This is a genomic window from Propionivibrio pelophilus DSM 12018 (genome assembly GCF_059569095.1).
Genome location: NZ_JCANUT010000017.1, coordinates 1 through 57,671 on the forward strand (window position 1 = coordinate 1; position 57,671 = coordinate 57,671).

Genomic DNA, 57,671 nt, shown 5'->3' on the forward strand with positions numbered 1-57,671 from the left:
CTTTGCGGTTCCATGCCCGCTCGCCCTGCTCGGCAGCGCCTTCTATCCGGTTCTTGTCCATCGGCTCGCAGATTACGATCCACGCTTCCTCCCCACGCTCGGTCGCCCTCACGCAGTTGCGCTTCACTTCGTTCGCGGTGATCAACTCACGGCGGGACTTGCACCCGCAGGAGTGCGCCCGTGCCGGGCGCACATGAAAAAGGCCCACAGAGGAATCCTCTGCAGGCCTTGGTACTACTGGGGCGATGTACCGGGCTTGAACCGGTGACCCTTGGAATCACAATCCAATGCTCTACCAACTGAGCTAACACCGCCGTTGTTCTGGCGCGCCCGGCGAGACTCGAACTCACAACCCCCGGCTTAGAAGGCCGGTGCTCTATCCGGTTGAGCTACGGGCGCGAGGCGCGAGGCTTTCGGGAACGCTTACTGCACTAATTCTGGTCGGGGCGGTGGGATTCGAACTCACGACCCTCTGCTCCCAAAGCAGATGCGCTACCAGACTGCGCTACGCCCCGAAGAAGCGCGCATTCTACAGATAGCCCGCCGGTCGGTCAATCACGAATTGCAATTTTTATGCGATTCGACGCATCAACGAATATTGACGCGTTACCGCACAGGGATTGCTTGCAGTGTCGGACCATTTCTGATATTTAATCGCCTCTTTGCAAAAACGTACGGACGGTCTAAACATGCCTGAACAAATGCTGCACAAACAGTTTGCCCCTTATGTTCCCAAGAAGGGCGAGGAATACATGAGCGAGAGGCAACTGGCGCATTTCCGCACCATCCTGGAAACGCTCAAGGCAGAACTGATGAACGATATCGAGCGGACGGTACATACCATGCAGGACGAAGCAACCGTCTTCGCCGACCCGAACGACCGGGCGAGTCAGGAAACCGACATCGCCATCGAGTTGCGCAACCGCGACCGCGAACGCAAGCTGATCAAGAAGATCGACGAGACGATCGCGCTGATCGATAGCGGCGACTACGGCTACTGCAGCAGTTGCGGCGTGGAAATCGGCATCAAACGCCTTGAGGCCCGTCCGACGGCATCGCTCTGCATCGACTGCAAGACGCTGGAAGAAGTCCGCGAGAAGCAGGTCGCAAAGTAATTCTTCGACGCCGCCGCGTAGCATCGGCCGCTTCTTCTGCATTCCAGACAAACAAAAAGGACGCCGAGGCGTCCTTTTTGTTTGGAGCAATACCGCCTGCCTTACTGCTGCGGCTGCCCTTCTTCCGAAGCGGCCTTTTGCGCAGCCTCTTCGGCAGCAACGGCCTTCATCGACAGACGGACGCGGCCCTTCTCGTCGGCCTCAAGCACCTTGACGCGCACTTTCTGGCCTTCCTTCAGGTAATCGGCGACCGCATTGACGCGCTCGTTGGCGATTTGCGAGATGTGCAGCAGCCCGTCGCGGCCCGGCAGGATGCTGACGATCGCGCCAAAGTCGAGCAACTTGAGCACCGTGCCGTCGTAGATCTTGCCGACTTCGACGTCCGCGGCGATCGCTTCGATGCGGGCCTTCGCTGCATCGGCGGCATCCCCGTTGACCGACGCGATGGTGATCGTGCCGTCTTCCTGGATGTCGATCGTCGTGCCGGTCTCTTCGGTGATGGCGCGGATCACGGCGCCGCCCTTGCCGATCACGTCGCGGATCTTCTCCGGATTGATCTTCATCGTGTACAGGCGCGGTGCGTAGGTGGACACTTCCTCGCGCGGCGCAGCGACGGCGGTCTGCATCTGGCCAAGAATGTGCAGACGGGCTTCCTTGGCCTGAGCCAGTGCGACCTGCATGATTTCCTTGGTGATCCCCTGGATCTTGATGTCCATCTGCAGCGCGGTCACACCGGTTTCCGTACCGGCCACCTTGAAGTCCATGTCGCCGAGGTGATCCTCATCACCAAGGATGTCGGTCAACACGGCAAAGCGGTTGCCTTCCTTGATCAGGCCCATGGCGATACCGGCAACGTGCGCCTTCAGCGGCACGCCGGCGTCCATCAGCGCCAGGGTGGAGCCACAGACCGAAGCCATCGAGCTCGAACCGTTCGACTCGGTGATTTCGGAAACGACGCGCATCGTGTAGGAGAAATCTTCCGCCTTCGGCAAGGCGCCGAGCATCGCCCGCTTGGCCAGACGACCGTGGCCGATTTCGCGACGCTTCGGCGTACCCACACGCCCGCATTCGCCGGTGGCGTAGGGCGGGAAGTTGTAGTGCAGCATGAAGCGATCACGGTACTCGCCGGCGAGCGAGTCGATAATCTGTTCGTCACGCCCGGTGCCGAGGGTCGCCACGACCAGCGCCTGGGTTTCACCACGCGTGAACAGGGCCGAACCGTGCGTACGCGGCAGCACGCCGGTACGGATCGAAATCGGGCGGACGGTACGCGTGTCGCGACCGTCGATACGCGGCTCGCCGCCAAGGATGCGTCCGCGAACGATGCGCGATTCGATATCGAAGAAAAGGTTGCCGATCGTGGCAGCGTCCGGAGCGTCGTCGCCGGCGGTCAGCACCTCGACGGCCTTGGCCGAGATTTCATTGATGCGCAGCGTACGCTTCTGCTTGCTGGTGATGCGGAAGGCTTCCTGCAGATCGGCTTCGACGAGCGCGTTCAGCTTGGCCACCAGTTCTTCGTTCTTCGCTGCGGGCGTCCAGTCCCACTCGGGCTTGCCGGCTTCTTCGACGAACTCGTTGATCGCGTTGATCACTGTCTGCATCTGTTCATGGCCGTAGACCACGGCGCCGAGCATGACGTCTTCCGGCAGGATATCGGCTTCCGATTCCACCATCAGCACGGCGGATTGCGTTCCCGCGACCACCAGATCAAGCTGGCTGGTCTTCAGTTGGGACAGGGTCGGATTGACCACGTACTGGCCGTCGATGTAGCCAACGCGGGCCGCGCCGATCGGACCATTGAACGGAATGCCGGAAACGGCCATGGCTGCCGACGCGCCGATCATCGCCGGGATGTCCGGATCGATTTCCGGGTTGAGCGAGACGACCATCGCCACGACCTGCACTTCGTTGTAGAAGCCGTCCGGGAACAACGGACGCAGGGGACGATCGATCAGGCGCGAGGTCAGCGTTTCCTTCTCGGAGGGGCGACCTTCACGCTTGAAGAAGCCGCCGGGGATTTTCCCTGCAGCGTAGGTTTTCTCGATGTAGTCAACGGTGAGCGGGAAGAAATCCTGCCCCGGCTTGACCTTTTTGGCGCCGACCACGCTGACCAGAACGACGGTGTCGTTCATCGACACCATGACGGCCGCATCGGCCTGACGGGCAACCTCACCGGTTTCCAGGGTTACCTGGTGCCCACCGTAAGTGAAAGTCTTCTTGGCGATCTTAAACATTGTTACCTCTCGAAAAGTCCATTACGCGTACCCACGACACCGGCACGCACTTTCGTCAACACGCCTTTAAGGCGAAACTGCAAAAAAGAACAGCGGACACCCCTTACGGGCTGTCCGCTGTTGCTTATTCAAAAACGGAATGACCCCGACCGCACCGCGGTTCGGCAGGCAAGATCACTTGCGCAGGCCGAGGCGCTGAATCAGCGAGCGGTACGAATCGACATCCGTACGCTTGAGGTAGTCCAGCAGGGTACGACGGCGGCTGACCATGCGCAGCAGACCGCGCCGCGAGTGGTGGTCCTTGATGTGTTCCTTGAAGTGCCCGGTCAGGTCGTTGATGCGTGCGGTCAGCAACGCGATCTGAACTTCCGAGGAACCGGTATCGCCAGCGGAACGCTGGTATTCATTCATGATTTGCGCTTTTTGCGCCACGGTAATTGCCATGTCAAACTCTCTTTCCTTGAAATGCGAGCCGCCCCGGTTTGATAGAGCCAGCACCCGATGTAGAAACAAACAAGCCTCGCCGGCAAAGCGAGGCGCGGATTATATCCTTGGCACCAACGCTCGGCAAGCGGACTTTCTGCATTACGGAAACACAGCACATCAATAGATTGACCGCATCTCGGCAAAGCAGCTACATTGCGCGGAGACCTGCCTGAGGCAAGGGATTGGCGCGAGAACTAACCAGGAAAACCTGAGACAACCACCGGACCAGTAGCCAACGTGACAAAGGATAGAACTGCGGACCACATACACTTCGTCGCAGCCAACCAACTGCGCACAGGTCTTTTCATCTTCATCGACCTGCCCTGGTTCCAGCATCCTTTCACCCTTAACAGCTTCCGCATCGCTTCCGAGGAGCAGGTGCGCACTCTCCAGTCGCTGGGAGAGGGAAGATTCAGGTACGACCCGGAACGCAGCCTCCCGCCGACGGCGCCGCCGTCTGCCAGACAAACGCCTCCCGTGACGATCGCCGGGAAAGATAGCACCATTCCGCTTCGCCCTGACGCAGCCTCCCCGCTGCTCATCGAAAAACAGATGCGGATTCGCCTGATCGGCGAGCGGCGTTCCCGCATCGAGCAGGTCAACCGGGACTTCCTCAAGACGGCGGCCAGCCTGCGCAGCCTGAACCGGAACCTTATCAACACCCCGGAAGAGACGATCAGGGACATGGCGCAGCTGGTTGACCGCATGACCGTCGCCTTCCTCGAAAACCCCGAAGTGACGCTGCTTCTGATGTGCGAGGACAACGGTAACGACGAAGCCTACTCGCACAGTCTCAACGTTGCCGTGCTCAGCATGATGTTGACCAAGGGACTTCATTTTTCCGCCGAGCAGGCGCGCATTCTCGGACTGGGCGCCCTGCTGCACGACATCGGTCTGATGGAGATCCCCGACCGGCTGCTGAAGATGCGACCGGACGAATTCACCCGCCCCGAGCGCGAATTGCGTGCGATGCACTGCGAATACGGCCTGCGCATCGGCAAGCGACTCGGCCTCGCCCCGGATGTTCTTGCCATCATCTTCCAGCACCACGAAATGAGCGATGGCAGCGGCTACCCAGGGGGCCTGAGAGAAGACAAGATCGCGCTGCCGGCGCGCATCGTCGCGCTGGTCAACCACTACGACAACCTGTGCAACCCGGTCGACCCTACCCAGGCGGTTACGCCGCACGAAGCGCTTTCGCTGCTCTTCGGACAACGACGGAGCAAATTCGACGCGACGATTCTTCAGCGCCTGATCCGCTGCCTCGGCGTCTACCCACCGGGTTCCATCGTGGCCCTGTCGAACGATGCGGTGGCACTGGTAATGTCGGTCAATCCGGAACGTCCGCTCCGCCCGTGGGTCATGGTCTACGACGAAAATGTGCCGAAGGAGGAAGCCGTCCTGCTCGATCTGGAACGAGAGACCGGCATCAATATCACCAAGGCGCTGCGTCCCGCCATGCTGCCTGCGCCGATCATGAGCTATCTGAGTCCGCGCAAGCGGGTGGCGTACTTTTTCGACAATAACGTTCATTCCGGGCCGGCGGCTTCATGAGCAAGGAACATTACGAACTCCTGCTTGAACATGGCAACGAGATGCTGTTTCTCGTTGACATGCAGACACTTGAAATCCGGATGACCAACGGCGCGGCTTCGCGACACCTGGGTTTTAGGCACGACGCCCTGATCGGGCGTCAAATCACCGATATCGAATGCGCGCTGACCGACGTCTTCTTCTGGGAGGAAGTGCGCCAAGGCCTGGCACCGGAGGAGCACCATGCCGAAGCCTCCTACCTGTGCGCCGACGGCGAATTATTGACGGCCAGCAAGACGATCTTCCGGCCGCGAAGCCGTCCTGACGCGCTGGTTGTCTGTGCTGTCCCGAGCGGCTCGCTGCGTCACACCGAAAACGCGCTTGCCGACACGGGTGCGCGATTACGCGCCACGCTGGAGGCAACGGCCGACGGCATCCTGCTCGTTGACCGTGACGGTGCCGTCATCAACATAAACCGCCGCTTCTCCGAACTGTGGCTCATTCCCGAAGAAGTGCTGCTGGCCCAGAACGATGTCGCACTGCTCGACTTCCTGGCGTCCCGCGCACGCGACCCCGCTGATTACCGGCGACGTCTCGCCTCGATTCGCCCCGACAGCGACGAAGAAACCGAGGACATCGTCCACCTTGTCGATGACCGGATTCTCGAGCGCAAATCGCGCCCGGCACGACAAGGCAGGCTGATCATCGGCCGCGTTTTTACCTTCACCGACATCACCGAACGGAAAAAAACGGAGACGCGCCTCAAGCTTGCTGCCAGCGTTTTCTCCCATGCCCACGAAGGCATCATGATCACCGACGCTTCGGCCAACATCGTCGACGTCAACGACACCTTCTCCCACCTCACCGGCTTCAGCCGGGGAGAAGCGCTCGGCAAGAATCCGCGTATGCTGCAGTCGGGCCGGCATGACGAGGCGTTCTACAAGGCCATGTGGAATGACCTGACGACGCGCGGATACTGGCAAGGCGAAATATGGAACCGCCACAAGAACGGTTCGCTGTACGCTGAATACCTGAGCATCACGGCGGTGAACGACGTCGATGAGGCGACGCTGCATTTCGTTGCACTGTTCTCCGACATCACCGACCTGAAGGAGCATCAGCAGCAGCTCGAACGTCTCGCCCATTACGATTCGCTGACGGGCATTCCTAACCGGGTGCTGCTCGCCGACCGTCTGCACCAGGCGATCGCGCAGTCCCGCCGTCACCAGCGCAGTCTCGCGCTTGTCTATCTGGACATCGACGGTTTCAAGGAGGTCAACGACGCACACGGCCACGAAATAGGTGACCAGTTGCTGATCGCCATCGCCCAGCGCCTGCGTGACACCTTGCGCGAAGGCGACACGCTGGCGCGACTGGGCGGCGACGAGTTCGTTGCAGTTCTCACCGACCTGGAAACTCGCAGCGAATGCGACGCGGTTCTTTCACGGCTTTTGCAGGCGGCCGCTTCGCCGGTCAAGATCCGACAGCACACCCTGCAGCTCTCGGCCAGTCTCGGCGTTACCCTCTTCCCGCAAGACAATTGCGACGCCGACACGCTGCTGCGTCACGCAGATCAAGCCATGTATCAGGCAAAACAGGCGGGGAAAAACCGCTACCAGATGTTCGACCCCGAAGAAGACCGCCTGACCCGGACCCATCAGAAAAGCCTTCGACGCATCGACGAGGCCCTGGCAAACAACGAGTTCGCGCTATTCTTCCAGCCCAAGGTCAATATGCGCACGGGGGCGGTTGTCGGCACCGAGGCGCTGATCCGCTGGCATCACCCCGAACGTGGAACGCTGCCTCCCGGCGAATTCCTGCCGTTGATCGAGGGAAGCGAACTGGCGATACGTGTCGGTGAGTGGGTGATCGGAGCTGCACTGACCCAAATGACCGCATGGAAAAGACAGGGGCTCGACCTCGTCGTCAGTGTCAACGTCGCGGCCAACCACCTCCAGCAGAACGACTTCCTTCCGCAGTTGCGCAACAAGCTGGCCGCTTATCCCGAAATCCAGCCGAACAGGCTGGAACTGGAGGTCGTCGAATCCGCCGCGCTCGAAGGCGTGGCCCAGATATCCCAACTGATCGACGACTGTCAGGCGCTCGGTGTCCGTTTCTCCCTCGACGACTTCGGTACCGGCTATTCGTCCCTGACCTATCTGCGACGGCTCCCGGCCAGCGTACTCAAGATAGACCAGAGCTTCGTCCGCGACATGCTCTGGGATCTTGACGATCTGGCCATCGTTGAAGGGGTCATCGGTCTGGCAACCGCATTCCGTCGCACCGTGATCGCCGAGGGCGTCGAAACATCCGAACACGGCGAACTCCTGCTCCGTCTCGGCTGCGACCTCGCGCAAGGATACGGCATCGCCCGCCCGATGCCCGCCAACGAATTGCCCGCGTGGATTGCCGAGTGGCGCCCGAATCCTGCGTGGTCGGCCCCGCGCAACACCTTCCCCCAGCGTAACGAACTGCCGATCACCTACGCGGAAGTCGACCACCGCAACTGGATGAAGCAACTGGAAGAGGCACTCGCCGACCCGGAAGTCGCCACGCCCGAACTGGACAGTGGGAAATGCCGTTTCGGACACTGGCTTGAAGGCGACGGGAAACGGTGCTACGGACAGTCTTCCGCATACGACGACGTTGGCGTACTGCACAACGAGGTGCACAAACTCGCCCGCGAAATCCTGAATCTGCATGCCGTTGGACAGACAGACGCAGCGAGCCAGCGCTTCAGCGAACTGCTCGCGCTGAGCAACGCCATGATTGCCGCGATGAATACGCTGGGCACTGCGGCCGTCGGCGACCGCAGAACAACCTGAAGCGCTATTTCCCCCGGCGTGGCGTGACGCGGCGTGTAACCGGCGGCACATCCATGCCGAAATCGCCCATCAGCTTCTGCACCTCGCGCTCGTCGAGTTCGAGCACCTGCCCGCGCTTGAGATTGGGCGGCAGGATGAACGGCCCGTAACGCACCCGCATCAGGCGGCTGACCGTCACGCCGACCGCTTCGAACATCCGACGCACCTCGCGGTTGCGCCCTTCGAACAGCGAGACGCGATACCAGTGGTTGGCACCATCGCCGCCGGCGTCCAGCAAGGTGGAAAACTGGGCCGGCCCGTCGTCAAGTTCCACCCCCTGCAACAGTCGTTGCTGCGCCTCGAGCGACAAATCACCGAGCACGCGCACCGCGTATTCGCGCACCAGATTATTGCGCGGATGCATCAGGTGATTCGCCAGTTCACCGGAGGTGGTGAACAACAGCAGCCCGCTGGTGTTGAAGTCGAGCCGGCCGACGGCCACCCAGCGCGAACCGGAGAGACGCGGCAGCGAATTGAAGACGCTCGGACGATGGTCCGGATCGTCGCGCGAGACGATCTCGCCTTCCGGCTTGTGGTAGATGATCACGCGCGGCGGCCGACTGAAGAACTTGAGGTTGACCAGCCGTCCATTGACCTTGATCCGGTCGGCCGGTGTCGCCGACTGGCCGATCTGTGCGATTTCCCCGTTGACCGTGACGCGGCCGGCGGCGATCAGCTCTTCCATCTCCCGACGCGAGCCGATCCCGCTCTGCGCCAGCAACTTGTGCAGGCGTTCGGCCTTCACCGGGGCCTCTACATGCCGGCTGCGCTTCGTCGGGGCGATAGCGGGCCGCCCCTCCCTCGCCGGTTTTTTCTCCGTCGTCGCTTCTACCGTATCGAGGTCATCGGCAACCGGCTTGTGCGCGCGCGAACGGCGGGAATCGGGCGATGCGGGGCGAAAGGGCGTGTTACGCGGTTTGTTGGACATCGGTCAGATCCAGGGTTTGGTTGATCATTTCCAGCGGCGGCAGCTCGGTCACGCTGCGCAGGCCGAGGTCGTCGAGGAACTTCTTGGTGGTCGCCAGCAGCGCCGGACGCCCGGGGGTATCACGATGGCCGACGACGTCGATCCAGCCGCGTTCTTCAAGCGTCTTCACCACCTGTGTCGCCACGGTCACGCCACGGATTTCCTCGATGTCACCGCGGGTCACCGGTTGACGGTAGGCGATGATGGCCAGGGTTTCCAGCACGGCACGCGAATACTTGGGCGGCTTTTCCGGGTTGAGCCGTTCCAGGTACGGCAGGAACTCGGCGCGGGTACGAAAGCGCCAGCCGCTCGCCACCTGCACGAGTTCGAGCGGGCGATCGGCCCATTCACCGCGCAATTCCTCCAGCAATACGCGCAGGACATCGCCGCCGATCTCGTCGGCAAAAGCCTTTTTCAGCTCGTAAAGCGTCACTGGCTGCATCGCGCTGAGCAGCACGGCTTCGAGGACGCGCTTGAGCTGCGCCGGGTTATCCGGCGTCGTCGCTTCCGGCATCGCCTCCATCAGCGGCCTCGTAGTCGGTTCCATCGTCGCTTCGTCCATCGGTCAGTCTCACGTAAATCGGGGCAAACGCTTCCGATTGCGTCATTGCCAGCAAATGCTCGCGCGCCAGTTCCAGCATGGCGAGGAAATGTACCACCAGCACCGGTGCGCCGAGCGTCACATCGAACATGTCCACGAACTCGACGAAGCCACCCGCGTCGCGCAGCTTCCGCAGAATCACCCCCATGTGCTCGCGCACCGACAGTTCCTCGCGCTGGATCGTGTGCCGGGTATGCAACTTGGCCTGCCGCACGATGGCCTGCCAGGCATCGCGCAAATCCTCCGGGCGAACCTCCGGCAGACGCCGGAGCATGGATTTCTCGACCCACACCTCGACCCAGTCGAAGTCGCGCTCGGCCTGCGGCAACTCGTCGATCCGCCGCGCCGCCTGTTTCATCTGCTCGTACTCGACCAGGCGCCGGACCAGTTCGGCACGGGGGTCTTCCACATCCTCGCCCTCGACGCTCCGGATCTTCGGCAGCAACATGCGCGACTTGATCTCGATCAGCATCGCTGCCATTACCAGATAATCAGCCGCCAGTTCTAGATTGTGCGAGCGCATCGCCTCGACGTAGGTCAGGTACTGCTCGGTCAGCGGCGCCATCGGAATATCGAGGACGTTCACGTTGGCCTTGCGGATCAGGTACAGCAGCAGGTCAAGCGGCCCCTCGAAAGCGTCGAGCATCACCGCCATGGCATCCGGCGGAATGTACAGGTCGAGCGGCAACTGCTCGACCGGCTGCCCGTAGATGCGGGCGAGCGGTGTAATCACCTCACTGGAGGTTTCGGGAACCTGTTCGATCACAGCGCCATCGTTCATCGGTTCATCGATTCCTTTTTCCCCGGTCGGTGACAACCGGCGACGGGTTTTGGCTCAGCGATAGCTCAGTCCCATCGCGGCACGCACGTCGCGCATGGTCTCGCGCGCCAGTTTGCTCGCCTTGGCGTTGCCGTCGGCAATGATGTCGCGCACCAGCGCCGGGTTGTCCAGGTAGGTCTGGGCGCGTTCCTGCATCGGCGCCTGTTCCTTGAGGATGCCGTCGATCACCGGCTGCTTGCATTCGAGACAGCCGATGCTCGCGCTGCGGCAGCCCTTCTGCACCCAGTCCCTGCACGCCTCGTCGGAATAAACCTGGTGCAGCTGCCACACCGGGCACTTGTCCGGATCGCCGGCATCGGTGCGGCGCACGCGCGACGGGTCGGTCGGCATGCGCTTGACCTTCTGGGTCACCGAGGCGGCGTCTTCACGCAGGGTGATCGTGTTGTTGTACGACTTGGACATCTTCTGTCCGTCGAGGCCGGGCATCTTCGACGCCTCGGTCAGCAGGTAGCCGGGCTCGACAAGGATCATCTTGCCGGTGCCTTCCAGATAACCCATCAACCGCTCGCGGTCAGCGTGCGACAGGCTTTGCGCTTCCTGAACCAGCGCACGGGCCTGCTCCAGCGCGCCGGCGTCGCCGTCCTGCTGGAAACGGGTGCGCAGGTGTTCGAAGGAACGCTTGTTCTTGCTGCCGAGTTTGCCGACCGCCTCCTTGGCCTTTTCTTCGAAACCGGGCTCACGCCCGTACAGGTGGTTGAAGCGGCGCGCCAGTTCGCGCGAGAACTCGACGTGCGGAATCTGGTCTTCGCCGACCGGCACCTTGTCCGCGCGATAGATCAGGATGTCCGCGCTCATCAGCAGCGGATAGCCGAGGAAGCCGTAGGTCGTCAGATCCTTGCCGGCCAGTTTCTCCTGCTGGTCCTTGTAGGTCGGCACGCGCTCCAGCCAGCCGAGCGGCGTCATCATCGAGAACAGCAGGTGCAGTTCGGCATGTTCCGGCACCTGCGACTGGATGAACAGCGCCGCTTTGTTCGGGTCGACGCCGGCAGCGAGCCAGTCGATGACCATGTCCCAGGTCGCCTGTTCGATCCCGCGCGGATCGTCGTACTGTGTCGTCAGCGCGTGCCAGTCGGCGACGAAAAACAGACAGGGATACTCGCTCTGCAGCCTGACCCAGTTCTTGAGCACGCCGTGGTAATGGCCAAGGTGCAGGCTGCCGGTGGGGCGCATGCCGGAAAGGACTCGTTCTGCGTACATGATGTCAGATCAGCTGAAAAAGAAAGAGGATCAGTTGTTTGAAGAAGGAAACGAATGGCCACATGATCAGGCCGAGAATGTCGGTAAAAAGCAGCAGGAGCAGGATGGGAAAGCCCCAGCGCTCGAGCTGCGAAAACTTCACGGCCAGCCGATACGGCAGCAGGCTGACGGCGATGCGCCCGCCGTCGAGCGGCGGCAGCGGCAGCAGATTGAGCACCATCAGGACCAGGTTCACGTTGATCCCGGTCACCGCCATCTGCCCCATCGGCAGGGTATAGATGTTTTCGGGCAGTTCGACGGCAAGCTTGAGCAGCAGTGCCCAGCCCAAGGCCATCAGGAAATTCACCGCCGGCCCGGCCGCGGCGACCCACATCATGTCGCGCAAGGGATTGCGCAGGCGGCCGAAATTGACCGGCACCGGTTTCGCCCAGCCGAACAGCATCGCGCTGCCGGAGACGGAGTAGCTGGTAATCAGGATCAGCGCCGGCACCAGCAGTGTACCGATCGGGTCGATGTGGCGCAGCGGATTCAGGCTGATGCGCCCGGCCACCCACGCCGTCGTATCGCCGAAGTGGCGCGCAGCGTAGCCGTGCGCCGCCTCGTGCAGGGTGATGGCAAAAATGACCGGCAAGGCCGCGATGGCGATCGTCTGGATCAATGCGGAGAAATCCGTCACCGGCTCACTCCTCCTCTTCCAGACCGAACGGTTCGAGCGGACCACGCCCCACGCGCACCAGGGTCGGCGGCACACTGGTCAGGTCGATGACGGTCGTCGGCGTCGTGCCGCAAGAGCCGCCGTCGAGAATCAGTTCGATCAGGTCGTCGAGCCGATCCTGAATTTCCCAGCCTTCGGTCAGGGGTTCCTCTTCGCCCGGAAGGAGCAGCGTCGAGGTCAGGAGCGGTTCGCCGAGCTCTTCGAGCAGAGCCAGCGCGACACGGTGATCAGGAATGCGCAAACCGATCGTCTTGCGCTTCGGATGCAACACCCGCCGCGGCAGCTCCTTGGTTCCTTCGAGGATGAATACGTAACTTCCGGGCGTCGTCGCTTTCAGCAAGCGATACTGCGCGTTGTCGACACGCGCGAACTGGGCTATTTCCGACAGATCGCGGCACATCAGCGTCAGGTGATGACGATCGTCGAGACCGCGCAGATGGCGGATGCGTTCGACGGCCTCCTTGTCCCCGAGACGACATCCCAGCGAGTAGCAGGAGTCGGTGGGCAGCGCGACGATGCCGCCGTTGCGCACGACCTCCGCCGCCTGTGCCAGGAAGCGCGGTTGCGGGTCATCCGGATGAATCGAGAGATAGCGGGCCATGGACGGTTGTCAGGAAGAAAAGGCGGTCCAGACCGGCGTCAGGCCACTCGGCAACGGTGGCGTTCCACCAAGGTCGATGTAGCTCTCTTCCGGGCCGTGAAAATCCGAACCACAGGACGCAAGAAAGCGGTATTCCCGTGCCAGCCGCGAAAATTGGTTCACATTTTCTTGCGAATGGCTTCCCGAGATAACCTCGATGGCCTGGCCACCACACGCGGCAAACTCGTCGAGCAGGTTGCGCATCTCCAGGCGGGAAAACTTGTAGCGCCCGGGGTGAGCTACCACGGCAATACCGCCGGCACCACGAATCCACCCGACTGACTCGCGGAGCGTCGCCCAATGATGCGTCACGTAGCCCGGTTTACCGGGCACGAGATAGGATTCGAAGACGCTGCGCACATCCTTGCTGACGCCGATTTCAACCAGATAGCGGGCAAAGTGCGAACGACTGATCAGGCTTGGATTTTCCGAGTAGCGCATCGCGCCGTCGAAACAGCCGCCGATGCCGACTTTTTCCAGTTCGGCCGACATGCGCTGGGCACGGCTGATACGTCCCGAACGGATCGACGCCAGACCGGCGTTCAACGCCTCGTTTCCCATATCGAAATCGAGACCGACGATGTGCACCTGCAGGCCGCCCCATTCGATGGAGATCTCGACCCCGTTGATGAAACGCACCCCGGAGCGCTCGGCGACCTCGCGTGCCTTCACCAGACCGCCGAGATCGTCATGATCGGTCAAGGCCAGCATATTGACGCCATTGGCGGCCGCCCGCGCCGCCAACGCGGCGGGTGCCAGCAGTCCGTCGGACGCGGAAGAATGACAATGAAGGTCGGCGATGAACACAGGAAAGGCAGAATCCGGGGAAAAAGCAAGGGCGGGATGATAGCACAGCCCCCCTTTCACACCCGGATTATGAAAGGTTCGCAGTTGCAGGCGGCGACGGCCTCGCGCTATAGTTCGTTCCGCGAACGGGAGAGAGCGGCATCGAAGCACTTGGTACACACCCCCCCGCCGCCGAAGGCGCAATCCACCCGAAAACGCTCAGGCAAAAGGACCGTTCGTGCAATGAACTCTGGAGAGCGGCGCCTGTGTCACGGCGCCCACCGATGGGGCAACGTTCTGAGCGGCCGATGAGCCGTTCAGGGCGGCAATCTCTCAGGTACAAGGACAGGGGGGTGAATCCGGCAAGGGTTCACCCTTTTTTCGTTTCTGAATCCCGTTTCAAAACCTTCACCCAAGGGATTGATATGACGCAGAAAACTGTCCTTAACGACGCCCATCGCCGCCTCGGCGCGAAGATGGTCGACTTTGGCGGCTGGGACATGCCGCTCCACTACGGCTCGCAGATCGAGGAACATCACGCGGTGCGCCGCGATTGCGGCATGTTCGACGTCTCGCACATGTGCGCCGTCGATGTCACAGGCAAGGACGCCAAGGCGTTCCTGTTGCGCCTGATCGCCAACAACGTCGACAAGCTAAAGGAATCCGGCAAGGCGCTTTACAGCGCGATGCTCAACGAGGCCGGCGGCGTGGTCGACGACCTCATCGTCTATTTCATCGCCGACGGCCGCTACCGCGTGGTCATCAATGCCGGCACCGCCGAGAAGGATCTGGCGTGGATGGCGGCGAGGCTCGCCGACTGGCAACTCGACGTAACCGTCACGGCCCGCCGCGACCTGGCGCTGATCGCCGTGCAGGGACCGAACGCCAAGGCCCGCGTCTGGCAGGTCCTGCCCGAAACACGCCCGGCCAGCGAGACGCTCAAGCCGTTTTACGCCGCCACCATCGGCGAGTATTTCGTCGCCACCACCGGCTACACCGGCGAAACCGGGTTCGAACTCGCCCTTCCCGCATCGTTGGCCGAATCACTCTGGCAGAAGTTGCTCGACGCCGGCGTCAAGCCGATCGGCCTCGGCGCCCGCGACACGCTGCGCCTCGAAGCCGGGATGAACCTCTATGGGCAGGACATGGATGAAACCGTGTCACCGCTCGACGCCGGACTCGCCTGGACGGTCGATCTTGCCGCGCCCCGCGACTTCGTCGGCAAGGCGGCCCTGCTCGCCCGACCGCAGCAAAAGCAGTTTCTCGGCCTGCGGCTGCTCGACAAGGGCGTTCTGCGCGCGCACCAGAAAGTCGTCACCGCGCACGGTGACGGCGAGATCACCAGCGGCACCTTCTCGCCGACGCTGCAGCAGTCCATCGCCCTTGCCCGCCTGCCGCTGGCGTGCGCAGTCGGCGAAACGGTCAAGGTCCAGATCCGCGACAAGCTGCTCGATGCCGAAATCGTCAAACCCTGCTTTGTCCGCAACGGCAAGGCGCTGATTTAGCCCCGCCCTAACCTACCCTCCCCCGCCGACTCTCACTTTTCAGGAGCCATGATGAACATTCCGTCCAATCTCAAATACACCAAGAGCCACGAGTGGGTGCGCGTCGAAACCGATGGCACGGTCACGGTCGGCATCACCGACCACGCCCAGGAGTTGTTGGGCGACCTCGTCTTCGTCGAACTGCCGGACGTCGGCAAGGACCTCGCCGCCGAGCAGGAAGCCGCCGTCGTCGAGTCGGTCAAGGCCGCCTCGGATGTCTACGCACCGATCGCCGGAACCGTAGTTGCCGTGAACGACGAGGTTCCCGACGCCCCTGAAAGCGTCAACCAGGACGCCTACGCCGCTTGGCTGTTCAAGATGAAGCCGGCGAACGCCGCCGATGTCGACGCCCTGCTCGACGCCGCGGCCTACGCTGCCAGCGCGGCGGAATAACGACCGCCTATGGGCCGCCGCCCTGCATGGCGCGGCCCGTCCTCTCACGACCGCCTTGCCCGCCCCGGACCTGTCATGCCGCTCAGCCCTCTCTCCAGCGCTTCCCTGTTCGCTCTTGAAAACCGCGACGAATTCGTCGCTCGCCACATCGGCCCGTCGCCGGAGGATGTTCCGGCCATGCTCGACGCCATCGGTGCGGCGTCTATCGACGCGCTGATCGACGAAACCGTCCCGGCGACGATCCGCCTGCCGGCGCCGCTCCCGCTGACCGCCTCCCGGTCGGAAGCCGAAGCCCTCGCCGCGCTCAAGACCATCGCCGAAAAGAACATCATCAACCAGTCGCTGATCGGCATGGGCTACGCGGATACGCTGACGCCGACGGTCATCCTGCGCAACGTGCTGGAAAACCCCGGCTGGTACACGGCCTATACCCCCTACCAGGCCGAAATCGCGCAAGGCCGGCTGGAAGCGCTGCTCAACTACCAGCAGATGGTCATCGACCTGACCGGACTGGAACTGGCCAACGCCTCGCTGCTCGACGAAGCGACCGCCGCCGCCGAGGCGATGACGATGGCGCGGCGGGTCAGCAAGTCGAAATCGAATCTGTTTTTTGTTGACGCACAGTGCTTCCCGCAGACGATCGACGTACTGAAGACCCGCGCCGGCTATTTCGGTTTCGAACTGGTTTTCGGCGCCCCGGAGGAGGCAGCGCAGCGGGAGGTTTTCGGCGCACTCTTCCAGTATCCGAATGATTCTGGCGAAGTCATCGACCTCACCGCTCCAATCGCCGCCGTCAAATCGCTCGGCGGGGTGGTGGCGGTGGCCGCCGACCCGATGGCGCTGGTGCTGCTGAAATCGCCCGGCGAAATGGGCGCCGACATCGCGCTCGGGTCAACGCAGCGTTTCGGCATACCGATGGGCTTCGGCGGGCCGCACGCAGCCTATTTCGCCACCCGCGACGAACACAAGCGGCAGGTGCCGGGCCGCATCATCGGCGTCTCGGTCGACGCGCGCGGCAAACGGGCGCTGCGCATGGCGTTGCAAACGCGCGAACAGCACATCCGCCGCGAAAAAGCCAACTCGAACATCTGTACCTCGCAGGTGCTGCTCGCCAACATGGCCGGCATGTACGCCGTCTATCACGGCCCGCAGGGGTTGCAAACGATTGCCGAGCGTATCCACCGGCTGACCGCGCTCTTCGCGGCAGCGGTCGAGCAGGCGGGGATCGCCGTGCTCAACACCCATGTCTTCGACACGGTGCGCATCGATCTCGGAGTGCAGGCGTCGTCTGTGTATCAAGCCGCGCTCGCCGCAGGCTTCAACCTGCGCCCCGTTGGCGACGGCGTCCTTGGCATCGCCTTCAACGAAACGACGACGCGAGACGATGTCGCGGCGCTGGTGAAGCTCGTTGCCGGCGTCTCCGTCGACCTCGATGCGCTCGACCGCCAGTTGCAGACGCAGGACGAATATCTACCTGCCGCCTTGCGCCGGACCGACGCGATCCTGGTCCACCCGGTATTCAACCGTTACCACACCGAACACGAGATGTTGCGCTACCTGAAGCGGCTGCAGAACAAGGATCTGGCGCTCGACCACTCGATGATCTCGCTCGGTTCATGCACCATGAAGCTCAATGCCACCAGCGAGATGATCCCGATTTCCTGGCCGGAATTCGCCAGGCTGCATCCGTTCGCGCCGCTCGACCAGGCGCAGGGCTACATGGAGATGATCGGCGGACTGGAAAGCTGGCTGAAGACGATCACCGGTTTCGACGCGATCAGCATGCAGTCGAACTCGGGCGCACAGGGCGAATACGCCGGCATCGTCGCCATCCGCCGCTACCACGCCAGCTGCGGCGAAGGCCACCGTAACATCTGCCTGATCCCGAAGTCGGCGCACGGCACCAACCCGGCGACCGCGCAGATGTGCGGGCTGGAGATCGTCGTCGTCAACTGCGACGAGAACGGTAACGTCGACGTCGCCGACCTGAAGACCAAAGCTGAACAACATTCAGCGAACCTGGCCTGCCTGATGATCACCTATCCGTCGACGCACGGCGTTTTCGAGGAAGCGATCAAGGAAATCTGCGCCGTCATTCACGCCCACGGCGGCCAGGTCTACATGGACGGCGCCAACCTCAACGCGCAGGTCGGTCTCACCTCGCCGGGGCACATCGGCGCCGACGTCAGCCACATGAACCTGCACAAGACCTTCGCCATCCCGCACGGCGGCGGCGGGCCGGGCATGGGTCCGATCGGCCTGAAAGCGCACCTCGCGCCGTTCATGGCCAACCACGCCGTGCAGCCGATCGATGGTCCGCACCAAGGACAGAGCGCCGTCTCCGCCGCACCGTGGGGGTCCGCGTCGATCCTGCCGATCTCGTGGATGTACATCGCGATGCTTGGCGGAACGGGCCTGAAGCGCGCCACCGAAATCGCCATCCTCAACGCCAATTACGTTGCCGCCCGGCTGAACGAGCACTACCCGGTGCTCTACACCGGCACCAACGGCCGCGTCGCGCACGAATGCATTCTCGACATCCGCCCGATCAAGGCGGTGACGGGCATCGCCGAAATCGACATCGCCAAGCGCCTGATGGACTACGGCTTCCACGCACCGACGGTCAGCTTCCCTGTGGCCGGCACGATCATGGTCGAGCCGACGGAATCAGAATCGAAGGCCGAACTCGACCGCTTCATCGCCGCGATGATCGCCATCCGCGAGGAAATCCGGAAAATCGAACAGGGCGTCTGGCCCACCGACGACAACCCGCTCAAGCACGCGCCGCACACGCAGGCGGACATCGTCGGTGACTGGAATCGGCCGTACAGCCGCGAAGAGGCCGTCTTCCCGCTGCCGTGGGTCGCGGCCAACAAGTTCTGGCCCAGCGTCAACCGGATCGACGACGTCTATGGGGACCGGAATCTGTTCTGTTCGTGCGGGCCGATCGACGACGCCTGAAACAGTTTTATGTGCGCGACAACCGATCGAGCCGTCCGCGCACCCAGTTAAAGCCGAGGTATTCCTGCTCCAGCCGCAAGCCTTCGCGGATGCGGTTGTCGCGCAGGGCGTTGTAGAGGTCGAGTTCGTCCGGCGTCAACCGGAGGAGGTCGGCACGTTGCGGCGCATCCTCCCGCCCCCAGAAAACGGCGTGCGCTTCGAGCGTAGCGCGGTCCATCAGGAACGATCTGACGTGCGGGAAATGCCCACGCAGCTGGTCGAGAATGGCAAAGCCGTGTGTGTCGATATCGCCCCAGTAGTGGACTGAACACTGGGCCAGCCAGCGCGCCCGCGCGAGCGCGTCCCAGCCGTAGCCGGCACCGAAGATGGCGAGCGCGCCGGGCATTTCGGGCAGTGCAAGAAAGTTGGTCTCGTTCTCGGTGATGATCACCCGTGTCGCATCGAGGGCAAGACGGCTGAAGCTGTCGGCATCCAGCGTGACGTCGGGGCCGGCCAATCCGGCAAAGATGCGGATAGCCGGGTCGAGCAGGCGCAGGCGAATGCGCAGCGGCTTGTCCCGGAAGCCAAAGCGGGCAGCAAACTGTGCGACGCCGGTCTTGGAGGCGTCCACGCAGTCGGAAGGCAAAGCCAGATCGAGCAGTTCCGCAAGTACGGTCCGGTGCGCTTCAATGAATTTGCTGTGCACGCCGGGCACATCGACCTGGCGCAGGTAAATGCCGGGCCGCGGATGCGCTGCGACCCAGTTCACCACCGCCAGCAGTTTCGGCCATTCGCCAGCGAGCACCAACGCCTGCAAGGGGCGCTTTTCCAGCCAGGGCACGACTGCAGCGCACTGCACTCGCGCAACCGCCAGCAGATCGATGAATCGATCGCGCTCCCGGCGCTTTCCCAGCCACCCCAAGGCTTCGTCGGCCGAATCGATCCAGACACAAACTGGCAGACGTTGCTGCCCATGTACGCGGTGGCGCACTTCCTGCCACTCCACGCGCAGCGGCGGCGTAGTAGCCAGCGTGCCGGCCCAGTTGCGTACTGCCTCGAAACGATCCGTGATGTCTGCCGATGTCGGTCCCTTGACCGGCAACCGCAAGGGAAAGCGCGCCTGTTCGGAGAACAGGTCGCGTAGCAGCTCGCCGCGCTCCCACAGCCGCAGCAGCTGTGCCTTGAACTCTTTCGGCGTACTCCAGCTCACGCCGGTTGCTCCGCCTTTTGCGCCTGATACTCCTCGATCGACAGATTACGCAGTTTCGAATCCCGGCCGCCTTCGTTATGCACGAAGCCGACGCTGGAAACGAACGGTTCGATGATGTGGATCTTCTGCAGCGGCGTGACGATCAAGAGTTGCAAATTGAGCTGCTGGAACAATCTCAGGCCGTATTGCGCGGATTCGTCCGAGCCGCGACCGAACGCCTCGTCGATGACCACGAAACGGAACGAGCGCGAGCGCACCGCGCCCCATTCCAGGCCGAACTGGTAGGCCAGGCTGGCGGCGAGAATCGTGTAGGCGAGCTTCTCCTTCTGCCCGCCCGACTTCCCGCCGGAATCCGAGTAATGCTCGTACTCGCTGTTGTCCTCGCGCCAGCGTTCGCTGGCGGCAAAGAGGAACCAGTTGCGCACGTCGGTGACCTTGGCCGTCCAGCGCCGGTCCTGTTCGGACAGGCCGTCGCGGCCACGGAATCGGTCGATGATCTCCTTCACCTGCAGGAACTTGGCCTCGGAGTACTGCGCATCGTCCGAGCCGGTGACGGCGCCCTCGGTGCAGGCGCGCAGCGCTTGCTGGAAATCGCGGATTTCGGCATCGGGGCTGATCTGTGATTCGAGGACGATGTAGCGCCCGGGGTTGTAGTCGATTTCGCCCAGGGACTTGTTGATGTGGGCGATGCGCTCCTTGATGGTTTCGCGCTCGCGCGCGAGCTGCGCGTTGAAGTTGGCGATTTCGTTGATGGTGTTGACGTTGAGCAGTTCCTTGAAGCGGGCAACGAAGCGCGGCAGATCGTCGCGGTTCAATTGCGCCAGCAGGCTCTCGTACTCGAAGGCCGCTTCCAGGCTGGCGTCGAACTCGGCGGTTTCCAGCTTGAACAGTTCCTTGAACGAGGCCATGGCCTTGATGATCTTCTCGGCCAAGCGATTGAGCGCCTTCGTTTCGTTGTCGATTCGCGCCTGCAGCCAGCCGCGCACGTCCTGCTCGCGGTTGTCGCAGGATTCCACCGACAGCTGATGCTCGCCCAGCGCTTCGGTACGCAGGGCTTCCAGCGTGGCGATGAGAGTGGAATCAACGACTACACCTTGCAGCAACAGCCCGGTTTGTTCGCGCAGTGCCTGCGCATCGATGCGGCGCTGTTCCACCTTGGAGCGTCGGTCCCGCGCCGTTTGTAATTCGGTGTCGGTTTGCTTGAGTACCCGTTGCAACTCGCTCAGGCGCTCAGTCAACTGCTTGAGAATATCGGAAGCCTGTTCCAGAGCGCGGCGCTCTTCTTCGAGGGTAGCGATCTCGGTCGCCACGCTGGCCCAATCTAGCTCTTCGAACAGGGTGAATTCTTCCAGCCGGGTCAGCGCATCGAGCCGGCCTTGCAGCCCGTTGCGCTCTTGCTGGATGGCGCCGATCTGACCGGCGATCTCCTGCAAACGGCTTTCAAGCTGGCCGCGCCGGGCCTCCAGTGCGGCGATCTTGGCGCTGTTGCTCCAGCCGAGCACGTAGCGGCTGCGATCATCGATGCGGTGACGATCGTCCTTTTCGTGCCGGCCGCTAGGGTCCTTGATCTGGCCGGCGCGGGTGATCGCGCGGGTTTCACGCCGGAATTGCTCCTGCGTGGCGCAGCAGGCGACATCGAAGCGGTGCGCCAGTTCGCGTTCCAGCCAGTCGTAGTGTGGCGAATCGGGCTTGATGGAGAGTTTCCGGACGAGCGAATCACGATGCAGCTCGGGCAGCTCCGCGCCTTTGCGCGGGCGGACGTGGAAATACACCAGGCGGCCGCGCAGATGGCTGTTGTCGACCCACTCGGCCACCGCCTTGTAATGCGCATCCGGCACCAGCAGCGCGAGGCCGAAACCACGCAGCAGACGCTCGGCGGCGCCTTCCCAGTCGCGTTCGTCGTCGCGCACCTGGATCAGCTCACCGGCAAAGGGCATCTCTTCCACATCGAGTTTCAACGCTGCGCACAGAGCGGCGCGAATCTGGATCTGCTGGTCATCGATATTGCTGCGCCGGCGTTTCAGGCTGTCGATCTCGGAGCTCAGTTGCTCGTGCTCCTGCTTGCCCTGGCGCAGGCTGACGCCCTGCTCGGTCAGCGTATTCTGCAGATCGGCCTCGCGCTGGCGAAGGTCTTCACGCCAGCCCTTGAACTGCGCGCGCTGCGCGGCAAACACCGCTTCATCGCGCGCCGCCGGTTCGCCTAAAGCCGCCGCGAGTTCGCCATAACGCCCGGCCTTGGCCTGACGCGCATCGCGCACGCTTTCCTTATTGCGGATCTCGGCGGCCAGCCGCTCCAGCCGGTCGCCGCCGTTGTCGCTGATTGCCTGCTTGAGTTCGTCGACCTGCCGCCCCTGTTCCTCGCGGGCGAGATCGTGCCGGCGCACCTGCGCGTCGGCACGGCTCGATTCCTCGTCCAGAATGCTCAGGCGCTTGTCGAGCAGGTCGAGCTTCAGGCCGGCGAAGTAGGCACGCAGGCTGTCGCGGCAGAGGCGCGACCGGTCGACCTCGGCAAGCAGTTCGCCATGACGTTTGCAGTCTGCCACCAGCGGTGTGAGCAGTTCGACCTGCTGCTGCGCCTTGAGCACCGCCTGATGCGCGCGGTTGAGGTCGTCGAAGTGCTCGATCAGTTTCTGGATGCGCGGGGCGACCTCGAAGGGTTCGAGCATGTGGCTGCGCACGAAGTCGGTGAGATTGCCAACCGACTTCATCGACACCGTCTGGTGGAACAGCTCCAGCGCCTGGTCGTTCTCAATGCCGAAGCGACGGCGGAACCAGGCGGCGTAGGGCGGAAACGTGTCGTGCAACTCGGCGCCCAGGCCCCGCAGCCGTTTGCGCAGCGCCGTGATGTCGCTGCCGAAGTTAGCGAAGTTGTCGGTGATCGACAAGTCACGTTCGGCACCAAGGAAGAAGCGCGCCGGTTGGCCCTGCGCATCCTTCATCCAGAACACCTGCGCGAGGCTGACGGTCTGGTCGTAGCCGGCGTTGTGAAAGACGCCCAGAATCACCGAATAGTTGTTGGGTTCGCGCAGCGACACCGGCTTGGCGGCGCCGGTGACTTCGTTGCGCTCGGATTTGTAGTGGCCGAGCACGTAGGAACGCAGCGTGCGCTCCTTGCTGTCGGCGCCGGCGGCCTTGTTGTAGGCGACACGGTTGGCCGGCACCAGCAGCGTGGTGATGGCGTCGACCAGCGTCGATTTGCCGGAGCCGATGTCACCCGTGAGCAGGCCGTTCCGGCCGTCGAGCTGCAGCGTCCACACCCGGCCGTCAAAGGTACCCCAGTTGAACACTTCGAGCCGGCTCAGGCGGAAGCCTGACAGGGTATCGTCCGCCGTGAAATCCAGCGCGAGGGATTGCGTTTCACTCATCGCGCGTCCCCTTGCCGGTACTCGTGGCAGATAAGGCAGTCTGGTACACCGCCAGCCGCGCGTCGAATTCGGCGAGCCATTGTGCATCGACAAAGGCCTTCAGAATCCGCCGCACCTCATAGTTCGCCGGCCCCGTCGCGCTACCGGCGGTCTTGAGCTTATGCAGGAACCCCAGCTCGACGACCTTGTTGATGGTGGTTTCCATCTGATCGATCAACCGCGCTTCGTTGGGGCCCGCCGGGAGAAACACCCGTACCAACTCGACAATCTCGTCGCGTGCAAGCACCAGCCGCGTGTCGCCGCCGCTGGCGTCGAACTCGGCCAGTTTCTTGCGCAGCAAGGCTAACAGCAGGCTCACCGGGAAGGAGAGCTGGCGGCGCGCAATCAGGCGCGGCAAGCGTGGTGAGGGATCGTCCTCGGCTGGTTCCGGGCGACTCTCGAGGAAGGCATAACCTTCGGCTTCGTCCAGCACCAAATCAAGGTTGAGCACGGCCACATAGTCACGCACCCGCGCCTGCAGGTTGAGCAGCGCAGCCCACTGGGTTTCGTCCTGCTCGCGATACTGCACGCCCTTGAGCAGCCCGATCAGTAAAGCCGAAAGATCGGGGGCGCTGGTGATGTCTTGTTCCATTTCGTGTCTTTTTCAGGAGTCTTCGTGTGTTTCAGCGCATGAAGATCACGCGCGGCAAGTGCGCAGTGCGGGTCACCGGTTCGCCGCTGGCGGTATGCGCCTGCCAGCGGATCGGTTCGGGAGCATCTTCGTCGATCACGGCATTGAAGGCATCGCTGCCCAGTTGCAGGTAGGCCACCAATTCGGCCAGACCGTGCTGCAGCGGTTGAGCCTCGATCAATTCGCACAGGCTGATCTGCGCCTTGTCCTGCAAAGCGTGGCGGATGTGGCGTGTCAGCCGGGCCTTGTCCACCACGACCTGATCGAACAGCGCGCCGGCGTCGATATTCTGCTCGCCGGCTTGCAGCGCCAGACTGGCGATGACCGGCTTCAGCGTCGGAGTAAACAGCGGGCGTTCCATCGCCAGGTCGACGTCCGCGCAGGCCTCCGCAATCTCCATCACCGTGCCGGCCGGCGGCGCTTCGCGCAGGGCCAGGGCCTTGCTCTCGATGCCGTGAAGGATATCCATGATGCGGCGGTTTTCCAGCCAGGCCTGGTCATCCAGAAAGCGGCGTAGCTGCTGCGACAGGGCGGCCACGGTACGCTGGGTGTGTTCGCCGGCTTCCATCCAGTCGTAGTGCATGCGGCGGGTGCGGGCATCGGGCTGCATGGCGGCAACGGCCGGCAAGGCCAGCACCCGCTCCAGAAGCTCGGTCAATTCTTCCTGGCGACGGCTCGAGAGCAGAAAGTCCCAGAAGGCGCGAAAGCTCTTGCCCTGATCCGAATCGGCAATCGCATCGCGCTCGCCCATGATCTGTTCGAGTAACGCACCCTTGCTGCCTTCCCACAGGGCGATGCGCTCGCGCACGCGCCGGTCAAGCTGGCGAAAGTTGTGCTCGACCTCGCGAAAGTCCGCCAGCAATTCCCGTGCGCCCTGCATGAATTGCTGAAAGCGGTCTTTCAGCGCCGTGTCGTCCAGTAGAGGAACGTCGCCGCCTTCGATCCGCGCGATTTCAGCGTCGATTTCACTGCGCTTCCTGTACAACTCGGCCACGCGTTTGACCGGATCGGCCTCACTGCCCTCATACATCTGCTTGAGCAGGTCGAACAGCGTGAGCAGGCGCGACTCGGTACCGACGAACTGCCGCTCGGACAACTGCTCAAGCCAGGCAATGGCCTTCTCGGTGGCTGGGGTGAGATCGAACTGCGCCTCGTCGGTACCCGGTTTGTAATACTTGCGCAGCCAGCCCTTGTCGGCCGCGGCCCAGTCGTTCAGATAGTCGATGGCGGATTTGGGGAACGCCTTGTCGCCGAGTTGCAGACGCAGCGCGTACAACTCGTCCTCCAGCGCCTCGGCCAGATCGGCCGCAGGCATCACCCGTACATTGGGCGTGACAAAGACGCGCTGCAGAAAACTCGCCACCAGCGGTGCATGGTCCGAGCGCAGCAGCCGCCATGCCGGGTTGTGGGTGCGAAGGGTGTCGAGGGTGGTGAAATCCATCAGACCAGAACCGATAAATAAAGGGGCACGGGCACTCGTCTCTCCCGTTATCCAAGTTGCAGGCGCGAATCATAGCAATAGAGAAGCTCCGGCAATGAGAGAACTACGGTCGCCCCCATCGCCGTTCGGTTTTCCGACCACAAAACACCCCGCACGCACGGAAACCTGAACGATCACGCGGGAATGAAGATTTTTATCACTAATAATCAACTAGTTAACAACCCCCTCAACTGGCACGCCCTGTGCAATACATAAGCCACCGGGCGAACCGGCAAGGCTGTGGCCCATTCCACAAACGCAGGAGCCAAGATGAGCACCGACACTACGACCTATCGCATCGAAAAAGATTTTCTGGGAGAGAAACAGATCCCGGCGGACGCCTACTACGGCGTGCAGACGCAGCGCGGCAAGGACAACTTTCTTATCACCGGCACGCAGATGTCGGCAGAACCGTATTTCGTCAAGGCCTTCGGTTACGTCAAGAAGGCGGCGGCAATGGCCAACCGCGACCTCGGCTGTATCGACGGCAAGATCGCCAACGCCATCATCGGCGCCTGCGACCGCCTGATCGCCGGCGAACTGCGCGAGCATTTCGTCACCGACTTCATCCAGGGCGGCGCCGGCACCTCGGTGAACATGAACGCCAACGAGGTCATCGCCAACGTCGCGCTCGAGTCCTTGGGCCACAACAAAGGCGACTACCACATCATCAACCCGAACGACCACGTCAACTTCGGGCAGTCGACCAACGACGTCTATCCCACGGCCTTCCGCCTGGCGCTGATCCTGCGCCTCGCCAGCTACATGGACGCGTTGCGCAAGCTGCAGGGTTCGTTCTTCGCCAAGGCCAAGGAATTCGAACGGGTGCTCAAGATGGGCCGCACCCACTTGCAGGACGCCGTACCGATGTCGCTGGGGCAGGAATTCCACGGCTGGGGCACGACCATCGGCGAGGAAGTCGAGCGCATCACCGAAGTGCGCCACCTGCTGCGCGAGATCAACCTCGGCGCCACGGCCATCGGCACCATGGTCACGGCAGCGCCCGGCTACCCGGCGCTGGCCACCCGCTATCTATCCGAGCTAACGGACGTCCAGTTCATCCTCGGCGGCGACCTCGTGGAAGCGACGTCGGACACTGGCGCCTACGTGCAGCTCTCCGGCGTCCTGAAGCGCACGTCGACCAAGCTGACCAAGATCTGCAACGACATCCGCATGCTGGCTTCGGGCCCGCGGTGCGGTTTCAACGAAATCAACCTGCCGCAAATGCAGCCGGGCAGCTCGATCATGCCGGGCAAGGTCAATCCGGTGATCCCGGAAGTGGTCAACCAGACCGGGTTCCTGGTCATCGGTCTCGACCTCACGGTAACGCTGGCCGCCTCGGCCGGGCAGTTGCAGCTCAACGTGATGGAACCGGTGATCACCTACGCCCTGTTCAAGTCGATCTTCACCATGGAAAACGCAGTGAGCAGCCTGCGTACGAACTGCATCGACGGTATCACCGCCAACGCCGAACACACGCGCAACATGGTGCTCAACTCGCTGGGGATCATCACGGTTCTCAAACCGTCGCTCGGCTACAAGCAATGTGCCGAGATTGCCCGCGAATGCTACCAGACCGGCAAGTCGCTGTACGACGTGGTGGTCAAGGAGAAAGCACTGATGACCCAGGAGCGCTGGGACGAGGTTTTCTCGTTCGAGAACCTGATCAACCCGAAGTTCGAGAAGTAAGCCCGGAGAGCCGGCCGCCACCGGCTTCCCGGTACGACGTTTTCACCACAATCCTTCAAGGAGAAGTCACTCATGGCAACAAAGAAAGGCAAGTTCGATTGGTACTTCAAATCCAATCTTCTCTCCCGGATCATGATCGCCCTGGTCGCCGGTGTGGTAGTCGGCATTGCACTCGGCTACGGCGATCCGGACACCGTCAAGGCATTCGTCGCCAACACCAAGGTTTTCGGCGACATTTTCATCCGCCTGCTGAAGATGATCGTCGTGCCGGTGATCCTGTTCTCGCTGATCAGTGGCGCTGCCAGCATCGCCCCGTCGAAGCTCGGCCGGGTCGGCATCAAGATCATCGCCTTCTACATGGCCACCTCCGCGCTGTCCGTGTCGCTGGGCCTGTTCTTCGCCAACCTCATCCAGCCGGGCAACGGTCTCGGCCTCATCGGCACGGCCGGCGTGCAAGGCAAGGCAGCTGCGGCCCCGTCGCTGGCCACCGTCTTCCTCAACATCATCCCGACCAATCCGGCCGAGTCGCTGGCCAAGGGCGACGTGTTGCCGATCATTTTCTTCGCCATGCTGTTCGGTCTGGCCATCTCCTTCCTCAAGGACTCCAAGGATGCGTCGCTGGTCAAGAGCGCCGGAACCTTGCATGAGATGGTCAACGCCGCCGCCGAAACGATGTACAAGATCGTGAACGGCATCATGCAGTACGCTCCGATCGGCGTCTTCTTCCTGATCTCCATCGTCTTCGCCCAGCAGGGCCCGAAGGCGCTCGGCCCGCTGCTGATGGTGACGCTGACCGTCTACCTCGCGATGATCATCCTGACGGTCATCGGTTATGGTGGTCTGCTCGCGGTCTTCCGCATGGGCTTCTTCAAGTTCCTCAAGGGCGCCAACGAAGCGATGATCACCGCTTTCGTCACCCGTTCGACGAGCGGCTCCTTGCCGGTCACGATGCGCGTCTGTGAAGAAAAACTGGGCATCCCGCGCTCGATCTCGTCCTTCACCCTGCCGCTGGGCGCCACCATCAACATGAACGGCACGGCGATCTACCTCGGCGTCTGCGCGATGTTCATCGGCTACGCCATCGGCCAGCCGCTGACCTTCGCCCAGCAGATGACCGTCGTCACCACCGCCACGCTGGCCGCGATCGGCACAGCCGGTGTTCCCGGCGCCGGCGCGATCATGCTGCTGATGGTGATGGAATCGATCGGTCTGAAGGTCGAAGCCGGCTCCGCAGTGGCGGCCGGTTACGCGATGATCCTCGGCATCGACGCGCTGCTCGACATGGGCCGTACCTGCCTGAACGTCACCGGCGACATGGTGTGCACCGCCATCGTTGCCAAGGGCGAGAACGAAATGGACCTGGATCGCTGGGAAGGCCAGGAAGCCAAGGCCAGCGCCTGATCCACGATTGTCATCGCGCTTCGCCGGCGTTCGTCCGGCGCGGCGCATGTCACGGCCCCGGCCCTCCCCGGGGCTGTTTTTTTCCTGATGGCGCCGTCGTGTTCTCTCTTCGGCGCCGCTAAGCTACCATCGGACTCCTGTCCGCAACGCCAGACTGCCGTATGCGCCCAATTCATCCGCTCCGACTGCTCCTCGTCCTGTTAACCGTCGCCGCACTGGTCGGCGCGGTCGCCTGGAGCACCTACCGGATCAGCCAGCAGATGGGCCTGTCGGAACTGCAGGCGACCGGCCGCCACCGGCTGGATCTCTACGCCACCAGCCTCGAACGCGAGATCGGCAAGTACGCCTATTTCCCCGCCACGCTCGGGCTCGAACGCGACGTGCTCGACCTCCTGGCGCACCCCGACAACACCCGCCTGGCCAACACGCTGAACAGCTACCTTGAACGCCTCAACGAACGGGCCCGCACACTCGCCATCTACATCCTCGATCGCCGCGGCAAGGTGCTGGCAGCGAGCAACTGGCGACGCGGCGACAGCTTCGTCGGCGAAGACCTGTCCTTCCGCGAATACTTCCGCGAGGCCATGGAGAACGGCAGCGGCCGCCTGTTCGGCATCGGCACGACGCGCAGCGAACCGGGGTATTACCTTTCGTCCGCCCTCGCCGACCAGGACAAGGTGCTCGGCGTGGCCGTGGTCAAGGTCAGCCTGGAACAACTCGAAAAGTCCTGGACGACCGTTGAAGCGCCGGTGCTGGTCGCCGACGAAAACGGCGTCGTCATCCTCAGTTCGGTCCAGGACTGGAAATTCACCACCCTGCGTCCCCTCGACGAAAGCACGCGCAGCCTTTTCGACCGCACCCAGCAATACAACCGCCGCGCCCTGCAGCCACTGGGATTCAAGGAGCTCTCGCTGCTTGATTTCGGCGCCAGGGTCGTCCGTTTGAATCACGAGCAGCAGGAAACCGTCACTGCTTATCCCGTTGCCGGGAAATTCCTCTGGCAGTCGCTGCCGATGCCCGGCACGCCGTGGACCCTCACCGTCTTCTCGCACATCGACCCGGTCGACAGCATGAGCCGGATTCGTGCCGCGGTGGCCGGCATCAGCACCATCCTGCTCTACATTCTCGCAGCGATGTACCTGCAGCGCAGACGCCACCTGCGCGACCGCCTGGCCGCACGCGAGGCGCTGCAAAAAGCCTACGACGAACTCGAACGCAAGGTCGAGGAACGTACCGCCGATCTGTCGGCCGCCAACCGACAACTGCAGGACGAAGTCGCCGAACGCACGCGCGCCGAGCGTACCCTGCGCGCCGCGCAGGACGAACTGATCCAGGCCGGCAAACTCGCGGTGATCGGCCAGCTCTCGGCGGGAATCGTGCACGAACTCAACCAGCCGCTGGCCGCCCTGCGCACGCTTTCGGGCAACGCGACACGCTTCCTCGAACGCGGCGACGAAGCGACCGCGCGTGCCAATCTCGAGCGGATCGGCCAGCTCGTCGATCGCATGGGCCAGATTACCGGACAGCTGAAAGCCTTCGCCCGCAAGTCCACGGGCAAGGCGCAACCCGTCGACCTGCGAACGGTCGTCAACAACGCCGTCGCCCTCCTCGATCAGCGCCTGCGGACCACTGGCACGTCCGTCGCCCTGCAGCTTCCCGATTCTCCGGCAATGGCGCTGTGCGACCCCAACCGGCTCGAACAGGTCGTGGTTAACCTGGTCGGCAACGCCACCGACGCTGCGGCCGGACTGGAACAGTGCAGAATCGAAATCGGCATGGAGGCGTGCGATGACGCCATCCGTCTGCAAGTCCGCGACCACGGTCCCGGATTGAGCGACGCGGTACGCCAGCGGCTCTTCGAACCCTTCTTCACCACCAAGGAAGCGGGACACGGCCTGGGACTCGGCCTGGCCATCTCCGCCGGAATCGTCAACGATTTCGGTGGTACCCTCGCGGGCGCCAACCACCCCGACGGCGGAGCCATATTCACCCTGGAACTTCCACTCGACCGGACGCCTGCACCGCATGAATCTCAAGGTACTCATCATTGAAGACGACCCGGACGTCCGGCTCGGCTGCGAGCAGGCGCTCCAGCTCGAAGGCATCCCCACGGCCGGGGTAGCCAGCGCCGAGGACGCCGAAGCGCTCATCAGTCCTGATTTCCCGGGCGTCGTGGTCAGCGACATCCGCCTCCCGCGCATGGACGGGCTGAGCTTCCAGCGCCAGTTGGCGGGCATCGACCCGGAACTGCCGGTCGTGCTGATTACCGGCCACGGCGACGTGTCGATGGCCGTCCAGGCGATGAAGGACGGTGCCTACGACTTTATCCAGAAGCCGTTCCCTCCTGAACACCTGGTCGACGTCGTGCGACGCGCCATCGAGAAGCGGCGGCTGGTCCTCGAAGTCCGGCAACTCCGTGCCCGCCTCGAGGGGCAGGACAAGATCGATGCCCGGTTGATCGGGCAATCTGCCGGCATGACTCGTGTCCGCTCGCTGATCGCCAGCCTGGCCAACAGCGCCGCCGACGTGCTGATCCACGGCGAAACCGGCACCGGCAAGGAACTGGTCGCCCGCTGCCTGCACGAGGCCAGCCCGCGCTGCCGCGGCAACTACGTGGCAATCAATTGCGGCGGCCTGCCCGACACGCTGTTCGAGAGCGAGATTTTCGGGCACGAGGCCGGCGCCTATACCGGCGCGGGGAAAAAGCGGATCGGGCGCATTGAATACGCGAGCGGCGGCACGCTGTTCCTCGATGAAATCGAGTCGATGCCGATGGCCATGCAGATCAAGCTCTTGCGCGTATTGCAGGAACGCACCCTCGAACGCCTCGGCTCGAATACGCCGATTCCCATCGACTGCCGGGTCGTCGCGGCGACGAAGGTCGACCTGCGCGCGCTCGCCGAACGCGGCCAGTTCCGCGCCGATCTTTACTACCGCCTGAGCGTCGCGACGATCATGCTGCCGCCCCTGCGCGAACGTCTCGACGACATTCCCCTGCTGTTCCAGCACTTCCTGCTGCAAGCCGCGGCCCGGCACGAGCGACCGGCGCCGCCGGTCGACACCGCGCGCCTGCAGCAGCTGATGGGTTATTCCTGGCCGGGCAACGTGCGCGAACTGCGTAACGTCGCCGACCGCTGCGTCCTTGGCATCGAGTACGGCGCCCCGCCGTTCGGCGAGGAAATTCAGGAGCAGTCGCGCACCCTGCCGGACGCCGTCGACGCGTTCGAGCGCGCCCTGATCGCCGAGGCGATGCAACGCCACCCCGCCAGTCTTTCGCGCTGCGCCGAGGCACTCGGCATCGCGAAGACGACCCTCCACGACAAGATCCGGAAGTACGGGCTGTAGCCGCACCGGAAAGCGTCAGCGCGGCACGGCGGGCACATCGGCAATCCTGCGGCGGATTGGTGGCGAAGAATGCTATATTCGTATCGTTCTGGTATATCGTTCCGAATCTTCGTCCGCCCCCCGACGCCATGAAATACCTTGCCTTCATCTCTCGAATCCGGCGTTCCTCCTTCGCTGCCCTGTCCGGACTGGCGCTCCTCTTGCCTGGAATGTCCGTTCAGGCGCAGGATCTCGGCGCCATCAAGGAACGCGGCGTCATCCGTCATCTGGGCGTGCCGTACGCCCGCTTCGTCATCGGCAACGGCGAAGGCTTCGACGCCGAGATCATGCAACTGTTCGCCAAGCGCATCGGCGTTCGCTACGAGTACGTCTCGACCGACTGGACCAACGTCATCCAGGATCTGATCGGGTACGACGTCGAATATAGGCCGGAGGTACGCACGACGGGCAAGCGCGCCATCCGCGGGGACATCATCGCCAACGGCCTGACTATCCTGCCACCGCGCAAGAAGCTCATCGACTATTCGCAGCCGACCTTCCCGTCGGCCGTCTGGCTGCTCGCCCGCTCCGACTCGAAAGTGACCCCGATCGTCCCGTCCGGGAACCTGGCCAAGGACATCGAGGCGACCAAGGCCAAGCTCAAGGAGGCCAAGACCTTCGTGATGGACGATTCGTGCCTTGATCCCCGGCTGTACGGTCTCGAAGGCAAGGGCTATCGCCTGCAGCGCTTCTCGACGGAAGCCAGCCTCAACGACATGGTTCCGGCGATAGTGAAGAACGAGAGCGAGATGACCCTGCTCGACGTTCCGGACATCATCGTCTCGATGGAAAAATGGCAGGGACAGATCAAGGTCATCGGACCGATCTCCGGCGAGCAACTGATGGCCGCGGGATTCCGCAAGAACTCACCGGAACTTCGGCACGAGTTCGACGCCTTTTTGAGTGAGATCAAGGCCAACGGCACCTACATGCAGCTGGTTAACAAGCACTATCGCTCCGCCCCGCGCTATCTCCCGGAATTCTTCCACGACCCGTCGATCAAGAAGTAATCCTCGTGATGCAGGAAGAAAAGGGAATCTTCAACTTCATCGGGCGGCACAAGAAAAGCGCGCTTACCTTCCTGCTGTTCATCACCTACGCAGGCGCGGTCTTCTGGAGCAACTATCTGTCGCTGCAACGCGTGCAGGACGGTGCCCAGGCCCAGTTCCTGCTGGAAGCCGAGAAGCAGGCCTCGGCGATTTCCTATTTTTTCTCCGAACGGCAGATCGAAACGGCCGAGCTCGCGGAATCCGAACCGGTCGTCAACTTCTTCCGCAACCGCGACCTCGGGATGAGTTTCCAGTACGGACTCGGGGTCAACGTGCAGATGATCGAGGACCGCTTCGAGTATGTCGCCAGGAGAAAACGCGGTGGCAACAAGTCGCTGTTTTCCGGTTTCATGCTGATCGACAAAACCGCCACGCGGGTCGCCCAATGGAACGTTCCCGAACCCGAAGCCGGACTCAGGGACTGGTTGATTCCCGAGAACAGGGAGCGCCGGACGCGCTTGTGTATCCGTAACTGCGGCCTGGTCGTCATGGTTCCGGTCTGGATCAACGAAACCTATCGCGGCGAATTGCTGGCCTGGATCGATGCGGGCGCCAGCTTTGCGCAGTTCGGATCGACACAGACGCGAGGCCACGGTCTTCTGGTCAACCGCGAGAGCGGCGTCCCGCTGCACAGCGATTCCGTCCCGCCGTTTCAAGTGGAAGATCATTGGCAGGAAATACGTACAAAAGCCACGACCGACGGCAAAAGCACGTTGGTAAGCCGCTTCAGACACGACGGGAAGAGCTACACCATCGCCCGAGTGGACATCGAGGACACACCGCTCGCATTCGTTTCCATTTCCGCGGAGCAGGTCGCCGAACACGGCACGGCCCGATTGTTCGTCATCGCTGCGGGGGTCGTGCCGCTGATCGTGATTCTGGTGGGATTTCTCGATGTACTCGAACGGCGGCGGCTGGAAAAACTGCGCATTCAGGCGCAAGTCGAGGCCGAACGCCTGGCCCAGGCGCGCAGCGACTTCCTGGCCAACATGAGCCACGAAATTCGTACGCCGATGAATGCCATCATTGGCATGACGGAGTTGTGCCTGGCGACCAAGCCAAGCCAGAAGCAGCGTAACTACCTGACAAAAATCCAGCAGACATCGGATCTCCTGCTGCGCATCATCAACGACATCCTCGATTTCTCGAAGGTCGAATCCGGCAAGCTCGAACTGGAGAATGCGCCATTCAACCTCGATCGCGTGGTCGGCGACGTCGGCAACCTGCTTTCCGGAAAAGCCGAAAAGAAATCGATCGAAATCGCCATCTTCATCGACGAATCCTGCAACCGGATCTTCATCGGCGACGCCCTGCGCCTCGAACAGGTGCTGATCAACCTGATCGGCAACGCGATCAAGTTTTCCGACCGGGGCAACGTCATCATCCGCGCACGGTGCGAGGAACTGGCCAGGGACGCCGCGCGTCTGCAGGTCGAGATCATCGACGAGGGTATCGGTATTGCCGAGGACCAGTTGGCTCGCTTGTTCAACGCCTTCACCCAGGCCGATGCGACGACCACGCGACGCTATGGCGGCACAGGACTGGGACTGGCCATCTGCAAGCAACTCGTCGAACTGATGGGTGGACAGATCAGCGCTTCGAGTACGACGGGCCGGGGAAGCACATTCGCTTTCTCGGTTCGTCTCGGCATCGACCCGAAGCAGCAATCGCACTTTGTCGCCGCCAGGAAAAAAGTCGCTCTCTTTGCCCGCCGACCGGTACTGGTGATCGACGACAACCCCGTCTATCGCGAAGCGATCGCCAGCCAACTTCGGCAGATCGGCCTGGCGAACGAGGAACGCAGCTCGGGCGAAGAGGCTGTCGCTAGTGCCCGGAAGAAGCCCGGCGCCGAGTATCTGGCCATTCTGGTCGACATGAACATGCCGGGAATGAACGGCGTAGAAACGATTCGCCTCTTGCGTGAAGCCTGGCCGCCGGGGTCCATGCCGCCGATCTTCCTCGTCACGAATTATTCGCTCGACGTCGACCTCGAAGCCGACGCGGCGATGTTCGACGGCATCCTCACCAAGCCGACGACGGCCAGCCGGCTCTTTGCCGAGATCGCCCCGTTCCTCGGCATCCGCGTCGAGCCCGATTTCGTGACGCGAACCCGGGCCGACGTCGATCCGGCACGCCTGCGCGGTCTCGACATCCTGGTGGTCGACGACGTCGAACTCAACCAGGAGGTCGTCCGCGACATGCTGACCGACGCCGGGATGCGCGTACGCGTGGCCGCCAACGGCAGCGAAGCGCTCGCCGCCATCGCCGAACAGCGACCGGACTGCGTGCTGATGGACTGCCAGATGCCGGTCATGGATGGCTACGAGGCAACGCGGCAGATTCGCCTCAACCCCAGGCTTTCCGGCCTGCCGGTCATCGCCCTGACCGCCAATGCCCTGGCATCCGAAAAGGAAAAATGCCGCAACGCCGGGATGGATGGTTATATCGTCAAGCCGGTCAAGTCAGGCGATCTGCTTGGTGCGCTGCTCAAGCACACCCCGGCGCACACCACCTATCAGGAAGCGCAGACGATCCCGCCACAGCCGTCCCAGCCGCGACAGGAGCCCGCCACATCCGCCGTGCTGGCCATGCCGGAACTCCCCGGCATCGAAACCGACGTCGGGCTGCGTTACGCCAACGGCAAGATTGCCAACTACTTCAAGATCCTCCACATCTTCCACGACACGCACGGAAAGACCTTTCCGGCAAACTTCAGGAAAGCAGTGGAACGGGCCAACTGGGACGAGGCCATCCGGCACGCCCACTCGCTCAAGAGCGCCGCACGCACCATCGGCGCGATTCGTCTCGGCGAGATGGCCAAGGAACTCGAAGACGCCTGCCATGAACAGCACGTCGATTTCGTCCGGCAACGCTTCGACCTTGTAACGCACGAACTGGACGTCGTCTTCACCGGGCTTTCGTCCCTGCCCGCCGCCTGATCGCCGCACGCCCGGGCGCCAGGCGGTACAATGCCCGGATTTTCCCGGCCAGGAGCAGATCATGAGCGTATCCCTCGTTCTTACCGCCATCGGCGACGACAGGCCCGGCCTCGTCGAACAGCTATCCACGGTCATCAGCCGGCACAACGGCAACTGGCTGGAATCCTCGATGTCGCACCTGGCCGGCAAGTTCGCCGGGATCGTCTGCGTTTCCATCGGCGAGAGCGATCTGGACGCCCTCAAGCGCGACCTCGCTGCGCTGCCGGGACTGCGCATCACTGCCGAGGCTTCCGGCGAGACGCCGGGAGAGTCCGGACGGCGCTTGACCCTGGCCCTCGTCGGCCACGACCGCATCGGCATCGTGTGCGAAGTGGCACAGGTGCTCGCACGACACGCAGTCAACGTCGAAGAGCTGAACACCCACACCGCCAGCGCGCCGATGTCGGCGGAAATTCTTTTCCACGCCACCGCCGAACTGACGGCCTCGCCGACGCTCGACACCCAGGCGCTCGTCCGCGAGCTGGAGCAGATTTCCAACGACCTGATGGTCGACATCACCCTCGATGAAACCATCCGACCCTGACTTTTTCGCCCTCATCTCACCAACACCCAACAGAACACCATGGCTCAATACGTAATGTCGATGCTCCGCGTGAGCAAGATCGTTCCCCCGAAACGGCAGATCATCAAGGACATCTCCCTGTCCTTCTTCCCCGGCGCCAAGATTGGCCTGCTCGGCCTCAACGGTTCTGGCAAATCGACCGTGCTGCGCATCATGGCCGGCGTCGACAAGGAATACGACGGCGAAGTCCAGCACCTCGCCGGCATCCGCATCGGTTACCTGCCGCAGGAACCGCAACTCGACCCGGAACTGACCGTGCGCCAGGAAGTGGAAGCCGGCATGGGCGAAGTCATGGAAGCGCAGGCCAAGCTTGAAGCGGTTTATGCTGCCTACGCCGAACCGGATGCCGACTTCGACAAGCTCGCCGAGGAACAGGCGCGGCTCGAAGCAATCATCGCCACCGCCGGTTCCGACACAGAGAACCAGATGGAAATCGCCGCCGACGCGCTGCGCCTGCCACCGTGGGACGCCTCGATCAAGAACCTCTCCGGCGGTGAGAAACGCCGCGTCGCCCTGTGCAAGCTGCTGCTCTCGAAACCCGACATGCTGCTGCTCGACGAACCAACCAACCACCTCGACGCCGAATCGGTCGAATGGCTGGAGCAATTCCTCTGCCGCTTCCCCGGCACCGTCGTCGCCGTCACCCACGACCGCTACTTCCTCGACAACGCCGCCGAGTGGATCCTCGAACTAGACCGCGGCCACGGCATTCCCTGGAAGGGCAACTATTCTTCCTGGCTGGAACAGAAGGAGGCCCGCCTCGAACAGGAACAGAAACAGGTCGACGCGCACATGAAGTCGATGAAGCAGGAACTCGAATGGGTGCGCCAGAACCCCAAGGCCCGCCAGGCCAAGAGCAAGGCGCGTCTCGCCCGCTTCGACGAACTCTCCAACGTCGACTACCAGAAGCGCAACGAAACGCAGGAAATCTTCATCCCGGTCGGCGAGCGCCTGGGCAACAAGGTCATCGAGTTCAAGGACGTCAGCAAGGCCTTCGGCGACCGCCTGCTGATGGACAAGCTGTCATTCAGCATCCCGCCCGGGGCCATCGTCGGCATCATCGGCCCGAACGGCGCCGGCAAATCGACGCTGTTCCGCATGCTCACCGGTCAACAGCAGCCGGATTCCGGTGCTATCGAGATCGGCGAAACGGTCAAGCTGGCCTACGTTGACCAGAGCCGTGACTGCCTCGACGGCAACAAGACGGTCTTCGACGAGATTTCCGGCGGAGCCGACATTCTCACGGTCGGCAAGTACGAAACGCCGGCACGCGCCTACATCGGCCGCTTCAACTTCAAGGGCGGCGACCAGCAGAAGTTCGTCGGCCAGCTTTCCGGCGGCGAACGCGGCCGCCTGCACATGGCCAAGACGCTGATTTCCGGCGGCAACGTCCTCCTGCTCGACGAACCGTCAAACGATCTCGACGTGGAAACGCTGCGCGCGCTGGAAGACGCCCTGCTGGAATTCGCCGGCAGCGTGCTGGTCATCTCGCACGACCGCTGGTTCCTCGACCGCATCTGTACGCACATCCTGGCCTGCGAGGGCGATTCGCAGTGGACCTTCTTCACCGGAAACTACCAGGAATACGAGCAGGACAAGATCAAGCGACTGGGCGAGGAAGGCGCCAAACCGAAGCGGATCCGCTACCGCCCCATCACGCGCTGACCACGCCTTAGCAAAAGACCCGCACAACGCGGGTCTTTTTTGTTTCCCTGACACCCCGCCTGCGGCCGGGCATCAGCGGATGCGGAATAATACCGCGCGATCGGCAGATCCGCGCGGTATTCGCTGAATCAGTGCTCGGCCTTGAGGCTGGCGGAAAAAGCTTGTTCCATGCTCTCGGGGAACTGGAACTGGGCAAACGCGCTATGGATACGCTCCTGGTCTACACTGGCGCTTTCGTCCTTGAAGCGGATCCCCAGCGGACGGCCATTCGAGGCCAGGGTGGCAAAGGCATAACGCCAGCGTTGTGCTTCGGCGAGACGCTCGCGCAGTTCGCGTTCATTGGTGATCGCGATGCCGGCTTGCTTCAAAGAATCCAGAAACTCATCAAACGACTCGTTGCTCAGACTGCCCATAATCAGACTCCATTTGAATACGGTGAATGCTCACCATGAGGCCAATAACGCGTCTCGTTGAGACCGGTTGACACCGATTAACAGAAAATCCGTACGTGAATTCACGTACACAACCCACGTACACGATGCCCCCCTTCCCTTAGCGAGATCCGTACCACGGAAAAAACGTCTTGATCATCATATACTTGCGCCCTGTCTTGACGGTAGAACAGGCTGTTCTTTTCGCGACTGCCCGACACCTTCGCCCATAGCACACGCCGTTTTCGTTACAAATCATATACATAATCAGTCGCCACATAACGACACGGAATTCAACCCTGCCCTTACGGTTTTCCCATGCCCGACCGCCGAAACGAACTCGAACTGCTCGCCCCCGCACGAAATGCCGATTTTGGTATCGCGGCGATCGATCATGGCGCCGATGCGGTCTATATCGGCGGCCCGCTTTTCGGCGCCCGCGCCAGCGCCGGCAACACGATCGACGACATCGCGCGTCTCGCCGCCTACGCGCATCGTTTCAACGCCCGGGTGCTGGTGGCGCTCAACACCATCCTGCGCGACGAGGAACTGGAGGGGGCCGCGCAGCTGGTACGGCAGGTCTACGAAGCTGGCGCCGACGCACTGATCGTGCAGGACATGGGGCTGCTCGAACTCGATCTGCCGCCGATCGAACTGCATGCCAGCACCCAGTGCGACATCCGGACGCCGCAGAAAGCGCGTTTTCTTGAGGACGTCGGTTTCTCGCAGATGGTTCTGGCGCGGGAACTGTCGTTGAACGAAATTCGCGCAATCGCCGAACAAACCACGGCGACGCTCGAGTTCTTCATCCACGGCGCGCTGTGCGTCAGCTACAGCGGCCAGTGCTACCTGAGCCACGCCTGCACCGGGCGCAGCGCCAATCGCGGCGACTGTTCGCAGGCCTGCCGCCTGCCCTATTCGCTGGCCGATGCGCAGGGGCAAAAAATCGCTGCCAACCGCCACCTGCTTTCGCTGAAGGACAACGAGCAGACGGACAACCTGGAGGCGCTGATCGACGCCGGTATCCGCTCCTTCAAGATCGAGGGGCGGCTCAAGGACCTGTCCTACGTCAAGAACATCACCGCCCATTACCGGCAGCGGATCGACACCATCCTCGACACATCAGCCACGCTGCGCCGCGCCTCGGCCGGCCGCTGCACCTTCTCTTTCACCCCGGCGCCGGAAAAGACATTCAACCGCGGCGCCACCGACTACTTCGTGCGCCAGCGCAGCGCGGAGATTGGCGCCTTCGATACGCCAAAGTTCGCCGGCGAATCGATCGGGGTGATCGGCAGGATCAATCGGGACAGTTTCGAGCTGGCAACAGAGGCCGAACTGAACAACGGCGACGGCTTGACCTTTTTCGACGCGAACAACGAACTGACCGGCTTGCGCGTCAATCGCGCCGAGCCGATCGCCAACGGCTTCCGGATTCACCCGGCGCTGGAGAACGGCAAACTCCCCGCCGGGCTGAAACCGGGAACGACGCTCCACCGCAACCTCGATCAGGCGTTCGAGCGCCAACTCGCCAAGAAAAGTGCTGAACGACGGATTCCTGTCCACATGCGTCTGGAAGAAACGCAGGACGGATTGGCGCTGCAACTGACTGACGAGCGCGGCGTCTCCGCGACAGCCACGCGAGCCTGCCCGAAAGAGGCGGCGCAGGAACCGGAACGCGCCCTCGCCTGCCTGCGCGAGGGGCTGGGCAAACTCGGCGCGACGATCTATCAAACCGAGTCGGTCGATCTGGCACTGTCCACACCGTTATTCATTCCGGCATCGACACTCAACGCCCTGCGCCGCGATGCCGTGGAGGCACTCGAAACGGCGCGATTAGCGTCCTGGACACGCCCGCAACGCCGGCCCGCGACCGTCCCGCCGGCGCCCTACCCCGACGACACGCTGAGCTATCTCGGCAACGTCTATAACCAGAAGGCGCGCGACTTTTACGCACGCCACGGCGTCAAGGTCATCGCCCCGGCCTTCGAATGCGGCCAGGAACGCGGCGAAGTCTCGCTGATGATCACCAAGCACTGCCTGCGCTTTTCCTTCAACCTCTGCCCGAAGCAAGTGAAAGGCATTCGCCCCGACTCGCTGGTTCTGGAAAACGGCAACGACAAGCTGACCTTGCGCTTCGACTGCAAGCGCTGCGAAATGCACGTCGTCGGGCGCATGAAGCAGAAGCGGACGATTCCGCTGCACAGCCCGAAAAAATAACTCAGTATGCCTGGTCCCAGCGCCGGGAAAGACGCAGGGCGCAGTTGATCAGGCCGACCATGCTGTAGGTCTGTACGAAGTTGCCCCACAACTCGCCCGTCCGGCTGCAGTAGTCCTCGGCCAACAGGCCCTGCGGATTGCAGCGGCTGAGCAGCGTTTCGAAGATCTGGCGCGCTTCGTCCTTGCGCCCCAGCGCCTGCAAGGCGTAGACGTACCAGAAGGTGCAAACGAGGAAGGCGTTGTCGGGCGTGCCGAAATCGTCCTGCTCGACGTAGCGGTAGATGAAGTCCCCGTGCTTGAGTTCGGCCTCGATGGCGGCGACCGTCGAGACGAAGCGCGGGTCACTCGCTGAGAGAAAGCCGAACTCGTGCAGCAGCAGCATGCTGGCGTCGAGCGCGTCGTCGCCCCAGGCGGCGACGAAGGCCTGCTTCTTCTCGTTCCAGGCCTCCTCGCAGATGATGCGGTGCATCCGGTTGGCTTCCTCGCGCCAGTAGGTCTCGCGCTCGGTCAGATTCAACTGGCGGGCGATGCGCGAAAGGCGATCGCAGGCGGCCCAGCAGGTCACGCTCGAATAGGTGTGCACGCGGGTACGGCCGCGCAATTCCCAGATGCCGGCGTCCGGCTGGTCGAAATTCGCCTGCGCCTTCACCCCCAGCGGTTCAAGCCGGCGGAAGAGGTCCGCGTCGCCACGACGGAACAGGCGGTGGTCGAAGAACATGTGGGTCGCCGAGAGAATCGCCGAACCATAGACATCGTGCTGGATCTGCTCATAGGCCAGGTTGCCGACACGCACCGGCCCCATCCCGCGATAGCCGGCCAGCGCGGGAGCGACGTTCTCATGAAGATGCTCCTCTCCACTGATGCCGTACACCGGCTGCAACACGCCGTGCTCCTCGCCCGCCGCCACGTTCAGGATGTAGCCGAGATACTTCTCCATGGTGCTGGTCGCGCCCAGCCGGTTGAGCGCGTTGACCACGAAATAGCCGTCGCGCAGCCAGCAGTAACGGTAATCCCAGTTCCGCCCGGAGTCGGCGTGCTCCGGGATCGAGGTCGTCATCGCCGCGACGATCGCGCCCGTGTCCTCGCAGGCGTTCAGCTGCAGGGTGATCGCCGCACGGATCACCTCGTCCTGCCATTCGACCGGCACGAACAGGCTGCGCACCCAGCCGTGCCAGTAACCGCGGGTTTCCTCGAGAAAACGCCGCCCGACCATTTCGACCGACTCGTGCAGCGTTTCATCGCCGCCGAGCACGAAGGTCAGCGTGTCATCGACGAAGACCGGCCGGCGTTCCATGATCGCGCTGATCGACGCATCGGTTGTCAGGCGCAAGGTCGGTTCCGGCCCGACGTAGCGGATGTGGTGGCTGCCGAAGGTCAGTTCGGGCGCCCGTTCGCCGTAACTCGCCAGCGGCTGCAGGTTGATCGTCACCCGTGGCGTCCCGGCGACGCGGCGCACCCGCCGGACCAGCATCATCGGATGGAACATCCGCCCGAACAGGTGGAAGCGCGGCGCGAAATCGGTCACTTCGACGCAACCGCCCTGGCTGTCGTGGAGGGTCGTTACAAGGATGGCCGTATTGGTTTCGTAGCGCTGTTCGGCGTGGGAAAAGTCGACGAGCTCGATGCCGAAGGCGCCCCGGCCGGCTTCGTGACCTTCCGGCTGCAGGAGGTGGCAGAAGACCGGATCGCCGTCGAAACGCGGAAAACAACTCCAGACGATCCGCCCGTGCTCGTCGACCAGCGCACTGATCGCCCCGTTGCCGATCAACCCCAGATTCAGGTTGGCCATTGCCCGCTCCTTTCGTGTAAACGTTTGCATCGATCAGCCCGCATTCTTGCACAGCGGGTGACAAAATGGATTTGCACAAATATAATCGACGCCGGATTTTCTGGATTTTCAACGGCAGCCGGACCGCGTTTCTCGAAACCGCGGCTCCTTCAGCACCCAGCAGCATCCCGCGCACAATGAACGATCCGAACCGGATCACCGACTTGCGGGACCGGCACTGTCCGGAATGACGGCTTCACCCACTGAGCCATGAACCTCGCCCCGAGGTTAACGCTGTCCCTGCTCTGCCATGTTCGCAACGGAGATACCGCCATGAACGCTTTTCGCCTGCAGTTCCGTTTCATCGCACCGCTGTTTCTGGTCATCGCCCTCACGGCCTACCTGACCGTGCCGCTGGTCGACCAGTTCTCGCTGCGCTGGACGGTCCGCGACCTGAACAGCCGGGCGGAACTGGTCGCCAACACGATCAGCGAAAACGTCATCGACAGCATCATCAGTTTCGACAACGTCCGCCTGGAAGCCCTTTTCAACCGCCTGATCGCCAACGAGCGCATGCTGGGCATCGGCTTGTGCGATCACGAAGGCAACCTGCGCGAGAGGACGAGCGGCTTCCCGGACGACATCACCTGTCCCATCGCCGACCAGGTCGTGGCGCAAAGTTCGCCGACGCTGAAGCTCCCTCGAGGTTCGGTGCATATCGCCGTCGAACCGCTCTCCCGACCGCCCCTGAACCTCGGCGAACTCGTGCTCGTGCATGACCTGAGCTTCGCGGAAAAACGCGGCGAAGATACCCGCCGCTACCTGATCCTGTTCTTCGTGATCCTCGGCGCGGTGATTGCCCTGATCACCGTGATCACCGCCCATCTCAGTCTGCGCGGCTGGGTTACCGGCGTACGCGAACTGCTGCGCGGCGGCAATCCGCTCAAGGCGTTTGAAAACCCGACGTCGGAACTGCAACCGCTCGCCCACGAGTTGCGCGCGCTGCTGCGCGAAATGGAAGACGAACGCCGCGCCCGTGAAAACCCGCCGGATCTGTGGACGCCGGACAAGCTGCGCGATCTGCTGCACGCCGACCTGCGCGGCGACGAGGTCCTGGTCGTCTCCAACCGCGAACCGTACATCCACGAGAAGACCCCTGACGGCATCGTCGTCAAGCGCCCGGCCAGCGGGCTGGTCACCGCCGTCGAACCGGTCATGCGCGCCTGTTCCGGCACCTGGATCGCGCACGGCAGCGGCTCGGGCGACAAGGAATCCGTCGACGAGCACGACATCGTCCGCGTCCCGCCCGAGCGCCCCGCCTACTCGCTCAAGCGCGTCTGGCTGACCCGCGAGGAGGAGGAAGGCTACTACTTCGGCTTCGCCAACGAGGGGCTCTGGCCGCTCTGCCACATCGCGCACGTGCGTCCGGTGTTCCGCGTTTCCGACTGGGAGTACTACAAGGCCGTCAACCAGCGCTTCGCCGACAAGGTCGTCGCTTCCGCCCGCACCGACGATCCGGTGATCCTCGTCCAGGATTACCACTTCGCCCTGCTGCCGCAGCTGATCCGCGAACGCCTGCCGCGGGCGACGATCATCACCTTCTGGCACATCCCCTGGCCGAACCCGGAATCGTTCGGCATCTGCCCGTGGCGCAAGGAAATCCTGCGCGGCATGCTCGGCAGCAGCATCCTCGGTTTCCACACACGCTATCACTGCAAGAACTTCATCGAGACCGTCGACCGCTTCCTGGAAACGCGCATCGAACACGAGCACTCGATCATCACTCTCGACGGGCAGGAAACGCTGATCAAGAACTATCCGATCTCGATCAACTGGCCGGAACCGGCGGAAGAAGCCGCCTGGCCGTCGATCGAGGCATGCCGGAAGGAATTGCGCGCGCGCTTCGACCTCCCCGAGGACCGGATGATCGCCATCGGGGTCGACCGTTTCGACTACACCAAGGGCATCCTCGAGCGCGCCAACGCAGTGGAACGCCTGCTGGAAAAACACCCGGAACTGATCGGCAAGTTCACCCTGATCCAGGTCGCGGCGCCGTCGCGCAGCGAGCTCGACGAATACCGTTACTTCCAGGAGCGGCTGGCACGGCGCGAAGCCGAGATCAACGAGCGTTTCGGCGGTCCGGACTACTGGCCGTTCATCCTGCTCGCGCAGCACCAGGACAGTGAAACCGTCCACCGCTACTACCGCGGCGCCGACGTCTGCGTCGTCACCAGCCTGCACGACGGAATGAACCTCGTTAGCAAGGAATTCATCGCCAGCCGCAACGACGAAAAAGGCGTGCTGATCCTCAGCCAGTTCGCCGGGGCCGCTGGAGAACTCCCGGAGGCGCTGATCGTCAACCCGTACCACGTTGAGGAAACCGCCGATGCGCTCTACCGCGCGCTGACCATGCCCGAAGCCGAGCAGCGCGACCGGATGCGCACCTTGCGCGCCACGGTGCGCGAACGCAACGTCTATCGCTGGGCCGGCTTCATGTTGCTCGACGCCGCTCGCATCCGCCGGCGCGAGCGGATCGAGGCCCGCCTGCTGACGCACACGGAGAATCATTGATGCGCTACATCTTTTCCCCGCAAGGCGAGGCCGCGATGGCCCGCTTCATCCGCAAGGACACCCTGCTGGCCTTCGATTTCGACGGCACGCTCGCCCCCATCGTGCCCTTGCCCGATGCGGCGCGCACGCCGACGGCGATCTGCCTGGCCATGCGGCGCCTGTGCGAAATCGCCAGCGTCGCCGTCATCACCGGCCGCTCGATCGCCGACATCCGCGAGCGGCTCGATTTCGCCCCCACGTACATCGTCGGCAACCACGGCGCCGAGGGGCTGCCCGGATCAACCGGCGGGGACGAACCGTGCCCCGACGCCGAAGCCTGGATACGCCAGATCGACGCCTCCCGCCACAGCCTTCCGCCGGGCATCGTCCTGGAGGACAAGGGCCATTCGCTGTCGCTGCACTACCGCACCGCCTCCAACCGCGCGATGGCGAAGCAGGCCATCGACGCCCTGGTGCAGACGCTGTCGCCGCAGCCGCGGGTGATCGGCGGCAAATGCGTGGTCAACCTGCTGCCGGCCAACGCCGCCGACAAATTCGATGCCCTGCTCGCCCTGCAACGTCATGAAGGCGCCAGCAACGCGCTGTTCATCGGCGACGACGAAACCGACGAGAACGTTTTCCGCCGCGCACTGCCCGACTGGCTGACCATCCGCGTCGGCCACGACACCCCGTCGGCCGCCGCCTACTGTCTGAATTCACAAAACGAAATGGCATCACTGATCCAGCGGATCGACGGCATGATCCGCGCCCAACGAAAGGAGTCCGCATGATGAAAAACCTGCAGCGCTTCATCGAACAGAACAGTACCGAACAACTGCTGACGGCCCTCGCGCTGGCTGTCGGCGCGTTCATCGTTCTTTACGTCGCCCGGGCGCTGCTGACCCGCAAGCTCAAGCAGTGGTCGCAGCGCAGCAGCACCCAGTGGGACGACCTGCTCGCCGACGTCGTCGGTGCCACGCACAACCTGATGCTGGCCGGCATCTCCGTGCTGATCGGCCTGCACAACCTCACCTTGTCACCCAAGCTCGAGCAGATCATTTCCCACGGCTTCACGCTGATCCTCATCTCCCAGGTCGGCTTCTGGGGACACCGCGCGATCCGCGGCTGGCGGACGCTGCAGATACGCCGATCGCAGGAATCGGAAAACGGCGCCGCGGCGATGAACTACGGGGTGATCGCCTTCCTCGGCGAAATGGCGCTATGGATCGTGCTGATCCTGATGATCCTCGACAACCTCGGGGTCAATATCACAACCTTGGTAGCCAGTTTGGGGATCGGCGGTATCGCGGTCGCCCTGGCGGTACAGAACATCCTCGGCGACCTGTTCGCCTCGCTCTCGATCGCCCTCGACAAACCCTTCGTCGCCGGCGACTTCATCATCATCGACACGGCGATGGGCACGGTGAAGCAGGTCGGACTGAAGACAACCCGCATCCAGAGCCTGACCGGCGAAGAGTTGATCCTGTCCAACGCCGACCTGTTGAAAAGCCGTATCCGCAACATGAAGCGCATGGAGGAACGCCGCATCGTCTTCCAGATCGGGCTGGTTTTCGGCACCTCTTCGGAAAAGCTGCGCAAGGCCAACGAAATCATCGCCGACACGGTCCGCTCGCAGCCAAACGCCCGCCTCGACCGCGCCCATTTCAAGGCCATCGGCGCCAGCAGCCTCGATTTCGAGGTCGTCTATTACGTGCTCACGCCTGACTACAACCAGTACATGGATACCCAGCAGGCCATCAACCTGACCCTGATCGAACGGCTGGAAGCCGAAGGCATCGAATTCGCATTCCCGACGCAGACCCTGCACATCGCCAAAGCGGAAAAATGAGCGCACACCCACCGGTTGCCTCGCTCGACATGGAGGTGCTGCGGCAGTTCCGGATCATCTTTCGGTCGGTTCGCAAGCACTTCCAGATCGTCGAAAGCCGCGTCGGCCTGCGCGGCTCCCTGCTCTGGGCGCTGGCCATCGTTGCCGAACAGCCGGGCATCAGCCTGACCCGGCTGGCCAGCGCGATGTCGGTACACCAGTCGACGGCGAGCAACCTCCTCGCCCGGCTGATCGAGCTCGAGCTCGTACGCAAGGAGCGGAACATGCGCGACAACCGCATCGCCGGGTTGTACGTCACCGACACCGGCCGCTCGCGCCTCGCGCAGGCCCCCGGCCCGCTACGCGGTTTGCTGCCGGACGCCCTGCAGAAACTGCCGGCAGACACCCTGGCAGAACTGCACGGCGACCTGCAACTGCTGCTCGAGCAAATGGAAACGCTCGAAACGAAAGGCGAGGGAATTCCTCTCGCCGATCTGTGATTTAGCCGACAGATCAAACGTTCACATCCACCACCAACCGACCGCGCACCTTTCCCTCAAGCAATTGCGCTGCCCGCGGAATCGCCTCGGCGAGGCCGATTTCCTTCATCATCGACTCCAGCCGGGAAAGGTCGAGGTCGACCGCCAGCCGCCGCCAGGCTTCGATCCGAACCTCACGCGGGGCCATGACGCTATCGATGCCGGCCAGCGTGACGCCACGCAGGATAAACGGCGCAACAGTAGCCGGCAAATCCATCCCGCCCGCCAGGCCGCACGCCGCGACCACGCCGCCGTACTTCATCGATGCGCAGAGATTCGCCAGCACGTGGCTCCCGACCACATCAACAGCCCCCGCCCAGCGCTCACGGGCCAGCGGCTTGCCCGGCGCGGCGAACGCGGCGCGCTCCATCACCTCGGCGGCGCCAAGCCCTTTCAGATAGTCCGCTTCTTCCGGCCGGCCGCTGACCGCCACGACGGTATAGCCCAGCTTCGCCAGCAGCGCGACCGCGACGCTGCCGACGCCGCCCGCAGCGCCGGTAACAACGACTTCGCCCTTTGCCGGCGTGACGCCATGCCGCTCAAGGGCCATGACGCAGAGCATGGCGGTGTAGCCCGCCGTCCCGATGGCCATCGCCTGCCGCGGCGACAACGCCGCCGGCAGCGGCACCAGCCACTCGCCCTTGAGCCGGGCCTTCTGCGCCAATCCGCCCCAATGCGTTTCGCCGACGCCCCAGCCGTTCAACACCACCTTGTCGCCTGCTTTCCATTCAGCAGAATCGCTCGCCTCCACCGTGCCCACGAGGTCGATGCCGGGCACCATCGGGAATTTGCGCACGACCGGTCCCTTGCCGGTTATCGCCAACCCGTCCTTGTAGTTCAGGGTCGAGTAGTCCACCGCGACGGTGACATCGCCCTCCGGCAGTTGTGCGGCGTCGATGTCCTTCACGGCGGCGCGGTAGCCCGCCTCATCCTTTTCAATAACGATGCCCTTGAACATTTGTTTCTCCTAAAAATTAGACCGATCGTCTAAAAAAACGCAAAAAAATCAGCGTCTGGCGACGCCCGCAAAAAAACCGTCCGCGAAGATTTCCAGCGGAGCAACGCTTTTCTCCAACTTGGCACGCATCACCGCGCCTTCCCAGCCGATCCAGAAGAACGAGGCCAAGCGCTGGCAATCGGCATCCTCGGCAATCTCGCCAACCGCCCTCGCCACCTCGAAGTTCCTCGCCAGACGATCCTGCCAATCGGCAAACACCGCGTTGAGCTGCGCCCGGTAGGTTTCGGGCAACGTTCCCATTTCCTGCCCGAGATTCCCGGCCAGGCAGCCGCGCGAAAAATCGAACTTCTGCATGCCATGTTGCGCGTCGGCGATGAACGCGTGGAGCCTCGCCAGTGGCGAGAGCGCCGCGTTGCCCAGATGCCTTTCCAGCTTGCGCAGGAAATAGACCCGGTAGCATTCGATCAACTCGGCGCCAAACGCTTCCTTGCTCTTGAAGTAGTTGTAGAACGACCCCTTCGGCACGCCGACACGGCGCAGAATCTGATCAATCCCGGTCGATGAAAATCCCTGTTCAGTGAGCAATTCGACCCCGGTGCGCAAAAGCAATTCGCGCGTTTCCCCGAGGTCGGCGGCATGCTTGCACGGCCGCCCGCGACGGCGAGCAAGAGGACGATCGTGTTCCGGATTCATGGTGGCGCGAATATTAGACCGATCGTCTAATATTCACAACCCTGCCAAGGCACCTTGCGCGGATCAGCCGGATTACCCTCTTGAAGCCAGGTCTGCAACGGACCCTCGCACGACGAGTTCCGGAGCAAATATGTATTTATCCACTTTCTCTTCGGGATGGCTCAACCGGTGCACAACTCGCGCAACCATTTTCCGGGCCATTTCACTCATCGGTGGGTGCACTGAGGTTATGCCCGGCGGGATGAAGGCGGCGATCGGCAGATCGTCCATGCCGACGACCGATATGTCGTCCGGCACGCGCAAACCGAAGTTCTGAAAGCCCAGAATCAGCCCGGTGGCGAGCATGTCGTTGAGCGCAACGACCCCCGTCGGACGCTCCTTCTTCTCCACGATCTGCTCAGCAATGATTCGCCCTAGCTGGAGCATTTCGTCGTCGCCGTAGTTCGTCGTGGCCTTTCCCTTGATGATCTCCGACGATTCTGCGAGTCCAGCGGCCTTTGTCGCCGTGAGAAAACCTTCGATCTTGTCCGACCGGCTGACACTTTTGCCCGACGCAGTGGCGAACGCCAGGCGCCGATGGCCCCGCTCAATGAGATGATTAACCGCTAGCGTGATGGCCTTGATGTGATCGATGGAGACGTAATCCGCATTCAGCGGACTTCCCGGAAGCGGCCTTTGATCGTGGCACACGGCAACCAGTCCACGCTTGATCGAGTCGCGAAAATGACTCTGCTGAAGCAGGGGCGAGACGATGATGACACCCCGGATGCCATGAGACCAGAGATCCAGGAGAAAAGACATTTCCTTTTTGGGATCACGGTCGGTATTCCCGACCAGGATGCGATAACCGAACTGGCTTTGCGCCGCGATCTCGACTTCACGTGCCAACAGTCCCCAGGTCGGCGTCGCCACCGACGGAACCAGCAGGCCGATCAGCGGGGTGTGCCCGGTTTTCAGGAAACGCGCCGCGCGGTTGGGTTGATACCCTAGCTCGGCGATCGCATCCTGAACACGGCGGAGAATATCCGCGTTGACGGTTTGCGTCCGCCCGTTAACGACGTTGGAAACCGTACTGACGGAAACGCCCGCCTGCTCTGCGACATCTCGTAATCGAACCATGGTTTCTTTTGATTTTCAGGCATGGGCTGAGCAGACATCGCCGGGGTCTGCCCAGCCAGGGCTACGTTACTTACTTGATCTGCTCAATGCGGGCGATATAGTCCTTCCAGTGCGGGAAGTCCTGCAGCAGCTTGGCATTTACAGCTTCCCTGAACGCCTTGTTGTTCAGGCCGTTGCTCTCGTCGATGAATTTTACGCCCTTCTCTTCGATCTTGGCGCGGGCCTCCTTCTCGTCGCCGACCGCCCATTGCAGGCTGCGATTGGCCATCTCGACCATGGCTTCATCAATCAGCGCACGATTCTTCTCAGACAAGGACTTCCAGACCTTTTCGTTGATGAACGCAGAAAGGACCGACTGCATGTGGCCGGTCATGATGACGTGCGTCTGCACCTCGTAGAACTTCAGAGCAAAGATGTTCGTCAGGGGATTCTCCTGACCGCTGACCATGCCCGACAGAAGGCTCGTGTACAACTCGGTAATTTCAACCGGAGTCGGAATCGCCCCCATGCCCTGAATCATCGTCTGCCAGAGTTGCAGCGGAACCGCACGTATCTTCTTGCCTTTCAGGTCAGCAGGGGAATAGACCGGGAAATTGGTCGACATCTGCCTGGCCCCCCGATAGAAGGTGCCCAGAACACGCATGTTCGCCGTCTTCACGAGTTTTTCGTTCAACTCACGTAGAACGGGCGACGTTTTTGGCGACGTGGCCAGGACGGCATGGTGGCCATCCCGGTAAATGTACGGTGCATTGAACACCGACATGTCCGGCAGGAATTTTCCCAGCGACGCGAAGTCGTGATGCCCCATGCCAATGGCGCCCATCTTGACCCCATCGACCATCTCGGCGACGCCGCCAAGTTGGGAGTTGGGGAAGATTTGCAGGGTGACTTCGCCTTTGGTTTTTTCCTTGATCAAGTCAGCAAGTTCAGAGGCATAGCGGGTTTGCGACTCGTTGGCCATGCCGACGTGGGCATACTTGATGACGACCGGCTTGTTTTGCGCGTACGCAGCCGATCCGAACGCGATGCTCAGGCAGAGAAACGACAAAAGCTTTTTCATGAGACCCCCATATAAGAAATAGACTTCACCTCATCCAGCAACACCCAAAACACCGGGCCAACCGGCCCGGCGACCTGACAATGAATTGTTTTCTGGCGATCAAAGATCACCGATGGCATCCCACCGAGTGAAATCGGCGTCGGTCATTTCCGTCAGCACGATCACGGAGAAGGTCAGCACCTTGCAACCTTCTTCCAGATGGCCACCGAAGGCCACCTTCGAGTCGGAAAAGGTAATGTGGGAGTGCACCCTGCCGGCAATCACGAAGCCGTTGATGTTGACGATGTCGCACCCCTGCTCACCCTTGGGATAGGCCTCGTGCGGGGGGTTGACCATGCTATCGACGACGTGAAAGTGATAGCTTTTCACCGAACCGATGCCCGTCAAGATCACGGCATTCTGGATACCGTTCTCTTCCACGGCCTTACGCAGGGACAAAAGAATGTCTTCGTCGGGATTGAGTCGGACAAAAAACAGATTCTGGTTGGTATAACGAAAGCAATTCATTGGATACCTCGCGGACGGGGCGCCGATCACTTGATCAGCTGGTTGGGAATCCACAGAACGATCTGTGGGACGTACGTAATCAACAACAAGGTGATCCCCAGCGGGATGTAATACGGCGTGATTTCCCGAACGACATCCCTGATCGGGACTTGCCCGACCTTGCTGATCATGAAGAGCGACAGTCCCAGCGGAGGGGTAATCAGCCCGCACATGATGTTGAACACGAACACCAGTCCGAGATGGATCGGGTCGACCCCGGCCTGAACCATCGGCGGGACGATGATTGGAACGAACAAAAGGATGGCCGTGGTGCTATCCAGGAACATGCCGACAACGAACAGCAGCACGTTGAGAAGCATCAAAAGAACCAGCGGGTTATCAGAAATCGAGGTAAACCACTGCGAGAATGTCTGCGGGATCTGTTCCGCCGCAAGAATCCACCCGAAGATAGCCGCGGCGGCGACGATGATCAGAACGCAGCAGGTCGACTTGATGGTTTCGTAAAGGGCGTGCGGCAAACTCCGCCATGAGAGTTCGCGATAAACAAACTTGCTGATCAGCAGGACATAGCCAACGGTGAGTGCAGATGCTTCCGTCGGTGTGAAGATTCCGGTCAGCATGCCGATCACCAGCAGAACAGGCGTCATCAACGCCGGGAAGGCCGGCAAGAACGCGTCGATCACAACACGCCAACTCGGCCAATGCGGGGCACGGGGGAAGTTCCGCCGCTTCGCCAGAATGGCGGTGAGCGCCATCATCGCCGCGACTGCGAGAATCGCCGGCCCGATCCCGCCGACCAGCAATTTCACCACGGAGACCCCGGCCGCCGCACCGTAGATCACCAGAGGGATGCTCGGCGGAAAAATCGGCCCCACCGTTGCTGAGGCCGCGGTAACGGCCGCCGCATACGGAACGGTGAATCCCTTTTCCTTCATGGCCTTGATCTCGATCTGCCCAAGACCGCCGACGTCGGCCAGCGCGGCTCCGGACATCCCCGAAAACACCAGACTGGAAAAAATATTGACCTGTGCAAGTCCGCCCGGGAGGCGGCCGGTCACCACATCGGCGAAATGGAAGATCCGGGCCGTGATGCCGGAACTGTTCATCAGGTTGCCGACCAGGATGAACAGCGGGACGGCACAGAGCGTGTAGGAATCAAGCGAGTACTGCATCCGCTGCGCCAGTAAATCGAGCGGCAATTCCTTGACGACGATGTAAAAGATGCTCGGGATCAGAATCGAGGTTGCCACGGGGAACCCGAGAAGAAACAAGGCTGCAAACATGATCAGGATGGTTGTTCCCATGGCGTCCCTCAGTTTTCCTGTGCCGATGCCGAATGGCCGATCCGTTTCATGAGGATCGTCAGATACCCCACTGTGAGCAGAACGAATCCGAGCAGGTTGGGCAGAAAGAACACCCAGAAAGGAATTTGCAGCGTCGCAGTCGTGTTGTTCGGGTTTTCGATGATCACGGACATCGACGACCAGGACACGATGGCGAATACGATGAGAGAGCAAACATCACTGAAGAGGGACAACCCGTCGCGTACAGGCTTCGGAAGCATGTCGCGCAGTTCGACCATCGCGATGTGCCCTCCTTCTCGCAGGGTAAAGGCCAACGGGAAAAGGACGATCCAGATCATCAGGTAACGAACGAACTCCTCGGCGCCAACCAACGGCAAATCGAACAGTTCGCGCATCAGAACTTGCAGGATGACCGTAATCAGCATCACCGACAGACAAAGGATGCTGATCTCCTTGTCCAGCCTGAATATGACTTTCATGACCTTGACACCCTCCTTGGGACAAGGCTTTGGCCTCATCTCCGATTTTGTGATTTAGAAGCCGCGCTATTTTTTCTGTGTAACGTTGCACAGCGTGATGTAACGTTACACAGGCGATTTTTCAAAGTCAACCCTATTCTTTTTCGGGACAGACAAACCTTGGCCAACTGATTTGTTTCTTGTCCATTCCGTTGACTTACGCATGAACGCTGGATCGCCGCAGCGGCTTCGGAGGCACGGGGGAACCTCAGGCCAGACGCCGGGGAGTCGATTTCTCCCGTCCTCGCTGTTTCAAAAAAAACATAAACCTTTTCGCGAATCGCTATTCTAAAAATTCGACGAGACGTCAATCGCAAGGAGGCATGCCATGTCGATCTTCGCCCGCTACCAGAGCCGTTTCGAGGCGGCGCAGGAAGAGGAAATGTCGGTCCAGGAGTATCTGGACTTATGCAAGCGCGATCCTTCCGCGTATGCCAGCGTCGCCGAACGGATGCTCCAGGCCATCGGCGAACCGGAACTGGTCGATACACGCTCCGACCCGCGCCTCTCAAGGATCTTCGCCAACAAGATGCTGCGCCGCTACCCGGCCTTCCGCGATCTTTACGGGATGGAAGAGGTCATCGAGCACATCGTCTCCTATTTCCGCCACGCGGCACAGGGTCTGGAGGAGAAAAAGCAGATCCTCTACCTGCTCGGCCCGGTCGGCGGCGGCAAGTCCACACTCGCGGAGACGTTGAAGCACTTGATCGAGAAGGTACCGTTCTATGCGCTCAAGGGCTCACCGGTGCATGAATCGCCGCTCGGGCTGTTCAATCCGGTCGAGGACGGGCAGCTGCTCGAAAAGGACTACGGGATTCCGCGCCGCTACATTGACACGATCATGAGTCCATGGGCGGTCAAGCGCCTGCATGAGTACGGCGGCGACATCACCAAATTCCGCGTCGTCAAGCTGCGCCCGTCGGTGCTCTCGCAGATCGCCGTGTCGAAGACCGAACCGGGTGACGAGAACAACCAGGACATCTCGTCGCTGGTGGGCAAGATCGACATCCGCAAGCTGGAAAGCTACTCGCAGAACGATCCGGATGCCTATTCGTATTCAGGCGGCCTGTGCCTCGCCAACCGGGGCGTGCTGGAGTTCGTCGAGATGTTCAAGGCGCCGATCAAGGTGCTGCACCCCTTGCTGACGGCGACGCAGGAGCAGAACTACAAAGGGACCGAGGGCTTCGGCGCGATCCCGTTCGACGGGTTGATCCTCGCTCACTCGAACGAGGCCGAATGGCTGGCGTTCAAGAACAACCGCAACAACGAGGCGTTTCTCGACCGCATCTACATCGTCAAGGTGCCCTACTCGCTACGCGTCACCGACGAAATCCACATCTACGAGAAATTGCTGGTCAATTCCTCGCTCAGCGAGGCGCCGTGCGCTCCGGACACGCTGCGCATGCTGGCCCAGTTCACCGTCCTCTCGCGCCTGAAGGAACCGGAGAATTCGAGCATCTACTCGAAGATGCGCATCTACGACGGTGAAAACCTCAAGGACACCGATCCGAAGGCCAAGAGCTACCAGGAATACCGCGATTTCGCCGGCGTCGACGAGGGCATGACCGGGCTGTCCACACGTTTCGCCTTCAAGATCCTCTCCCGTGTGTTCAACTTCGACCACCGCGAGGTGGCGGCCAACCCGGTACACCTGATGTACGTCCTCGAACAGCAGATCGAGCAGGAACAATTCACGCCCGAGATCGAGGAACAGTACCTGCGCTACATCAAGGAATTCCTTTCGCCGCGCTACGCCGAGTTCATCGGGAAGGAGATCCAGACGGCGTACCTGGAGAGTTATTCCGAGTACGGCCAGAACATCTTCGACCGTTACGTGCTCTACGCCGACTTCTGGATCCAGGACCAGGAATTCCGCGACCCGAATACCGGCGAAATGCTCGACCGCACGGCGCTCAACGACGAACTGGAAAAGATCGAGAAGCCGGCCGGCATCTCGAACCCGAAGGACTTCCGCAACGAGGTGGTCAACTTCGTGCTGCGCGCCCGCGCCAGGAACGAAGGCAAGAACCCGGTGTGGACGTCCTACGAGAAGCTGCGCGCGGTGATCGAGAAGAAGATGTTCTCGAACACCGAGGATCTGCTGCCGGTCATCTCGTTCAACACCAAGTCGAGCAGCGACGAGCAGAAGAAGCACAAGGACTTTGTCGAGCGCATGACCGCCAAGGGCTACACCGAGAAACAGGTGCGACTGCTCTGCGAGTGGTATCTGCGCGTGAGGAAGTCGTCGTAGTCAGGCTGTAGCGCCCCGGCACGGCGCCGGGCGCTCGCCTATTGCACGAGGGGGAATCTCATGACCGTGCGCATCGTGGATCGCCGGTTCGACAGCAGGAACAAGAGCTCGGTCAACCGGACGCGTTTTCTCCGGCGGTTCAAGGGGCAGATCCGCAAGGCGGTGGGCGAGTCGATCAATCGCCGGGGCGTGCGCGACCTGGAAAACGGCGAGAAGATCAGCATTTCCGGCAAGGACATCACCGAACCGCAATTCACCCTCGGCCAGGGCGGCCACCGCGAGGCCGTGCATCCCGGCAACGACCGTTTTTCCGGCGGCGACCTGATTGACCGGCCGGAGAGCGAGGGGGGAGGCGGCTCGGGCAGCGGGCAGGCCAGCCAGGACGGCGAAGGACTGGACGAATTCGTCTTCACCCTCTCGCGCGACGAATTCCTCGATATCTTCTTCGACGAACTGGCCCTGCCGAACCTCGTCAAGAAGCAACTGGCGCGCATCGAGCAGTATCGCAGCGTGCGCGCCGGCTACTCCAGCTCTGGCGTGCCGACCAACATCAACCTGCCGCGCACGATGCGCGGCGCCGCCGGCCGGCGCGTCGCCATCGGCGGGCCATACCAGAAACGCCTCCGCACCCTCGAACTCGAACTTCAGGACGTGCTCGACCGGCAGAGCGACGGCGACGACGACTCTGCAGAGATCGAGCGCCTGCGCCGCGAGATCGCCCGGCTGCACCTGCGCGTCGAAAACCTGCCCTTCATCGATCCGTTCGACCTGCGCTACAGCAACCGCGTCCGCGTGCCGCAACCGACCACGCAGGCCGTGATGTTCTGCCTGCTCGACGTTTCCGGTTCGATGGACGAGAACCGCAAGAACATCGCCAAGCGCTTCTTCATGCTGCTCTACCTGTTCCTGACGCGGAACTACGAGCACATCGACGTCGTCTTCATCCGCCACCACACCGTCGCCTCCGAAGTCGAGGAAAACGACTTCTTCACCTCGCGCGAGACCGGCGGCACCGTCGTTTCCAGCGCGCTGACGCTGATGCACGAGATCGCCCGCACGCGCTATGCGACCGGTGCCTGGAACATCTACGGCGCGCAGGCCTCCGACGGCGACAACTGGTACAACGATTCGCCGATCTGCCGCGAAATTCTCTCCAACTCGCTGCTGCCGCTGTGCCAGTATTTCGCCTACATCGAAATCACCGACGGCCCGCCACAAAATCTGTGGCAGGAGTACGAGAAACTGCAGGGCACGCATCCGGACCACTTTGCCATGCAGCGTATCGCTGAGGCCGGCGACATCTACCCGGTGTTCCGTGAATTGTTCAAGCGTCAGGACTGACCCCTTTCAACAACCTTCAACAGACAGAGGAACCATGCCCGCCACCACGCAAAATACCCCGCTCACACTCGGCATTCTCGGCTGCGCCAACATCGCCAAACAGTTCGTGCGCGACGTCGCCGCCAGCCCGTCGGTCCGCGTCGAAGCGGTCGCCAGCCGCGACACCGCCAAGGCCGCCGAATTCGCCAGGACGTTTTCCCTCCCGCGCCACGTCGGCAGCTACGAGGCGCTGCTGGAAGACCCTTCGATCGAGGCCG

45 protein-coding genes, 3 tRNA genes and 2 riboswitches (1 of these 50 running past the window's edge) are annotated in these 57,671 nt (G+C 62.2%); of the genes, 22 read left to right on the top strand and 26 right to left on the bottom strand.

All coding sequences use genetic code 11. The annotated features are described in order from the left end of the window. The 4 genes from BO74_RS09155 to BO74_RS09170 form a co-directional block, all read right to left on the bottom strand. Window positions 1–208 (bottom strand): hypothetical protein (locus BO74_RS09155; RefSeq protein WP_496441740.1); only part of this gene is annotated, 208 nt, incomplete at its 3' end. A gap of 30 nt (window positions 209–238) precedes the next feature. Beyond that, window positions 239–314 (bottom strand) — tRNA-His (locus tag BO74_RS09160). An 8-nt stretch (window positions 315–322) separates the two neighbouring features. Further along, window positions 323–399, bottom strand: a tRNA-Arg gene (locus tag BO74_RS09165). A 39-nt stretch (window positions 400–438) separates the two neighbouring features. Continuing rightward, window positions 439–515 (bottom strand) — tRNA-Pro (locus BO74_RS09170). 174 nt (window positions 516–689) lie between these two features. Between BO74_RS09170 and dksA the strand changes: the two genes are divergently transcribed. After that, window positions 690–1,115 (top strand): RNA polymerase-binding protein DksA, encoded by a 426-nt coding sequence (gene dksA / locus BO74_RS09175; RefSeq protein ID WP_496441742.1) that lies wholly within the window; start codon window positions 690–692, stop codon window positions 1,113–1,115. Window positions 1,116–1,216: 101 nt separating this feature from the next. On the opposite strand, the gene pnp is transcribed toward dksA, so the two are convergent. Together pnp and rpsO are read right to left on the bottom strand one after the other, a co-directional pair. Beyond that, window positions 1,217–3,349 carry a polyribonucleotide nucleotidyltransferase gene (gene pnp / locus BO74_RS09180; RefSeq protein WP_496441743.1) on the bottom strand — a complete coding sequence of 711 codons (2,133 nt, stop codon included), beginning with the start codon at window positions 3,347–3,349 and terminating at the stop codon, window positions 1,217–1,219. A gap of 174 nt (window positions 3,350–3,523) precedes the next feature. Continuing rightward, window positions 3,524–3,793 carry a 30S ribosomal protein S15 gene (rpsO, locus tag BO74_RS09185; RefSeq protein WP_496441745.1) on the bottom strand — a complete coding sequence of 90 codons (270 nt, stop codon included), beginning with the start codon at window positions 3,791–3,793 and terminating at the stop codon, window positions 3,524–3,526. A gap of 279 nt (window positions 3,794–4,072) precedes the next feature. On the opposite strand from rpsO, the gene BO74_RS09190 reads away from it, so the two are divergent. Both BO74_RS09190 and BO74_RS09195 read left to right on the top strand, forming a co-directional pair. Next, window positions 4,073–5,389: a cyclic di-GMP phosphodiesterase gene (locus BO74_RS09190; protein ID WP_496441747.1), complete on the top strand. Its 1,317-nt coding sequence runs from the start codon at window positions 4,073–4,075 to the stop codon at window positions 5,387–5,389. After that, a complete protein-coding gene (locus BO74_RS09195; protein WP_496441749.1) occupies window positions 5,386–8,193 on the top strand; it encodes an EAL domain-containing protein in 2,808 nt (935 codons plus the stop codon). The genes BO74_RS09190 and BO74_RS09195 overlap by 4 nt, the downstream gene beginning before the upstream one ends. 4 nt (window positions 8,194–8,197) lie before the next feature. Here the strand turns inward: BO74_RS09195 and rluB are convergent, their stop codons facing one another. The 7 genes from rluB to BO74_RS09230 are packed head-to-tail and all read right to left on the bottom strand — an operon-like array spanning window position 8,198 to window position 14,000. Continuing rightward, a complete protein-coding gene (rluB, locus tag BO74_RS09200) occupies window positions 8,198–9,160 on the bottom strand; it encodes a 23S rRNA pseudouridine(2605) synthase RluB (RefSeq protein WP_496441751.1) in 963 nt (320 codons plus the stop codon). Beyond that, window positions 9,141–9,713, bottom strand: a complete 573-nt coding sequence (scpB, locus tag BO74_RS09205) for an SMC-Scp complex subunit ScpB (protein WP_496441823.1) — start codon at window positions 9,711–9,713, stop codon at window positions 9,141–9,143. Before scpB ends, rluB begins: the two co-directional genes overlap by 20 nt. After that, window positions 9,688–10,581 carry a segregation and condensation protein A gene (locus tag BO74_RS09210; protein WP_496441752.1) on the bottom strand — a complete coding sequence of 298 codons (894 nt, stop codon included), beginning with the start codon at window positions 10,579–10,581 and terminating at the stop codon, window positions 9,688–9,690. The genes scpB and BO74_RS09210 overlap by 26 nt, the downstream gene beginning before the upstream one ends. Before the next feature lie 54 nt (window positions 10,582–10,635). After that, a complete protein-coding gene (locus BO74_RS09215; protein ID WP_496441754.1) occupies window positions 10,636–11,838 on the bottom strand; it encodes a tryptophan--tRNA ligase in 1,203 nt (400 codons plus the stop codon). 4 nt (window positions 11,839–11,842) lie between these two features. Next, complete coding sequence (locus BO74_RS09220; protein ID WP_496441756.1) at window positions 11,843–12,514, bottom strand: site-2 protease family protein; 672 nt, start codon at window positions 12,512–12,514, stop codon at window positions 11,843–11,845. A gap of 4 nt (window positions 12,515–12,518) precedes the next feature. Then, window positions 12,519–13,154, bottom strand: coding sequence for an L-threonylcarbamoyladenylate synthase (locus BO74_RS09225; RefSeq protein ID WP_496441757.1), 636 nt, complete (start codon window positions 13,152–13,154; stop codon window positions 12,519–12,521). 9 nt (window positions 13,155–13,163) lie between these two features. Next, on the bottom strand, window positions 13,164–14,000 hold the full coding sequence (locus BO74_RS09230; RefSeq protein ID WP_496441759.1) for a 3',5'-nucleoside bisphosphate phosphatase: 837 nt from the start codon (window positions 13,998–14,000) through the stop codon (window positions 13,164–13,166). Between the two features lie 116 nt (window positions 14,001–14,116). Continuing rightward, window positions 14,117–14,224, top strand: a riboswitch (glycine riboswitch). A gap of 3 nt (window positions 14,225–14,227) precedes the next feature. Next, a riboswitch (glycine riboswitch) is annotated at window positions 14,228–14,330 on the top strand. Window positions 14,331–14,404: 74 nt separating this feature from the next. Between BO74_RS09230 and gcvT the strand changes: the two genes are divergently transcribed. The 3 genes from gcvT (at window position 14,405) to gcvP (ending at window position 18,877) form a co-directional block, all read left to right on the top strand. Further along, entirely contained in the window at window positions 14,405–15,484 is a 1,080-nt protein-coding gene (gene gcvT / locus BO74_RS09235) for a glycine cleavage system aminomethyltransferase GcvT (RefSeq protein ID WP_496441761.1), read from the top strand. Window positions 15,485–15,532: 48 nt separating this feature from the next. Further along, a complete protein-coding gene (gene gcvH, locus BO74_RS09240; protein WP_496441762.1) occupies window positions 15,533–15,916 on the top strand; it encodes a glycine cleavage system protein GcvH in 384 nt (127 codons plus the stop codon). A 75-nt stretch (window positions 15,917–15,991) separates the two neighbouring features. Further along, the gene (gene gcvP, locus BO74_RS09245; RefSeq protein WP_496441764.1) at window positions 15,992–18,877 is read left to right on the top strand and encodes an aminomethyl-transferring glycine dehydrogenase; all 2,886 of its coding nucleotides are present in this window, start codon (window positions 15,992–15,994) and stop codon (window positions 18,875–18,877) included. Between the two features lie 7 nt (window positions 18,878–18,884). Here gcvP and BO74_RS09250 read toward each other — a convergent pair whose 3' ends face one another. From BO74_RS09250 to BO74_RS09265, 4 genes are read right to left on the bottom strand one after another with little or no spacing between them, the layout of a single operon-like run. Next, on the bottom strand, window positions 18,885–20,066 hold the full coding sequence (locus BO74_RS09250; RefSeq protein WP_496441766.1) for a Wadjet anti-phage system protein JetD domain-containing protein: 1,182 nt from the start codon (window positions 20,064–20,066) through the stop codon (window positions 18,885–18,887). After that, window positions 20,063–23,431: an ATP-binding protein gene (locus BO74_RS09255; protein ID WP_496441768.1), complete on the bottom strand. Its 3,369-nt coding sequence runs from the start codon at window positions 23,429–23,431 to the stop codon at window positions 20,063–20,065. The genes BO74_RS09250 and BO74_RS09255 overlap by 4 nt, the downstream gene beginning before the upstream one ends. Further along, window positions 23,424–24,062: a DUF4194 domain-containing protein gene (locus tag BO74_RS09260; protein WP_496441770.1), complete on the bottom strand. Its 639-nt coding sequence runs from the start codon at window positions 24,060–24,062 to the stop codon at window positions 23,424–23,426. The genes BO74_RS09255 and BO74_RS09260 overlap by 8 nt, the downstream gene beginning before the upstream one ends. Window positions 24,063–24,093: 31 nt before the next feature. Beyond that, complete coding sequence (locus BO74_RS09265) at window positions 24,094–25,542, bottom strand: DUF3375 domain-containing protein (RefSeq protein ID WP_496441771.1); 1,449 nt, start codon at window positions 25,540–25,542, stop codon at window positions 24,094–24,096. A gap of 309 nt (window positions 25,543–25,851) precedes the next feature. Here BO74_RS09265 and BO74_RS09270 point away from each other — a divergent pair, with 309 nt between their 5' ends. From BO74_RS09270 to ettA, 8 genes are all read left to right on the top strand, one after another. Continuing rightward, entirely contained in the window at window positions 25,852–27,270 is a 1,419-nt protein-coding gene (locus BO74_RS09270; RefSeq protein WP_496441772.1) for an aspartate ammonia-lyase, read from the top strand. 72 nt (window positions 27,271–27,342) lie between these two features. Beyond that, window positions 27,343–28,671, top strand: coding sequence for a dicarboxylate/amino acid:cation symporter (locus BO74_RS09275; RefSeq protein WP_496441773.1), 1,329 nt, complete (start codon window positions 27,343–27,345; stop codon window positions 28,669–28,671). Window positions 28,672–28,832: 161 nt separating this feature from the next. Next, window positions 28,833–30,722, top strand: coding sequence for a sensor histidine kinase (locus tag BO74_RS09280; RefSeq protein WP_496441775.1), 1,890 nt, complete (start codon window positions 28,833–28,835; stop codon window positions 30,720–30,722). Beyond that, entirely contained in the window at window positions 30,697–32,016 is a 1,320-nt protein-coding gene (locus tag BO74_RS09285) for a sigma-54-dependent transcriptional regulator (RefSeq protein WP_496441777.1), read from the top strand. Before BO74_RS09280 ends, BO74_RS09285 begins: the two co-directional genes overlap by 26 nt. Before the next feature lie 128 nt (window positions 32,017–32,144). Further along, the gene (locus tag BO74_RS09290; protein WP_496441779.1) at window positions 32,145–33,065 is read left to right on the top strand and encodes a transporter substrate-binding domain-containing protein; all 921 of its coding nucleotides are present in this window, start codon (window positions 32,145–32,147) and stop codon (window positions 33,063–33,065) included. An 8-nt stretch (window positions 33,066–33,073) separates the two neighbouring features. Beyond that, entirely contained in the window at window positions 33,074–36,043 is a 2,970-nt protein-coding gene (locus BO74_RS09295; protein WP_496441824.1) for a hybrid sensor histidine kinase/response regulator, read from the top strand. Window positions 36,044–36,104: 61 nt separating this feature from the next. Continuing rightward, window positions 36,105–36,626: a glycine cleavage system transcriptional repressor gene (locus BO74_RS09300; protein WP_496441781.1), complete on the top strand. Its 522-nt coding sequence runs from the start codon at window positions 36,105–36,107 to the stop codon at window positions 36,624–36,626. 39 nt (window positions 36,627–36,665) lie between these two features. Next, the gene (ettA, locus tag BO74_RS09305) at window positions 36,666–38,330 is read left to right on the top strand and encodes an energy-dependent translational throttle protein EttA (protein WP_496441782.1); all 1,665 of its coding nucleotides are present in this window, start codon (window positions 36,666–36,668) and stop codon (window positions 38,328–38,330) included. A gap of 128 nt (window positions 38,331–38,458) precedes the next feature. On the opposite strand, the gene BO74_RS09310 is transcribed toward ettA, so the two are convergent. After that, entirely contained in the window at window positions 38,459–38,743 is a 285-nt protein-coding gene (locus tag BO74_RS09310; RefSeq protein WP_496441784.1) for a hypothetical protein, read from the bottom strand. A 336-nt stretch (window positions 38,744–39,079) separates the two neighbouring features. On the opposite strand from BO74_RS09310, the gene BO74_RS09315 reads away from it, so the two are divergent. Next, window positions 39,080–40,978, top strand: a complete 1,899-nt coding sequence (locus tag BO74_RS09315; protein ID WP_496441785.1) for a peptidase U32 family protein — start codon at window positions 39,080–39,082, stop codon at window positions 40,976–40,978. A 1-nt stretch (window position 40,979) separates the two neighbouring features. On the opposite strand, the gene BO74_RS09320 is transcribed toward BO74_RS09315, so the two are convergent. Next, window positions 40,980–42,767, bottom strand: a complete 1,788-nt coding sequence (locus BO74_RS09320) for a glycoside hydrolase family 15 protein (protein WP_496441786.1) — start codon at window positions 42,765–42,767, stop codon at window positions 40,980–40,982. A 312-nt stretch (window positions 42,768–43,079) separates the two neighbouring features. Between BO74_RS09320 and BO74_RS09325 the strand changes: the two genes are divergently transcribed. The 4 genes from BO74_RS09325 to BO74_RS09340 are packed head-to-tail and all read left to right on the top strand — an operon-like array spanning window position 43,080 to window position 47,624. After that, a complete protein-coding gene (locus BO74_RS09325; protein WP_496441787.1) occupies window positions 43,080–45,317 on the top strand; it encodes an alpha,alpha-trehalose-phosphate synthase (UDP-forming) in 2,238 nt (745 codons plus the stop codon). Then, a complete protein-coding gene (gene otsB, locus BO74_RS09330; protein WP_496441788.1) occupies window positions 45,317–46,087 on the top strand; it encodes a trehalose-phosphatase in 771 nt (256 codons plus the stop codon). Before BO74_RS09325 ends, otsB begins: the two co-directional genes overlap by 1 nt. Next, window positions 46,084–47,145: a mechanosensitive ion channel family protein gene (locus BO74_RS09335; RefSeq protein ID WP_496441790.1), complete on the top strand. Its 1,062-nt coding sequence runs from the start codon at window positions 46,084–46,086 to the stop codon at window positions 47,143–47,145. The genes otsB and BO74_RS09335 overlap by 4 nt, the downstream gene beginning before the upstream one ends. Next, entirely contained in the window at window positions 47,142–47,624 is a 483-nt protein-coding gene (locus BO74_RS09340; RefSeq protein ID WP_496441792.1) for a MarR family winged helix-turn-helix transcriptional regulator, read from the top strand. The genes BO74_RS09335 and BO74_RS09340 overlap by 4 nt, the downstream gene beginning before the upstream one ends. 13 nt (window positions 47,625–47,637) lie before the next feature. Here the strand turns inward: BO74_RS09340 and acuI are convergent, their stop codons facing one another. From acuI to BO74_RS09375, 7 genes are all read right to left on the bottom strand, one after another. Continuing rightward, window positions 47,638–48,621, bottom strand: coding sequence for an acrylyl-CoA reductase (NADPH) (gene acuI / locus BO74_RS09345; protein WP_496441793.1), 984 nt, complete (start codon window positions 48,619–48,621; stop codon window positions 47,638–47,640). A 48-nt stretch (window positions 48,622–48,669) separates the two neighbouring features. Continuing rightward, the gene (acuR, locus tag BO74_RS09350; RefSeq protein ID WP_496441794.1) at window positions 48,670–49,314 is read right to left on the bottom strand and encodes an acrylate utilization transcriptional regulator AcuR; all 645 of its coding nucleotides are present in this window, start codon (window positions 49,312–49,314) and stop codon (window positions 48,670–48,672) included. Between the two features lie 72 nt (window positions 49,315–49,386). Then, the gene (locus BO74_RS09355; RefSeq protein ID WP_496441796.1) at window positions 49,387–50,433 is read right to left on the bottom strand and encodes a LacI family DNA-binding transcriptional regulator; all 1,047 of its coding nucleotides are present in this window, start codon (window positions 50,431–50,433) and stop codon (window positions 49,387–49,389) included. Between the two features lie 70 nt (window positions 50,434–50,503). Then, entirely contained in the window at window positions 50,504–51,493 is a 990-nt protein-coding gene (locus tag BO74_RS09360) for a TRAP transporter substrate-binding protein (protein ID WP_496441798.1), read from the bottom strand. 99 nt (window positions 51,494–51,592) lie between these two features. Beyond that, a complete protein-coding gene (locus BO74_RS09365) occupies window positions 51,593–52,000 on the bottom strand; it encodes a PPC domain-containing DNA-binding protein (protein ID WP_496441800.1) in 408 nt (135 codons plus the stop codon). A 26-nt stretch (window positions 52,001–52,026) separates the two neighbouring features. Further along, a complete protein-coding gene (locus BO74_RS09370; protein ID WP_496441802.1) occupies window positions 52,027–53,304 on the bottom strand; it encodes a TRAP transporter large permease in 1,278 nt (425 codons plus the stop codon). 8 nt (window positions 53,305–53,312) lie between these two features. After that, window positions 53,313–53,783, bottom strand: a complete 471-nt coding sequence (locus BO74_RS09375) for a TRAP transporter small permease (protein ID WP_496441804.1) — start codon at window positions 53,781–53,783, stop codon at window positions 53,313–53,315. A 367-nt stretch (window positions 53,784–54,150) separates the two neighbouring features. On the opposite strand from BO74_RS09375, the gene BO74_RS09380 reads away from it, so the two are divergent. The 3 genes in view from BO74_RS09380 to BO74_RS09390 are tightly spaced (at most 60 nt apart) and all read left to right on the top strand, a layout consistent with a single transcriptional unit that may run on beyond the window. Then, window positions 54,151–56,073, top strand: coding sequence for a PrkA family serine protein kinase (locus BO74_RS09380; protein WP_496441806.1), 1,923 nt, complete (start codon window positions 54,151–54,153; stop codon window positions 56,071–56,073). Between the two features lie 60 nt (window positions 56,074–56,133). Then, window positions 56,134–57,414 (top strand): YeaH/YhbH family protein, encoded by a 1,281-nt coding sequence (locus tag BO74_RS09385; protein WP_496441808.1) that lies wholly within the window; start codon window positions 56,134–56,136, stop codon window positions 57,412–57,414. Window positions 57,415–57,448: 34 nt separating this feature from the next. Further along, window positions 57,449–57,671: the beginning of a Gfo/Idh/MocA family protein gene (locus BO74_RS09390; RefSeq protein ID WP_496441810.1), read on the top strand. Its footprint extends 836 nt past the window's final position; only the first 223 of its 1,059 coding nucleotides appear in the window; its start codon is at window positions 57,449–57,451; its stop codon lies off the right edge, out of view.

Excerpts from the sequence above, each read along its gene's own strand:
- BO74_RS09260 (WP_496441770.1), bottom strand. The coding sequence starts at position 24,062 with ATGGAACAAGACATCACCAGCGCCCCCGATCTTTCGGCTTTACTGATC.
- gcvT (WP_496441761.1), top strand. The coding sequence starts at position 14,405 with ATGACGCAGAAAACTGTCCTTAACGACGCCCATCGCCGCCTCGGCGCG.
- gcvH (WP_496441762.1), top strand. The coding sequence starts at position 15,533 with ATGATGAACATTCCGTCCAATCTCAAATACACCAAGAGCCACGAGTGG.
- acuI (WP_496441793.1), bottom strand. The coding sequence starts at position 48,621 with ATGTTCAAGGGCATCGTTATTGAAAAGGATGAGGCGGGCTACCGCGCC.
- BO74_RS09265 (WP_496441771.1), bottom strand. The coding sequence starts at position 25,542 with ATGGATTTCACCACCCTCGACACCCTTCGCACCCACAACCCGGCATGG.
- BO74_RS09320 (WP_496441786.1), bottom strand. The coding sequence starts at position 42,767 with ATGGCCAACCTGAATCTGGGGTTGATCGGCAACGGGGCGATCAGTGCG.
- BO74_RS09285 (WP_496441777.1), top strand. The coding sequence starts at position 30,697 with ATGAATCTCAAGGTACTCATCATTGAAGACGACCCGGACGTCCGGCTC.
- otsB (WP_496441788.1), top strand. The coding sequence starts at position 45,317 with ATGCGCTACATCTTTTCCCCGCAAGGCGAGGCCGCGATGGCCCGCTTC.
- BO74_RS09380 (WP_496441806.1), top strand. The coding sequence starts at position 54,151 with ATGTCGATCTTCGCCCGCTACCAGAGCCGTTTCGAGGCGGCGCAGGAA.
- BO74_RS09360 (WP_496441798.1), bottom strand. The coding sequence starts at position 51,493 with ATGAAAAAGCTTTTGTCGTTTCTCTGCCTGAGCATCGCGTTCGGATCG.
- BO74_RS09370 (WP_496441802.1), bottom strand. The coding sequence starts at position 53,304 with ATGGGAACAACCATCCTGATCATGTTTGCAGCCTTGTTTCTTCTCGGG.
- ettA (WP_496441782.1), top strand. The coding sequence starts at position 36,666 with ATGGCTCAATACGTAATGTCGATGCTCCGCGTGAGCAAGATCGTTCCC.
- BO74_RS09195 (WP_496441749.1), top strand. The coding sequence starts at position 5,386 with ATGAGCAAGGAACATTACGAACTCCTGCTTGAACATGGCAACGAGATG.
- BO74_RS09335 (WP_496441790.1), top strand. The coding sequence starts at position 46,084 with ATGATGAAAAACCTGCAGCGCTTCATCGAACAGAACAGTACCGAACAA.
- BO74_RS09295 (WP_496441824.1), top strand. The coding sequence starts at position 33,074 with ATGCAGGAAGAAAAGGGAATCTTCAACTTCATCGGGCGGCACAAGAAA.
- BO74_RS09300 (WP_496441781.1), top strand. The coding sequence starts at position 36,105 with ATGAGCGTATCCCTCGTTCTTACCGCCATCGGCGACGACAGGCCCGGC.
- BO74_RS09340 (WP_496441792.1), top strand. The coding sequence starts at position 47,142 with ATGAGCGCACACCCACCGGTTGCCTCGCTCGACATGGAGGTGCTGCGG.
- rluB (WP_496441751.1), bottom strand. The coding sequence starts at position 9,160 with ATGTCCAACAAACCGCGTAACACGCCCTTTCGCCCCGCATCGCCCGAT.
- BO74_RS09325 (WP_496441787.1), top strand. The coding sequence starts at position 43,080 with ATGAACGCTTTTCGCCTGCAGTTCCGTTTCATCGCACCGCTGTTTCTG.
- BO74_RS09310 (WP_496441784.1), bottom strand. The coding sequence starts at position 38,743 with ATGGGCAGTCTGAGCAACGAGTCGTTTGATGAGTTTCTGGATTCTTTG.
- BO74_RS09270 (WP_496441772.1), top strand. The coding sequence starts at position 25,852 with ATGAGCACCGACACTACGACCTATCGCATCGAAAAAGATTTTCTGGGA.
- BO74_RS09255 (WP_496441768.1), bottom strand. The coding sequence starts at position 23,431 with ATGAGTGAAACGCAATCCCTCGCGCTGGATTTCACGGCGGACGATACC.
- BO74_RS09365 (WP_496441800.1), bottom strand. The coding sequence starts at position 52,000 with ATGAATTGCTTTCGTTATACCAACCAGAATCTGTTTTTTGTCCGACTC.
- BO74_RS09375 (WP_496441804.1), bottom strand. The coding sequence starts at position 53,783 with ATGAAAGTCATATTCAGGCTGGACAAGGAGATCAGCATCCTTTGTCTG.
- BO74_RS09355 (WP_496441796.1), bottom strand. The coding sequence starts at position 50,433 with ATGGTTCGATTACGAGATGTCGCAGAGCAGGCGGGCGTTTCCGTCAGT.
- BO74_RS09315 (WP_496441785.1), top strand. The coding sequence starts at position 39,080 with ATGCCCGACCGCCGAAACGAACTCGAACTGCTCGCCCCCGCACGAAAT.
- acuR (WP_496441794.1), bottom strand. The coding sequence starts at position 49,314 with ATGAATCCGGAACACGATCGTCCTCTTGCTCGCCGTCGCGGGCGGCCG.
- BO74_RS09215 (WP_496441754.1), bottom strand. The coding sequence starts at position 11,838 with ATGTACGCAGAACGAGTCCTTTCCGGCATGCGCCCCACCGGCAGCCTG.
- BO74_RS09275 (WP_496441773.1), top strand. The coding sequence starts at position 27,343 with ATGGCAACAAAGAAAGGCAAGTTCGATTGGTACTTCAAATCCAATCTT.
- pnp (WP_496441743.1), bottom strand. The coding sequence starts at position 3,349 with ATGTTTAAGATCGCCAAGAAGACTTTCACTTACGGTGGGCACCAGGTA.
- rpsO (WP_496441745.1), bottom strand. The coding sequence starts at position 3,793 with ATGGCAATTACCGTGGCGCAAAAAGCGCAAATCATGAATGAATACCAG.
- BO74_RS09210 (WP_496441752.1), bottom strand. The coding sequence starts at position 10,581 with ATGAACGATGGCGCTGTGATCGAACAGGTTCCCGAAACCTCCAGTGAG.
- dksA (WP_496441742.1), top strand. The coding sequence starts at position 690 with ATGCCTGAACAAATGCTGCACAAACAGTTTGCCCCTTATGTTCCCAAG.
- BO74_RS09290 (WP_496441779.1), top strand. The coding sequence starts at position 32,145 with ATGAAATACCTTGCCTTCATCTCTCGAATCCGGCGTTCCTCCTTCGCT.
- BO74_RS09225 (WP_496441757.1), bottom strand. The coding sequence starts at position 13,154 with ATGGCCCGCTATCTCTCGATTCATCCGGATGACCCGCAACCGCGCTTC.
- scpB (WP_496441823.1), bottom strand. The coding sequence starts at position 9,713 with ATGCCGGAAGCGACGACGCCGGATAACCCGGCGCAGCTCAAGCGCGTC.
- BO74_RS09280 (WP_496441775.1), top strand. The coding sequence starts at position 28,833 with ATGCGCCCAATTCATCCGCTCCGACTGCTCCTCGTCCTGTTAACCGTC.
- BO74_RS09385 (WP_496441808.1), top strand. The coding sequence starts at position 56,134 with ATGACCGTGCGCATCGTGGATCGCCGGTTCGACAGCAGGAACAAGAGC.
- gcvP (WP_496441764.1), top strand. The coding sequence starts at position 15,992 with ATGCCGCTCAGCCCTCTCTCCAGCGCTTCCCTGTTCGCTCTTGAAAAC.